Genomic DNA, 57,671 nt, shown 5'->3' with positions numbered 1-57,671 from the left:
GCTATCCGCATAGATCGTGGCGAAGGCTACGGCCAATTTTTCATCTGAAATCAGATGGTTACTTGGGTACCGACTTCCACGACCCGCCCGGTCGGGATCTGGAAGTAGTCGGTGGCGTCATTGGCCGACCGGCTCATAGCGATGAACAGATGGTCCTGCCATAGCGGCATGCCCGACTGCGCCGATGGCTTCAGCGACCGCCGCGACACGAAGAACGAGGTCGCCATGATGTCGAACTGCCAGCCGAGCTTGCGCGCGATCACCAGCGCCTTCGGCACGTTCGGCGATTCCATGAAGCCAAACCGCAGCCGGACGGTGGAGAACTTCTCGCTGATGGTTTCCATCTTGACGCGCTCTGAAACGTCGACGCGCGGCGTCTGGGCGGTTTCGATGGTCAGGATCACATTGTGCTCGTGCAGCACCTTGTTGTGCTTGAGATTGTGCATCAGCGCGGTGGGCACGAAGCTCGGATCGGAAGTCAGAAACACCGCCGTACCCTTGACGATGTGGGGCGGACGCTTTTCCAGGCTCTTGATCAGGTCCATCAAGGGCACCTCGATGCGCCGCGTCTTGACGACCAGGATCGCGGCGCCGCGGCGCCAAGTCCAGATCATCACCGCGACTGCGGCGCCGAACAATAGCGGCACCCAGGCGCCCTCGAGCAGCTTCAGCAGGTTTGCGGCAAAGAAGCTCATGTCGACGACGACGAACGGCAGGATCACGGCGGCCGCGGTCGCCGCGCGCCAGTTCCACAATTTCCAGATCACGACAAAGCCCATGATGCCGTCGACGACCATGGTCGTGGAGACCGCAATGCCATAGGCAGAGGCAAGACCGCTGGAGGTGCGGAACAGCAGCACCAGCAGAACCACCCCGATCAGCAGCATCCGGTTGACCCGCGGCAGGTAGATCTGGCCGGCATGGGCCTCGGAGGTGTAGCGAACCTCGAAGCGCGGCAACAGACCGAGTTGCACTGCCTGGCGGATCAGGGAAAAGGCGCCTGTTATCACCGCCTGGCTCGCGATCACGGTGGCGGCGGTCGCCAGCACCACGAGCGGGATCAACAACATCTCCGGGACCATCCGGTAGAATGAGTTTTCGATCGCCGCCGGATCGGACAACACCAGCGCGCCCTGTCCGAAATAATTGATCAGCAACGACGGCAACACGAAAAAGAGCCATGCGGCCCGGATTGGCTTGCGCCCGAAATGCCCGAGGTCCGCATAGAGCGCCTCGCCGCCGGTCACCGCCAGAAACACCAGGCCCATCGTCACCAGGCCGATGACGCCATGGGACAGCATGAACTGGATCCCATACCAGGGATTGATCGCGTAGAGCACCGTGGGATCGTCAGAGATATGGACGAGGCCCAGCACCGCCAGCGTCACGAACCAGACCACCGTGACCGGGCCGAAGGCCGAGGCGACGCGCGCGGTGCCGCTGCTCTGCACCGAGAACAGCACGACAAGAATGAAGATCGTCAGCGGCACCACATAGTGTTCGAGCGCGGGTGTGACCAGCTTGAGACCTTCGACCGCCGACAAAACCGAAATCGCCGGCGTGATCATGGAGTCGCCGATGAACATCGACGCGCCGACCACGCCGAGCGCCAATAGCGGCCAGCTCCGCCGGCCCAGCGCCCGCTGACCCAACGCCATCAGGGACAGCGTACCGCCCTCCCCATTGTTGTCGGCGCGCAACAGCAGCAGCACATATTTGGCTGTCACCACGATCAACAGCGACCACAGGATCAGCGAGAGCACGCCGAGTACAATGATACGCGATACCGGCTGGCCTTCGGCAGCGTGGGTGGCGGCCTCACGGAATGCATACAGCGGCGAGGTGCCGATATCGCCGAACACCACGCCGATACTGCCCAGCGTCAGGGCCCAAAAGCCGGAGGTGGCATGCCCATCATGGGCTGCTTCGGTAGATGTGACGCTGACAGTCATGATGGAGAAGGAACGTTCTCGTCGTTGAATTGATCCGCGCGGCTATCGGCGCTTCCGCGTTGCCTGTCAATCATCGGGCGACCATAGCACCACGCGCGATGCGCGACTGGCGCAAAGTAGCCACAGCATCAGACTGGTATTATGGTAGTCTATCCAAACTACGGCTTCAGGTTGGGCGGAAGCGGTGGATTTTCGCGCATCAACGTGATGGTAACGCGACGGTTTGCCGGCAGCGTCGGATCGTCGGGAAACAGCGGCTGGCTGTCGGCCTTGCCGCCGACGGCGTAGATGTGGGATGCGGGCAGCCCTTCGCGTTCGAGGATCTGGCGGACGGCGTTGGCGCGGTCCGCCGACAGATCGAAGGCGCCATATTCGCCGCGTGACGGCAGGAAGCCGGCGGAGGTGTGGCCGACAATGTTGAGCCGCAGCGGTGTCGCCTTCAGCGGCACCGCCAGTTTCTGGATCAGCCGGCGGGTACGGTCGTACGGGACCTTGGAGCCGTCGGCGAACATCGAGCGGCCATCCTGGTCGACGATTTCCAGATTGAGCCCTTCTTTGGTTTCCTCGAACATGATGTTCTTGGACATTTCGGTCAGTTCCGGCATGTCCTGCAGCGCCTGGCGCAACGAGGCCGCGGCGAGCGCGAACTCGCGATCGACTTTCAAGCGAGCGCCGTTTTCGCGCTGACGGTCCTTGTCGTCGGGCGTCGGAGTATTGGAGGCATCTTCGGGCGGAATATGCTCGACATTCTTCAGCTTCGGCCGCGTCGGCAGGCCGTCGGATTCGACGATTCCCGAATGCCGGGACTCGGTCTGCACGCCAAATGCCTCGCGCATCGAGCCGGCGACGATCTTGAGCTTTTGCTGGTCCTGGCTGGAGAACGCAACCAGCATCACGAAGAACGACAGCAACAACGCCATCAGATCGGCGAACGTCACGAACCAGCCGTGACCGCCATGCGCCTCTTCGCGTTTTTTCTTGGCCATGCTTTATGTCCGCGCCTTGATGCTATCAGCCGATCAGGCCGGAACCAGTTCGCCTTCCTCGTGGCGGTGCTTTTCGGGCAGATAGGCCAACAGCATTTCACGCACCAAGGCCGGGCTCTTGGAATCGCGGATCATCAGGATGCCGTCGATGATCAGCGTGCGGTTGGTTTCCTCGTCGATCAGCTTGCCATGCAGCTTGTCGGCGATCGGCAGGCAGATCAGGTTCGCCACCAGCGCACCGTAAAGCGTTGCCAGCAAGGCGACCGCCATGAAGGGACCGAGCTTCGAGGGATCCGACATGTTCGAGAACATCTGCACCATGCCGAGCAGCGTGCCGATCATGCCGAACGCCGGCGCGCAGTCGCCGATCGCCCGATAGATCTTCGAACCCTCGTTCAGATGCATCAGAAAGTTGTCGCGATCGCGCTCCATGTTGTCGCGGATGAACTCGAGGTCGTAGCCGTCGGCGACGTAGCGGATGCCCTTGGCGAGAAACGGCTCGTCGGTCTCGACCTTTTCCAGTCCGACCGGGCCCTGCTTGCGTGCGATTTCCGCGATGCGCGCCAGTTCGTCGACCAGGTCGCGCGCCGAGAGCCGGCTCATGGTGAAGGCGAATTTCGCGCCGAGCGGCATGCCGTGCAGGATCGCGCTGAGCGGAAAGCGGATCAGGGTTGCGGCGAACGAACCGCCGAAGATGATGATGACGGCGTGGATGTCGTAGAACATCCGGAAGTCACCGCCCATCAAGATCAGCGTCGACAGGACAATAATGCCGACGATCAGGCCAACGAGCGTGGTGATATCCATTCTGAACTCCAACGCGTACGCGAACTACCGGACATCCTGACCGGTCGCGCGCTCCATTCGGAGCTGGCGCAGAGGAACCCTACGACCGCGCAATTAAAGAGCCGTAAAGGTTAAACTCGAACAGGGATCGTAAAAATGCGGGGCGGCGGGCACACGGTCGCAAGGATTCGCTAACCATGCCGACTTGCGCTCACTGCGCCTGGGTGCCGATGCCGGCTGACTTGATGATCGGCCACCATTTTTCGATCTCGGCCTTCTGGAAGGCGGCCAATTCTTCCGGCGTCTGCTGCGCGCGCGGCGCGACGTCGAGGCCGAGTTCGGTAAAGCGCTTCTGGATCGCGGGGTCGGCCAGCGCCTCTGTTGTCGCTGCGTTCAGCTTGGCGATGATCTCTTTCGGCGTGCCCTTCGGCGCCCAGAAGCCGAACCAGCCGGACATATAGAGACCGGGCACGCCGCTCTCGTCCGCGGTTGGAATATCCGGCATCGAGGCCGAGCGCGTCGGCGAAAGGTTGGCGAGCGCCTTTATCTTGCCGGCGCGGATTTGCGGCAGCGCCACCGCGCCCTGCACCACCAAGAGATCGACCGTGCCCGAGACGAGATCGGTCATGGCAGGCCCGGCGCCGCGATAGGGAATGAACTGCACCTTCTGTTTGGTCAGGTTCTCGAACAAAACGCCGGTGACGTTCGCCGCCGCATTCTGGTTGACGAAATTGATCTTGCCGGGGTTCTCCTTCATCCACGCCACGAGTTCGGCGAGCGTATTTGCCGGCAGGTCTTTCTTGGCGACCATGAGCTGCGGATTGTTCGAGACAAGCGCGATCGGCTCAAAGTCCTTTTCGAGATCGTAGTCGAGCTTGTAGATGATGCTGCCGACATGGGTATCCCACTGGCCGATGTCGAAGGTATAGCCGTCAGGCGCAGCGCGGGCGACGCGACCGACGCCAATGCTACCGCCGGCGCCGCCGACATTTTCGATCACGACCGACTGCCCGAGCGTTGCCCGCATCCGCTCGCCCATGATCCGCGCGGCGGTGTCGGTCGATCCGCCCGGTGGGAACGGCACGATCAGCGTGATCGGCCGCGAGGGATAGGTTTGTGCCTGCACGGCTGCGACGCCGAGAAGGAACGATAATGACAGTGCCGCCCAGAACCGTCTCATAGCGCTCCCCCTCGCCCGTTTTGTTAGATCCGACTTTTCGTCAGTGAATCTCCGCCGAGCGCTTCAGCGCCTCTTTCAGTTTTTCCAGCGTGAAGTCCGGGCTGCGCGCGATCTCCAGGATCGGCGTTTCGCGCCGGCCGCAGAGTTCGGCGGCCTCCGGAATCTTTGCCGCGAGGTCGATGGGGATCACGATGGCGCCGTGCTGGTCGGCGTGGATCAGATCGTCCGAATGCACCGTCATGCCGGCGACGCGCACCTCGCCACCCCAATGTTCGGCATGGACCCAGGCATGCGACGGTCCGATCGAACCGGCCAGGGCCTGGAAGCCCGGCGCCCATTGCGGGATGTCGCGGATCGAGCCGTCGGTGATGACACCGAGGCAGCCGAGCGCCTTGTGCACATTGCTCTGCACCTCGCCCCAGAACGCGCCATAGCCGACATCGGCGCCGTCGATATCCTGAATTACGGTGATGCGCGGGCCGAAGCCGGTGCCGACATATTCGTAGTAGGCGATGCGGCGCTTCGCCTGCTCGTCGGCGGGAAGCGTGGATTTGAGCACCGAGCGGATCGTCACCGTGCGGGCGTAGCCGACCATCGGCGGCAGATCGGGAAACGGACAGACCAGCGGCTTGGTGGTGTAGCCGATCAGGCGGCGCTCCGGCGCCACGATCTCCATCGCATTGCAGATCGTCGGGGTGTCGTAGCGCGCCAGAGCCTCGAGGACGGAAGCAGGCAGCGGGGCGGTAACGGCTTTGTTCACGGCGTTCTCTCCTGATTTTTCGGCCCGGCTCTTTGAGGCCGTAGGTCGCTAAGCCCTATAGCCGAGATTGGGGGAGAACCCAACTCGGCGGCGGCTCATGGCAGCCATATCGGAGAGTGGCGACGAGGACGCTCAGTTCAGCCGCGCCGGCCGTTCGTCCTCGGTGTCGCTGGGGGTCGGCGAGAATGTCGCCGGAGATGACGGCGTGGTTTCAGCCGTCGGAGCCGGCTGTGCGGCAAGGGCGGCGTTGCGCTCGTGGTCGCGATAGGATTTCCAGCCCCAGGGCAGGCTCACGAGGTAGAGCACCGAGCCGATCGACAGGATGTGCCAGGGGTAGCCGATCAGAAGCGCGACGAAGAACACCACGGAGACGAAGACCGGCAGCACCATTTCCGGCGGCACGCGCATCTTCACCGTCTTGCCGGAAAATACCGGCAGCCGCGACACCATCAGGAACGCGATCAGCAGCGTATAGGCCGCGGTCAATGTTGCCGGCGGCTTGGGGACGCCGAGAAACGCCAGATAGAACGGCAGCATCGCAAGGATCGCGCCGGCCGGCGCCGGCACGCCGGTGAAATAGTTCGCCGCAAAGGCAGGCTTGTTCGGATCGTCGATGCTGGCGTTGAAGCGTGCAAGCCGCAGGCCGCCTGCGATCGCAAACACCATCGCCGCGATCCAGCCGCCATTGTTCAACTCCTGGAGCTGCCAGAAATACAGCATCAGGCCGGGCGCGACGCCGAAATTGACGAAATCCGCCAGGCTGTCGAGCTCGGCGCCGAATTTCGACTGGCCCTTGATCATGCGTGCGATGCGGCCGTCGACCCCGTCAAGCACCGCCGCGAATACGATCGCGGCGACGGCGAGCTCCATCCGCCCTTCGATCGACAGGCGGATCGCCGTCAGCCCGGCGCAGATCGCGAGCAAGGTGATGACGTTGGGCACCAGCATCCGCACCGGGATCGGGCGAAACCGGCGGCGGCGCAGTTCAGGGTATTTGGGGTCCGGGATCAGCATGCCAGCCATTATATAGCAAGCGCCGGCCCGGTTTGCCATTGGCAGCCGCCTGGCCATTTAGGCGCCGAAGGTGGTTAATCGGCGCGAAAAGTCCGGCCCTGCTCGGTCGAGCCGAAATCGGCCAAAATCGTCTCGCCGGCAATCGCCGTTTGGCCCTCCGAAACCAACGATCTCGTGCCTTCGGGCAGATAGACGTCCAGACGCGAGCCGAAACGGATCAGGCCGAACCGCTCGCCGGCGCCGATCGACTGGCCTTCGCGCACGAATGAGACAATCCGCCGCGCCACCAACCCGGCGATCTGGACCACGCCGATCCGGCCGTTCGTGGTCGAGATCACCAGCGAATTGCGCTCATTGTCTTCGCTGGCCTTGTCGAGCTCGGCATTGATGAAGGTGCCGGGCCGGTAGGTGATACGGTCAATCCGGCCGGTCACCGGGCTGCGGTTCACGTGGCAGTTGAACACGCTCATGAAGATCGAAACGCGCGGCAGGGGCCGGTCGCCGAGGCCGAGTTCGGCCGGCGGCAGCACCTGAGCAACCATCGAGACGCGGCCATCGGCCGGCGACACCACGATGCCGTCGCGCACCGGCGTCACGCGGACGGGATCACGGAAGAACAGCGCGCACCACACGGTCAGGATGGTGCCGATCCAACCCAGCGGCGTCCAGATCCAGAACAGGATCAGGCTGACCAGCGCAAAGCCGCCGATGAACGGATAGCCCTCCGGATGGATCGGTGGGATCTGCGCGCGGATGGAATTCGCAATCGACATTAGGGCTCGCTATTATCTGGCCGACTTCGCTGCCTTCGGAAGTAGCGCCGGTTTTGGATTATTCCACGGCAGTTGCCAAGGGATCTTTGGCCAAGGAATCTTTGGGCTGGTCTTTGGACGGCTCATTGAGCGGATCATCGACCGGCGGCGGGGCGCGGTTCGGCGCTTCGTTGCCGTCGTCGATCTGCGCGAGCTTCTCCCGCGCCGCCTCGGCTTCGCGCTGCCTGTTCCACATGCTGGCATAAAGCCCACCGGCAGCCAAAAGCCTGACGTGGGTGCCGCGCTCGGCGATGCGCCCTTGATCCAGCACGATAATTTCATCGGCGCCAACGATCGTCGAGAGCCGGTGCGCTATCACCAACGAGGTGCGGCCGCGTGAGACGCGCTCCAGCGCTTCCTGGATTTCATGCTCGGTGTGGCTGTCGAGCGCGGAAGTCGCCTCGTCGAGCACCAGGATCGGCGGCCCTTTCAGCACCGTGCGCGCGATCGCCACGCGCTGCTTCTCGCCGCCCGACAGTTTCAGGCCGCGTTCGCCGACCTGGGTTTCGTAGCCCTTGGGCGAGTTGCGAATGAAGCTGTCGATCTGCGCCAGTTGCGCCGCCTCTTCCACCTCGGCATCGCCGGCGCCCCAGCGGCCGTAACGGATGTTGTAGCGGATGGTATCGTTGAACAGCACGGTATCCTGCGGCACCATGCCGATGGAGGCCCGCAGGCTCGCCTGCGTCACGTTCCTGATATCCTGGCCGTCGATCAGGATTTTGCCGCTGGAGACGTCGTAGAGGCGGAACAGCAGCCGCGAAATCGTCGACTTGCCGGCGCCCGAGGGACCGACGATCGCGACCGTCCTGCCGGCGGGGACCTCGAAACTGAGGCCTTTGAGGATCGGCCGCTCCGGATCATAGGCAAAGCGCACGTCCTCGAAGCGCACGCTCCCGGCGCCGACCACGAGCGGCGCGGCGCCGGGGACGTCCTTGATCTCCGGATTGCGCGACAGCACGTTGAACATCTTCTCGATGTCGATGATCGCCTGCTTGATCTCGCGATAGACCATGCCCATGAAGTTCAGGGGCTGGTAGAGCTGGATCATCATGGCGTTGACCATGACGAAATCGCCGACCGTGTTGGTGCCGTTGCGCACGCCCAGCGCGCACATCAGCATGGTCGCGGTGAGGCCGATGGTGAAGATGACCGCCTGCCCGGTGTTGAGCACCGCGAGCGAGGTATAGGTCTTGACGCTGTTATGCTCGTAGCGCTCCATCGAACGGTCGTAGCGTTCGGCCTCGCGCTGCTCCGCGCTGAAATACTTCACCGTCTCGTAGTTGAGCAGCGAGTCGATCGCCTTGGTGTTCGCTTCGGTGTCGGAATCGTTCATCTTGCGGCGGATTTCGATCCGCCATTCGGTCGCGACATAAGTATAGTACATATAGATCACGACCGTGATCGCGGTGACCAGCACATAGCGCCAGTCGAACTGCCACAGCAGCACCGCCATCAGAAGCGACACCTCGACGATGGTCGGGATGAGCTGCAGGATCACCATCCGCACGATCACCTCGATGCCGGTGCGGCCACGCTCCAGGACGCGCGTCAGGCCGCCGGTTTTGCGCTCCAGATGAAAGCGCAGCGACAATTCGTGCATGTGAACGAAGGTGATGTAGGCGAGCTTGCGCACCGCATGCATGGCGACGCGGGCGAAGATGCCGTCGCGAAACTGCGTCAGCACCGCCATCAGCACCCGCACCGCGCCGTAGCTTGCGGTCATCAGCAGTGGCGAGGCGATCAGCCACAGCATCCAGTTCGAGGCCTCGACCGGTGCCGTGCCCATGCCGTTGAGCGCATCGATCGCCCATTTGAAGGTGAACGGCACCGTCAGCGTCGCGAGCTTCGCGGCGAGCAACAGCACCATCGACCAGACGACGCGCATTTTCAGGTCGGCGCGGTCGCCGGGCCAGATATAGGGCCACAGGTGAACCAGCGTCCCGATCAAGGTCGCCTTTTCGGGAGCGTTATCGGCCGGCAGTTCGGCGATATCGGTGTGCGAATCAGAATCAGCCATCGCTGTCGCGCCCAACGCAAGATGGCGCACCGGCCGCCGTCAGATGGTTTCTGATGATCTGCATATGCCCGTCATATAGAGCGTTTACCTCTCCCGTACAGCCTTGAAAGATAAATCTTTCCTCGTTTGGTTTGATTTCGGGCCTATTTGTGCTGCATTACCGAAGTCAACCGGACTTGAGCTTTACTGGGTGCAGTGCCACATGGTCAGCATGGATCAAATCAAAACTGTCTGTGTCTATTGCGGCTCCGGCCCTGGTTCCAATCCCCGTTTTGTCGAAGCTGCCCAAGCCCTGGGAAAAACCTTTGCCGAGAACAGTATCCGCCTCGTCTATGGCGGCGGATCAGTCGGGCTGATGGGCGAGATCGCCAAGTCCACCCTGGATCATGGCGGCCTCGTCACCGGCATCATCCCGGATTTTTTGAAATCGCGTGAACATGCGCTGTCGCGTGTCCAGGAAATGATCGTCACGCCGGACATGCACGAACGCAAGCGGCTGATGTTCGAACACTCCGACGCCTTCGTGGCGTTGCCCGGCGGCATCGGCACGCTGGAGGAGCTGGTCGAGCAGATGACCTGGCAGCAGCTTGGCCGTCACTCCAAGCCGGTTCTGCTCGCCAACATCGACGGCTTCTGGGAGCCGCTGCTCTCGCTGATCGCGCATATGCGCGCGACCGAATTTATCCGCCCGGCGTTCCCAATTGACGTGCTGATAGCCGACCGCGTGGAAGACATCCTGCCGCGCCTGAGTGCCCATGCCGCCCGTACGCCGGCGGCGACAAAGGAGCTTGCGCCGGAAGTGGCGCGGAGGCTTTAGGCTCCTCAGCTCATTCGCTGAGAAACGTCACAGCCTCGATGCGGTTGCCATCGGGATCGATGACGAATGCCGCGTAATATTTTACCCGATCGTGGGGGCGAATGCCCGGTGCGCCGTCGGAACGGCCGCCGGCATTGAGGGCCGCGGCGTGAAACGCATCGACATCGCCGGTCGTTTTGGCGCGGAGGCAGATATGGGTCCCGCTTTCGGGCGCGACCGGCGCCATGCCGGCACGCAGGTTGATCCAGAATTCGGAGTAGGTTTTGCCGAAGCCGATGGTTGCGGGACGGGTGACGAGGCGTGAGAGGCCAAGGGCCGCGAGGGTTGCTTCATAGAAGCGTGCTGAACGTTCGAGTTCGCTGACGCCGACGGAGATGTGATCGATCATCGATTGCCCCTACTCTCTCCCCGTCATTCCGGGATGGTCCGAAGGACCAGACCCGGAATCTCGAGATTCTCTGATGTGCAATTGCACATCAGAGTTCGATGCTTCGCATCGCCCCGGAATGACGACATCAATCACCTCACGCCGGAGCGCCTGATTTCACCAGCTTGTAGATCACCGAATCCATCAGCGCCTGGAACGAGGCGTCGATGATATTGGGCGAGACGCCGATCGTGGTCCAGCTCTCGCCGTTCTCGTCCTCGCTCTCGATCAGCACCCGCGTCACCGCTTCCGTGCCGCCATTGAGGATACGCACGCGGTAATCGATCAGCTTCAGGCCTTCGATGTATTTCTGGTACTTGCCGAGGTCCTTGCGCAGCGCGACGTCGAGCGCATTCACCGGGCCGTTGCCTTCGGCCGCCGAGATCAGCCGCTCGCCGGCGACATCGACCTTCACGACGGCGAGCGCCACCGTGATGCGCTGGCCGTTGGCGTTGTAGCGCTGCTCGACATTGACGTCGAACTGCTCGACCTTAAAGTATTCCGGCACCCGGCCGAGCGTGCGCCGCGCCAAGAGATCGAACGAGGCGTTGGCGGATTCATAGGCGAAGCCTGCCGCTTCCCGCTCCTTCAGCTCCTCGACTAGCCGCGCCAGTTTTGGATCGCTTTTCTCGTAAGGGATACCTGCGCGGTCGAGTTCGGCCATGACGTTGGAACGGCCGGCCTGATCGGACACCAGCACCTTGCGGTGATTGCCGACGGATTCCGGCGAGACGTGTTCGTAGGTCTGCGGATCCTTCAGGACGGCGGAGGCATGAATGCCGGTTTTGGTGACAAACGCGCTTTCGCCGACGTAAGGCGCATGGCGGTTCGGGGCACGGTTGAGCATGTCATCCAACGTGCGCGACACCTTCATCAGCGTCGCCATCTTCTCGTCCGTGACCCCGATTTCCAACGTGTCGGAGAATTCGTTCTTCAGCCGCAGCGTTGGGATCAGCGAGCAGAGGTTGGCGTTGCCGCAGCGTTCGCCGAGCCCGTTCAGCGTGCCTTGGATCTGCCGCGCACCCGCGCGCACCGCGGCCAACGAATTGGCGACCGCCTGCTCGGTGTCATTATGGGCGTGGATGCCGACATGGCTGCCCGGGATGTGCTTGGTGACAGCGCCGACGATGGTCTCGATCTCGTGCGGCATGGTGCCGCCATTGGTGTCGCACAGCACCACCCAGCGCGCCCCGGAATCATAGGCTGCCTTGGCGCAGGCGAGCGCGAAATCGACATTCTCCTTGTAGCCGTCGAAGAAGTGCTCACAGTCGACCATCACCTCACGCCCGGCAGCCTTCGCAGCAGCGACGCTGTCGCAGATCGAGGCGAGGTTTTCCTCGTTGGTGGTCTCGAGCGCCACCCGCACCTGATAAGCGCTGGACTTTGCGACGAAGCAGATCGCATCGGCCTTGGCCTCGATCAGCGCCGCAAGCCCCGGATCGTTCGAAGCCGACCGGCCGGGACGGCGCGTCATGCCGAACGCGGTGAACTTGGAATGTTGGAGTTTTGGCTTTTCGGCGAAGAATTCGGTGTCGGTCGGATTGGCGCCGGGATAGCCGCCTTCAACGTAGTCGATGCCGAGTTCATCCAGCATCTGCGCGATGATCTGCTTGTCATGCAGCGTGAAATCCACGCCGTTGGTCTGCGCACCGTCGCGCAGCGTGGTGTCGAACAGATAAAGACGTTCGCGGCTCATGTCGGCGCTCCCGGCGCGGCGCTTGTCGCCAGCGTCTTCTGCATCGTGGTGTTGGCGAGCCATTCGCCGTTGAGCGAAACCGTGTTGCGCTGCTTGGCGGCATAGCCGCGCTTTCTGAACAACGGCTCGGCCGTATCGCTGGCATCGACCGTCAGGGTTTTGGCGCCGCGCGCGCCCGCCAGTTTCTCCAGCGCATCGACCAGCATCGCGGCCACGCCCTGCCCGGCCACGCTCGGATGCACGTAGAGCATATCGATATGGTCAGCGCCCTTCAGCGAGGCGAAGCCGACCGGCGCGTTCTGGATAGTCGCGATCAGCGTCAACTGCCCGGCAAGCTTCTTGCCGAACGCGGCTTCGTCGTCGGCCGCCTGCGCCCAGGCTCCCTGCTGCGCCTCGCTATAGTCGTCGCCGGTCAGCCCCTCGATGGCGGCAACGAAGATCGCCGCCAGCATCGGAACATCCGCCGGCAAAAACGGCCGCAAGCCGGGTTTTGGCAATGCCTGTCCCATCGTCCCTACCATAATCCGTACAGCTTCGTCGCCAGCGCCACGGCGGCGACAATCAGCACGACCTTCAGCGCGATATAATAGAGCCAGTGTTTTGGGAAAGGCGTGTCGGGCTTTGTCATCACGCAATCTCCCAGGTGGTCACGGGCTTACCATCGGCATCCTTGCCGTCCTTGATGGCAACGCCCATCGCGGCGAGCTCGTCGCGGATACGGTCGGATTCCTTGAAATCCTTCCGCGCGCGCGCGGCCGCGCGATCCGCTATCAGGCGGTCGACCTGCTCAGCATCGATGCCGCTCGCCTGCTGCTTCCGCCCCTTCCACTCCGCAGCGCTCATCGAGAGGAAGCCGAGCAGGCGAAGCGACGCCGCAAACTCGCCGCGTTCCCGCGTGCCGCCGGACGCCGCCGCGTTGCGCAGGCTGTGCAGGACAGCCATCGCCAGCGCCGTGTTGAGGTCGTCATGGAGCGCCTCGATCATAGCCGGCGACGGCTCGCTGGCGACGGCGTCGGCTGCGATCGCATACCAATCGTCGAGCGTCTTCGCGCTCTCTTCCACACCCTTCAGGGTCCAGTCGAGCGGTGAACGATAATGCGTCTTGAGCATGCCCAAACGCAGCACCTCGCCCGGCCAGTCGGCCAGCAATTCCCGGATCGTGAAGAAGTTGCCGAGCGACTTCGACATCTTCTCGCTCTCGATCTGCAGGAAGCCATTATGCATCCAGACATTCGCCATGCGATCGGAATGGAACGCGCAGCAGGTCTGCGCGAGCTCGTTTTCATGGTGCGGAAACACCAAATCGATGCCGCCGCCATGAATGTCGAACTTCTCGCCGAGATGCTTCCAGGCCATCGCCGAGCATTCGATGTGCCAGCCGGGGCGGCCTTCCACCTTGATCCCGGCGGGTGACGGCCAGGAAGGTTCACCCGGCTTCGACGGCTTCCACAGTACGAAGTCGGTATTATCGCGCTTATAGGGAGCAACATCGACGCGGGCGCCGGCGATCATCTCGTCGAGCGAGCGTTTCGACAGCGCGCCGTAGCGCGGCATCACGGAATTGGCTTCGTTCATCGCCTGCGGCGAAAACAGCACGTGATCTTCGGCGACATAGGCAAAGCCGCCGGCGACCAGCTTCTCGATGATCGCCCGCATCTCCGGGATGTGTTCGGTCGCGCGCGGCTGCGCCGTCGGGGCCAAGCAGCCGAGCGCGGTGACGTCGTCCTGGTATTGCTGATAGGTCTCTTCAGTGACCTTGCGGATCGCCTCGTTCAGTGGCACGCCGGGATAGTCGCGCGCGGCCCGCACGTTGATCTTGTCGTCGACGTCGGTGATGTTGCGGACATAGGTCACGTGATCGGCGCCGTAGCGATGGCGCAGCACGCGAAACAGCACGTCGAACACGATCGCCGCGCGGCCATTGCCGATATGGGCGAAGTCATAGACCGTCGGTCCGCAGGCATACATGCGGACGTTATCGGCATCGAGCGGCACAAACGGCCGTTTCTCCTTGGTCAACGTATCGTAGAGACGCAATTCCATGGCGTACCCATCCCTTGCGGCCGGGCGTCCAGTGATCTCATTTTTGAGAAAAGACGGCCTCAGCCAGCGAATCGCTAGCTAATAATCTCGCGGCAAATGGCGCAGATGGCGAGGAGACCGTTCATGGTTCCACCATTGCGGTATCGCAAGCACGCCGTCAAGGCCTTGCTTGTGCCCGATTTAGGGGCGATCAGGCCGCCGAACCCCGCCATTCGCAGCCGCCCTCGGCCCTCATGGTTAATCATTATTAACACTTTGGGCCTATTTCTAAGGGCGGTCTCTTCCCGCCGCCGGTGCCATCCATGCGACTTTCCTCCGCACTCATTGCCTGTGCCTTCCTGCTCGCCGCCTCGGCCGCTGCCGCCGACAGCCGCGTCTTCATCGTGGCCAACCAGGCCGATGGTTACGGCGTGGACGAGTGCCTCGCCAGGGGCGACAAATGTGGCGCCCACGCCGCCCGCTCCTATTGTCAGTCACGGGAATTTGCGCAGGCGATCGCCTATCGTCGCGTGGCGCCCGACGAAATCACCAGCGCGGTTCCGATCAGCGGTGGCGACCGCTGCTCAGGCCCGGCGTGCGGCGAATACGTCGCCATTACCTGCCAGCGCTAAAGAGACCTAATCCCGGGATTTCAAGGGCCCGTTTGCCACACCCGCGCCCCGGAAACGACGTGACGCTGCCCCGAGAAGCAGCTATTGGATGCGGCCTTGGCCGCAGAACGCCGCCTTGGCCGCGTCATCAGGCTTTTTGAGCCGCGCGGATCAGCCCTCAATGGCCGGATATGCTGGAAATTCGCAACGCTTCCCTCTCCCTCCGAATTTTGACCTGCGCCATCCTGGTCGGCATCGCTGCCCCGGGCGCACCCGCTTTGGCGCAGACGAACGAAGACGCCATGGCGCAGATGAACCAGGACGCCCCGCCACAACAGGGCGCGCAGGCCAATCCGATCTGCATCCGGCTCGAAGGACAATTGGCGACCATCGACCGTGGCGCCGGCACCGGCGACCCCGCCAAGGATGAACAGATCCGCCGCTATCAGGACGCGGAGGCCAAGCAGCAGGCCGAGCTCGATCGGGTCACGCTGCAGGCCAAGCGGATGGGCTGCGAAAGCTCGGGCTTCTTCTCGCTGTTCAGCGGCCGCTCCGCCCAGTGCGGTCCGGTGAACAACCAGATTCAGCAGATGCGCGCCAATCTCGACCAGATCACCACCAGCCTGGAGCGGCTGCGCAGCGGCGGCATCGGCGGCGCTGACCGCGAAAACCAGCGCCGCTCGGTGCTGGTGGCGCTCGCGCAGAACAATTGCGGCCCGCAATATGCCGCTGCCGCGCGCGGTCCGGGCAACTTCATCGACAACCTGTTCGGCAACAACAACACGCTGCCGCCGCCGAGCGCCGATCTCGGCGCACCATCCGGCACCTACCGCACCGTCTGCGTCCGCACCTGCGACGGCGCCTATTTCCCGGTCTCGTTCGCCACCGTGCAGGCCCGCTTCCAGGACGATGAGAGGACCTGCAAGGCGCTGTGCCCGGCAGCCGGAGGCGAACCTGTTCGCCTATCGCAATCCCGGCGAAGACATCAACCAGGCGGTCTCGATCAACGGCCAGCCATATTCATCGCTGCCCAACGCGTTCAAATTCCGCACCGAGTTCAACGCGTCCTGCTCCTGCAAGCCTGCGGGCCAGACCTGGTCCGAAGCGCTGAAGTCCGTCGACGACAGGGCGGCGGTCGAACAGCAGGGCGACATCATCGTCACCGAGGAAAGTGCGAGGCGGATGCAGCAGCGCGGGCAGTCGAAAGCCGCGCCGCCGCCCAAGAAGGGCGCCGCGCCCGCAGGCACCACCGCCGCCGCGCCTGCACCGGCGACGGCTCCGGCTGATACGACGGCCGCGACCAACGACAAGGACAAGCCGATCCGCACCGTCGGCCCGACCTTCATCCCGCCGAAGCAGTAGGCGCCTCGGCACAATGGTTGAAGCAACGCGCTCGCGCTAATTCCGAGACGACGCCCTACCCTTCGAACGCATCCGCCGAGGCGCGACCGGCGCGGGCGACCAGTTTTTCGTCGGGTACGGGCAGCGCCTTGCCGTTGTCGCGGAAGCGGTTGGTGATGGGATAGCGGCGGTCGCGGCCAAAGTTCTTTTCCGTTACCTTGACGCCGGGCGCGGCCTGCCGCCGCTTGTATTCGGCGACGTTGAGCAGGCGATCGATCCGCGTCACCATTTCAGCCGGGAAACCGGCCGCGATGATCGTGGCCAGCGGCTCCTCGCGCTCGACCAGACGCTCCAGTATGCCGTCCAGCATCTCGTAGGGGGGCAGCGAATCCTGGTCGGTCTGGTTCTCGCGCAGCTCCGCCGTCGGCGGGCGCGTGATGATGTTGACGGGGATCACCTCGCCCGACGGCCCGAGCGCGCCGTCCGGCTTCCACTCGTTGCGCAGACTCGATAGCCGGAACACTTCGGTCTTGTAGATGTCCTTGATCGGATTGAAGCCGCCGTTCATGTCGCCATAGAGCGTGGCGTAACCGACCGACATTTCCGACTTGTTTCCTGTCGTCACCACCATCGCGCCGGTCTTGTTGGAAATCGCCATCAACAGCGTGCCGCGGGTGCGCGCCTGCAAATTCTCTTCGGTGATGTCGCGCGGCAGGCCGGCAAATGGTCCGGAGAGGATTTTCTCGAAGCCGTTCACCGCATCGGCAATCGGCAGCACCTCGTAGTGGATGCCGAGTGCTTTGGCGAGTTTCGCGGCATCGTCGAGCGACACCTGCGCGGTGAAGCGGAACGGCAGCATCACGCCGCGAACCTGGTCGGCGCCGAGTGCATCGACGGCGATCGCCGCGCACAGCGCGGAATCGATGCCGCCGGAGATGCCGAGCAAGACGCCCGGAAAGCCGTTCTTGCGGACGTAGTCGCGCAGGCCCAGCACGCAGGCGGCGTAATCGCCCTTGTCGCCCTCGAGCAACGGCACTACGGGGCCCGAGCAGCGCCAGCCGTCGGCGCCCTTGGTCCAACGCAGCGTGGTGATGCTTTCTTCGAACGCGGGCAGTTGCGCCGCCACCGAGAGGTCGGCGTTGAGCGCGAACGACGCGCCATCGAACACCAGTTCGTCCTGCCCACCGATCTGATTGAGATAAACCAGCGGCAGCCCGCTCTCAGTGACACGGGCAACTGCGATCGACAGCCGGAGGTCGTTCTTGTCGCGCGCGTAGGGCGAACCGTTAGGCACCACAAGGATTTCCGCGCCGGTCTCGGCGAGGCACTCGACGACGTTCTCGTATTCCTCGGACTCTTCGAGCCAGATGTCCTCGCAGATGGGGACGCCGACGCGGATGCCGCGGACCGTCACCGGCCCGGCGGCCGGACCCCGCGCGAACAGACGCTTTTCGTCGAACACGCCGTAGTTCGGCAGGTTCGCCTTGAAGCGCAACGCGGCGATGCGGCCCTGATCGAGCAGCGCGCAGGCGTTATAGAGCTTGCCGTCCTCGACCCAGGGTGTGCCGATCAGGACAGCCGGACCACCGCCCGCAGTCTCGCGCGCCAACTCTTCGACCGCTGCGCGGCAGGCGGCCTGGAAGGCTGGCTTCAGCACCAGGTCTTCCGGCGGATAGCCGCAGATGAACAATTCGGGCAGCAGCAGGAGGTCGGCGCCATCGGCCACGGCCTTGTCGCGCGCGGCGCGGGCCTTGGCGGCGTTACCCGGCACGTCGCCGACCGTCGGGTTCAACTGCGCCAGCGTGATCGTAAAGGTGTCGGTCATGGGAGCGATGGTGCCTTGCACAAGAGCAAACTGCAATTGCTCGCTTTAGATCGCGCCTATGCGTTCCGCGAGGGCGAACAGCCAGAACAGGCCGGCCATCAACAGCGCCACGCCGACCGCCGCCGACCCCATATCCTTGACCTGGCCGATCTTCAGATCGTGATCCGTGGTCAGGCGGTCGGCGAGCTTTTCGATCGCGGTGTTGAGCAGCTCGACCACCAGGACAAAAGCGACGGCCGCGACCAGTTCCACGCGCCGCATCGTGGTCGTGCCGATCAGCCAGGCCAGCGGTACCGACAGCGCCAACGCGAACAGTTCCTCGCGGACGGCCTGCTCCGAGCGGATCGCAAAAGCGAGGCCGTTACGCGTGTTGATCGTGGCCCGCCAGAGTCGCAGCAAATCAAAGTCCCGCTGCGGCCGGCATCGGCTGAGCTTTCCCGGCGCGTTCCTGCTTCAGCAGTTCGGCAATCAGGAAAGCCAGGTCGATCGATTGTTCGGCGTTGAGGCGGGGATCGCAGACCGTGTGGTAGCGGTCGTTGAGGTCCTCGTCGGTGATGGCGCGCGCGCCGCCGATGCATTCGGTGACGTCCTGTCCGGTCATCTCCAGATGCACGCCGCCGGCATGCGTGCCTTCGGCGGCGTGGATCGCGAAAAACGACTTCACCTCCGACAGCACCCGGTCAAACGGACGAGTCTTGTAGCCTGATGTCGAGGTGATGGTGTTGCCGTGCATCGGATCGCAAGACCAGACCACAACCCGCCCTTCCCGCTGCACGGCGCGGATCAGCGGCGCGAGATGATCGCCGACCTTGTCGGAGCCGAAGCGGTTGATCAGCGTCAGCCGTCCCGGCTCGTTGTCGGGATTGAGGATGTCGATCAGCTTGAGCAACTCATCCGGCTTCAGCGAGGGGCCGCATTTCAGGCCGATCGGGTTCTTGATGCCGCGGAAATATTCGACATGGCCGTGGTCGAGCTGGCGGGTGCGGTCGCCGATCCAGATCATGTGGCCTGAGGTCGCGTACCAGTCGCCGGTGGTGGAATCCACCCGGGTCATTGCCTGCTCGTAGCCGAGCAGCAGCGCCTCGTGGCTGGTGTAGAAATCGGTGGCGCGCAGTTCGGGATGGCTTTCGAGGTCCAGCCCACAGGCGCGCATGAAATTCAGCGCATCCGAAATACGATCCGCCAGCTCCTTGTACCGGCGGGACTGCGGGGAATCCTTGAGGAAGCCCAGCATCCACTGGTGCACGCTGCCGAGATTGGCAAAGCCGCCGGTCGCGAATGCGCGGAGCAGATTGAGGGTGGCCGCCGACTGCCGGTACGCCATCAACTGGCGCTGCGGATCGGGGATGCGCGCTTCCGGGGTGAAGGCGATGTCGTTGATGATGTCGCCGCGGTAGCTCGGCAGCTCGACGCCGCCAACCTTTTCCGTGTTCGACGAGCGCGGTTTTGCGAACTGCCCGGCGATGCGGCCGACCTTCACCACCGGCAGCGCGCCGGCATAGGTCAGGACCACGGCCATCTGCAGCAGCACGCGGAAGAAGTCGCGGATGTTGTTGGCGCCGTGCTCGGCAAAGCTCTCGGCGCAATCGCCGCCCTGCAGCAGGAAGGCCTCGCCGGCCGCGACGCGGGCGAGCGCCTTCTTCAGGTTACGGGCCTCGCCGGCGAAAACCAGCGGCGGAAACGTAGCAAGCTGCGCCTCGACGTCGGCCAATGCCTTGGCATCGGGATAATCGGGGACCTGCAGCACCGGCTTGGTGCGCCAGCTATCGGGCGTCCACCGCTCGGACATGACGTTAACTCCTGAGCAAAAACCGCAACTTATCAAAGGTTACGAAGGCCGGGTTATACACAGGCCGCGGGCCGACCGCCAGTTAGATTTCCAGTAGTCCTGACAAGCTCTTGCGGCGAAATCCGAATTCGCATTTGTTATGGCCGCCCGCAAAGCTGGCAGGAGAACACGGTGGCCGAGCCGGGGCTGGACGACGTATTTTGCGACGACATCACGGTGCCCGCGACGGATGGATATCCCCTTGCCGCGACGCTGTTTCTGCCCCGCGGGGCCAAGCGCCACGCGGTCCTGGTCAATTCGGCAACCGCCGTTCCCCGCAAGCTTTACCGCGGTTTTGCCGGCTATCTCGCCCACCGCGGATGCGCGGTTCTGACCTACGACTATCGCGGCACCGGCGACTCGAGGCCGCAGGCGCCGCCCGGCTCCATCAGGCCGAAATCGCTGGTCGGCTTCAAGGCCTCGATGTCGGACTGGGCAGCCCAGGACATCGCCGCAGCGGTCGCCTGGATGCGCGAGCGTTACAAGTCGCTGCCCTTCGCCTATGTCGGGCATTCGTTCGGCGGGCAGGCGCTCGGCCTGTTGCCGAACAATTCGGAGATTTCGCGCGCACTCCTGATCGCCGCACAAGCCGGTTACTGGAAACTGATGACGGCGCCGGAGCGCTACCGCGTCTATGCCCTGCTGAATTTCGTCGGCGCCCCGTTGACCCGCGCGCTCGGCTACATGCCCGGCAAGGCCGGCCTCGGCATGGATCTGCCGAAGGATGCATTCCTGCAATGGGTCCGCTGGGTGATGAGCCCGCGCTATCTGTTCGACGATGCCAGGCTCGAAGCCGCGCAGAATTTCCCGAAATACCAGGGCGCGTTGCGTGCACTCTGCATGTCCGACGATCCCTGGGCGACACGGCCGGCGGTCGAACTGTTGTGTTCGGGATTTACCTCGACTGCGCCTGAGATCATCACGGTGAGGCCTGCGGATACCGGCGTGAGAAAGATCGGGCATATGGGATTTTTCCGACCCGAGCATCGCGACACGCTGTGGCGCGGGGCCGCGGAATGGATCCAGGCGGAGGAGTAGCTCACCTCACCACGGCAGCCGCGTCACCTTCGTCGCCGGGCAAGACGTATTCGACCGCCAGCAGCCCGCCTTCAAGGATGAGAAACGCAACCGCACCGCCTAGCCAGCCGAAGTACGCAATTGCGAAGGCCAACAGGAGCAAGGCACATACGACGTCCGCCAGTATCTTGCCGCTCCGCTCGATCGCGTCCTGTCCTCTGGAAAAGTAAGCCATGGCCTCTCCGTCCACGCGCCATCAACCACGAATGCAACGTGGCACAAAGGCGGGAGTTCCGTTCACCCTCGGCTATCGCCGAACCTCGGTCGCGACTTTACGCGTGCCCGGCAATCCCCGCCGGCTGTTGAAACCAGTTCCCATTTTCCGAATTAGCCCTCTCAATGAGGCGAGAGGCCAGCCATGGAAGGAATTCGCGACGGCGCGCATCTGTGCATCGATATGCAGAACATCTTCGCCAGGGGCGGCGTGTGGGAAACGCCATGGATGGAAAAGGTATTGCCGGTGATCTCGCAGATCGCCGCACGATATCAGGAGCGGACGGTATTCACGCGCTTCATCACACCCGAGCGGCCGGAAGACCGTCGCGGCCAGTGGCGCGTCTACTTCACCAAATGGGAGCGCGCGACGCGCGGCGATCTCGCGCCTGGCGCGCTCGATATCGTGCCGGCGCTAGCACGATATTCACCGCCGGCTCTGGTCGTCGACAAGCCCGCCTATTCGGCGTTCTTCGGATCGCGGCTCGGTCATCTGCTGGTCGAGCGTCATGTCGGCACGGTGGTGGTGTCAGGCGCGGAGACCGATGTTTGCGTGCTTGCCACGGTGCTCGGCGCGGTCGATCTCGGCTTTCGCGTCGTCATCGTGCAAGATGCGCTCTGCAGTTCCTCGGACACCGGCCATGATGCGCTGATGACCATGTACCGGACGCGGTTCAACGAGCAGATCGAACTGGTCAGCGCCGCGGAACTGTTCGAGATCTGGCGTCCGGACTAGATGCTCTGGCTACGCCCCGGAACCGCCGCTCCGGCTCCAACGTTGAGACGGCAGCCATCATCCGCGAAAGGATCGATCCATGGCGGCGCCGGACATTCGCAAGGAAATGCCGCCCGTCAAATTGCCGCGCGAGGAATTCGAGAGACGCTATCGCGGCCGCTTCGTCGATCCGGTCTTCCAGCCGCTGCAGCGCGAGCTCGACGCCGTCGTCGCGGCGGCATGGGACGCCTATAGTCATTCCCGCAAAGCCCCGCTGACGCGCAAGGCGGGCGCGGGCTTCGCCGATCCCGAATACGAAATCGCGGTGGACTGGCTCGCCGCACGCGAGGCCATTCTCGAAGCGCAGCGGCGCCACGACGATGCCGCTGCGCAGCCGCGCATCCTCATCATCAACGGCTCGGCGCGAAGCGAGCATACCTGCCCCGGCGAGGCGTCCAAGACGTGGCGTCTGGTCAAGCTCGCCGAGCCGGTGCTGGTCGAAATGGGATATGCGGTCGACATCCTGGATCTCTCGCGGCTAACGTCGGAATATGGACGGCAGATTCATCCCTGCAAATCCTGCGTCGCCACCGCGATGCCGCTCTGCCACTGGCCCTGCAGTTGCTATCCGAACTATTCGCTCGGCCAGACCGACGACTGGATGAACGAAATCTATCCGCTCTGGGTGGCAGCGCACGGCATCCTGATCGTGGCGCCGGTGAATTGGTATCACGCGCCGACGCCGCTGAAGGCAATGATGGATCGCCTGGTCTGCGCCGATGGCGGCAATCCCGATCCGACCTCGACGCACGGCAAGCACGCCGACCAGGCCAAGGCGCTCGAACTAAAGGGATGGCCCTATCCGCGGCATCTGGCCGGCCGGCATTTCGGCCTTGTGATTCACGGCGACAGCGCGGGCACGGAGACGCTGCGCCGCTCGCTTTCGGACTGGCTAACCGACATGTCGCTGATCTCGGCCGGCCGCACCGCCGAAGCCGAGGGCTATATCGGCTACATGGAGCCCTACGCCACTTCGCACCAGGCGCTGGATGAGGACCACGAATTCCACGACGAGGTGCGCAATGCGGCACGCGCGCTGGGGAATGCAGTGAAGCTAGCGCGTGAAGGCAAATTCGAGAATCCGGCGAAGGGTCTTGCCGATCCGAATCCGAAATGACTTCGTCGAGTACGTAGGATGAGTGGAGCGAAGCGATACCCATCACCCCTCCGCGCAAGGAATGATGGGTTTCGCTTACGCTCTACCCATCCTACACCTCTCACTTCCCGTAACTATAAAACCCCTGCCCGGTCTTGCGGCCGAGATGACCGGCGGCGACCATTTCTTTCAAGAGCGGCGCGGGGCGGTATTTCGGGTCGTTGAAGCCCTGGTAGAACACCTCCATCACCGACAGCATGGTGTCGAGGCCGATCATGTCGGCGAGCGCCAGCGGGCCGATCGGATGGTTGCAGCCGAGCTTCATGCCGGCGTCGAGGTCTTCCGCCGTCGCCAAGCCCTCCTGCAGCGCGAAGATCGCCTCGTTGATCATCGGGCAGAGGATGCGGTTGACCGCAAAGCCCGGGCTGTTCTTCGCCGTGATCGACACCTTGCCGATCCGTTTTGCAAAGGCTTCCGCCTTGGCATGGGTATCGTCGGAGGTTTGCAAGCCCCGGATCAATTCCAAGAGCGCCATCAGCGGCACCGGATTGAAGAAGTGCATGCCGATGAAGCGGTCCGGCCGGTCGGTCGCCGCCGCGAGTTTCGTGATCGAGATCGAGGACGTGTTGGTGGCGAGCAGCGCCTGCGGCCGCAGTTTTGGACAGAGGTCCTTCAGGATTTTCACCTTCAGATCCTCGTTCTCGGTCGCCGCCTCGATCACGAGATCGCAGGTGGAAAACTTCGCCGTGTCCGTGGTCGTCGTGATGCGAGCCAGCGCCGCCTGCCGGTCGGTGTCGGTCATCTTCTGCTTGTTGACGAGGCGCTCAAGGCTGTTGGCGACCACAGACATGCCGCGCGTGAGGGCGGCATCGGAGATGTCGGTCATGACCACCGGTAGGCCCGCCGCCGCGCACACCTGCGCAATCCCGTTGCCCATCGTGCCTGCGCCTACGATGCCGATCTGCTCAATCATTGTTCGCCTACCTCTGTTCTTGAATACTGAATGATGTCGTTATCAGAATGTGGCGGATGTCGGTAGCCCGAGCCCGTAGGATGGGTGGAGCGACTTGTCCGCCGTCGTTCAACGAGCGTAGGCGGAAGCGATACCCATCATTCGCGTTGCGCAGCAGATGATGGGTTTCGCAAGGGCTCAACCCATCCTACGATTCTGCCCTACTCCGCCGCTTGCCTTACATACCGTGCCGTCGGCGTCCGCATGGTCACCAATTCCTCGGCCGCCGTCGGATGCAGCGCGATCGTCGCGTCGAAATCGGCCTTGGTGGCTTTCATCTTTACTGCGATCGCGACCGCCTGGACGATTTCGGCGGCGGTGTCGCCGACGATGTGACAGCCGAGCACGCGGTCCGTCGTGCCGTCGACTACAAGCTTCATCAGCACGCGGGTGTCGCGGCCGGACATCGTCGCCTTGATCGGGCGGAAATCGGCCTTGTAGATGTCGACATGGCTTACTTGCGCGCGGGCCTGCGCTTCGGTCATACCGACGGTGCCGACCTCGGGCTGCGAGAACACCGCCGTCGGAATGGTGGCGTGGTCGACCGCTACCTGCCGTTTGCCGAACACGGTATCGGCGAAGGCATGGCCCTCGCGGATCGCGACCGGCGTCAGATTGAGGCGATGGGTGACGTCGCCGATCGCATAAATGTTGTCGACCGAGGTCTTCGACCACTCATCGACGGCGATGCCGCCATTCGCAGGGTTGATGACAACACCGGCCTTCTCGAGCCCGAGATTGGCGACGTTCGGGTGGCGGCCGATCGCGAACATCACCTTCTCTGAGGCGATGCTCGAACCGCTGGATAGATGCGTGGTGTATTCGTTGCCGTGCTTATCCACTTTATCGATGGTGCAGCCGGTGATAATCGTAATGCCCTGCTTCTCCATCTCGGCGCGCACGTGCTTGCGGACGTCCTCATCAAAACCGCGCAGAATATTGTCGCCGCGATAGATCACGGTCACGTCGGAGCCGAAGCCGGCAAAGATGCCGGCAAACTCCAGCGCGATATAGCCGCCGCCCTGGATCACGATGCGCTTCGGCAGTTCGGTGAGGTGAAACGCCTCGTTGGAGGAAATCACGTGCTCGATGCCGGGGATCTCCCGCCCGTGGTTGGGCGCGCCGCCGGTCGCGATCAGGATGTATTTTGCGGTGACCGTTTCGCCGGTCAACAGGCGCAGCGTGTGGGCGTCTTCCAGCACCGCGCGCGTCTTGACAATGCGCGCGCCTGACTTCTCGACATTGGCGGCGTAGATGCCTTCGAGGCGAGCGATCTCCTTGTCCTTGTTGGCGACCAGCGTCGGCCAATCGAAGGAAAGTTCGGGGATGGTCCAGCCGAAACCTTTTGCGTCCTCGATCTCGTGGCGGACGTGCGAGCCGAGCACAAACAGCTTTTTCGGCACGCAGCCGCGGATCACGCAGGTGCCGCCCATCCGGTATTCTTCGGCAACCATGACCTTTGCGCCATGGCCGGCAGCGATGCGGGCGGCGCGAACGCCGCCCGAACCACCGCCGATGACGAACAGATCGACGTCGAACTCAGCCATCTCAACCCCGCCCGAAGCCGCTTCTGGTTTGGATCAGATATCCTTGCCGCGCTTCTTCATCTCGGCACGGAACTGGCCGTTGATGGTTTCGGCAAAGGCCTGCGCCCACTGGTTCATGTAGGACATGCTGAACTGAATGGCGCGAGGCTCGCTCGCGAGCAGCTTCTGGCCGAGCGGCGACTTGTAGAAGGTCACAAGGTCCTTCAACTCCTGCTCGGTGAACTCATTGGCGTAGACCTGCGCCATGCCTTCGCCGATCTCCTTTTCGCGGCCGGCGAGATTCTTGGCCACGATCACGGCGACCTCATTGAGATCCTTCTGATAGTTCAGATTGCTCTGCATCAGCACGTTCTTGGTCTGCTCGACGAGATTGGGAACGGCGTTGGCGTACATCGCCGCCGCGTTCTTCATCGCCAGGATTTCCTTGGCGGCGGCGATCGCCGCCGGTGAACCGGGCTTGAGTTGCGTGGTCCCAGGCGCCGCGGGCGCGTTCTTCTGCTGCGCGCCAGCCGGAGCGCCGGTCAGGGCCAGACCCACCGCAAGGCCGGCCGCCGACAAAATCCGTGAAAGCCTCTTCATTCCAATTCTCCTCGATTACCGGCGTTACCGCCGCTCAACTACGCGAATTCCCTGGGCACCTGCCAGGACGGCGGTGCTGGCCAAGCCAATGAACAACCCGTGTTCGACGACACCCGGGATCAGGCTCAACAGGCCCGCCAGACGCGGCGCATCGGCGATGCGCCCGAGATGGGCATCGACAATCCAGTGGCCGCCATCGGTGACAAAAACGTGGCCGTCCTTGCCCTTGCGGAGCCCCATTTGCCCGGAAACTCCGCTTTGGGCAAATGCGGCGGCCATGGCCCGCTGGGTGGCGGCCAGCCCGAACGGAATCACCTCTACAGGTAGGGGGAAGCGGCCGAGAACATCGACCCATTTGGTATCGTCGGCAATCACGATCATGCGATCGGACGCCGCCGCCACGATCTTCTCCCGGAGCAGCGCCCCACCGCCGCCCTTGATCAGGTTGAGGGCGGGATCGACCTCGTCGGCACCATCGACGGTGAGGTCGAGCCGGTCGACTTCATCGAGCGTGGTCAGCGGAATTTTGCAGGCTTCGGCCTGGGCGCGGGTCGCTTCCGAGGTCGGCACGCCGATCACCTTCATCCCGCCGGCAACCCTCTCGCCGAGCAGTTCGACAAAATGCCTGGCGGTCGAGCCGGTGCCGAGCCCGAGCTTCATGCCATCCTGCACATGCTCCAGCGCCCGTGCCGCCGCTTGCCGCTTCAATTGGTCCATGTTCACGTGCTGACTGCTCCCAGGAATCCGCCAATCCGCGGGCGCATGTCTAGCGTCGTTTTGGCCTTGGGAATAGCGCCGCGGCCCGTCTAAATTGCCAGAAATTGGTTGTTCGCTGTGTCGGGGCGGCACTTGCATGAAGGTCCGCCTGCCGCTAGCGAATTCCGGATGAGCCTTCCCCGCACTGTAGTCTTCGACCTCGACGGCACGCTGGTCGACACCGCGCCCGACTTGATAGCCGCCCTCAATTTCGTGCTCGATCGCGAAGGATTGCCGCCGGTGCCGCTGCGCGCCGCGCGCAACATGATCGGCGCGGGCGCCCGCAAGCTGATCGAACGTGGGCTGGAGCTCGAAGGCCGTGCGATAAACACCGACGACATCGACCGACTCACCAGGGATTTTGTCGATTATTACGGCGCCCATATCGCGGTGGAATCGCGCCCCTTCGAGGGGCTGGAGGCCGCGCTCGACGATCTCGAGGCGCAGGGCTGTCGTTTTGCGGTCTGCACCAACAAGCTGGAATGGCTGTCGAAGCGGCTGCTCGACGAACTGGGCCTGAGCGGACGGTTCGCCGCGATCTGCGGCGCCGACACGTTCGGCGTCGCCAAGCCCGACCCCGTGATCCTGCAGCAGACGGTGGCGCGCGCCGGCGGGGATATTGGCGCGACCATCATGGTGGGCGACGCGGGACCTGACGTCGGCGTCGCCAGGCGGGCCGGCGTTCCCGTGATCGGGGTCGAATTCGGCTACACCGACGTTCCGATCGCCCAGCTTAAGCCCGACCGGCTGATCGGGCATATGCGCGAATTACCGGCCGCCGTGGATGGGCTCAGCAGCCGCTTTACGGACTTAACTGTTTGATTTTATAGTCGTTATTGGACCGATAATCTGCACCGAGGACTTTGCCTCGCCGCCGGCGACCATCATCGAGCCCAGCCCGGTGTTTGCGGAACTCAAACCGACCGCGCCGCCGCCGAAGCTGCGCAAGCCGATGCGACCGAAAAAGCCCAAGACTGCCGCTGCGCCGGCGGCCGCCACCCCGGCACAGCCCGCCACGCGCTAGGTCCCCGCCCCGCGCCACGGCCCCCTCGAGAGGTTGCGATTGTAGGCGCCTTACAAGGTGCCTACATTGTGCTAGCGAACCAGCACGCGGCCCTTTTAGAGGCAGTTTGAATGAGCGGCTCCCCGTCACCCGATCAACTGATACGTCCGATGGTCGATCCCTTCGGCCGGACCATCCGGTATCTGCGCGTATCGGTAACCGATCGCTGCGACCTGCGCTGCTTCTACTGCATGTCCGAGGACATGACGTTCCTGCCGAAGAAGGATCTCCTGACGCTGGAGGAACTCGACCGGCTGTGCTCGGCCTTCATCGCCAAGGGCGTGCGCAAGATCCGCCTCACCGGCGGCGAGCCGCTGGTCCGGCGCAACGTGATGTCGCTGGTGCGCTCGCTGTCGCGGCATCTTGGAACCGGCGCGCTCGATGAGCTGACGCTGACCACCAACGGCTCGCAACTGGCGCGCTTTGCGGCTGAACTGCGCGACTGCGGCGTCCGCCGCGTCAACGTCTCGCTCGACACGCTCGATCCCGCAAAGTTCCGCGCCATCACGCGCTGGGGCGATCTCGACCAGGTTTTGGCCGGCATCGAGGCCGCGCGGGACGCAGGGCTTGCGGTCAAGATCAACGCGGTGGCGCTGAAGAACATGAACGAGGAAGAGATCCCCTCGCTGATGGAATGGGCGCACGGCAAGGGTATGGCGTTGACGCTGATCGAAGTCATGCCGATGGGCGACATCGGCGAAGGGCGGATCGACCAGTATGTGCCGCTGTCGCTGCTCCGTGCCCGCCTTGCGCAGCACTACACGCTGACCGACCTCGACGACGATACCGGCGGCCCCGCCCGCTACGTCCGCGTCACTGAGACCGGCGGCAAACTCGGCTTCATCACGCCGATGACGCATAATTTCTGCGAGTCCTGCAACCGGGTACGGATCACCTGCACCGGCACGTTGCACACCTGCCTCGGCCATGAGGATGCTTCCGATTTGCGCAAGCCGTTGCGGGCCTCCGCCGACGACGACCTGCTCTCAGCAGCGATTGATCGCGCCATCGGGCTGAAGCCGAAGGGCCACGACTTCATCATCGATCGCCGGCATAATCGCCCGAGCGTCTCGCGCCACATGAGCGTGACCGGCGGCTGAATAGCGCCGCGCCGGACCGCCGTCCCCCGGGTTTCGTCCGGTGCATTTTCCGATTGACGCTGTTGCGACGCGCTGAAATGGTGCGGCGGCTTCACGCCAGCATGGCCGGACAGGCCACCGCACCTTGACGGAGCGGCAAAGACGGCGGAAGCGCAAAAAGGGGGAGGACGATCGATGCAATCGATCGCTACATCGGCGATGGCGTCGTGGCCACCGCCCGGGCAGGCATGATGCGGCCGTTGTTAGCGCTCAGTGCCGGCATCGATCTGCTCAACGAAAAGATCGGCAATCTCTGCAATTTTCTGGTCCTCGCAGCGTGCACGGTCAGCGCCGGCAACGCGATGATCCGCTACGCGTTCGGCTATAGCTCCAACGGCTGGCTCGAACTGCAGTGGTACATGTTCGCCATCTTCGTGATGTTCGGCGCGTCCTACACCTTCAAGCGCAACGAGCATGTTCGCGTCGAAATCTTCTATTTGATGCTCTCCGAACGCGCCCAGCTCTGGCTCGACCTGATCGGAACGCTGTGCTTCCTGATCCCGGCCTGCCTGCTACTGACCTGGCTGTCCTGGCCGTTCTTTCTGCAGGCCTACGCCGTCGGCGAGGAATCCAGCAACGCCGGAGGCCTGTTGCGCTGGCCGATCAAGCTCGTCGTGCCCGCAGGCTTCGTGATGCTCGCACTGCAGGGCGTCTCGGAGGTCATCAAGCGCGTCGCCGCGCTGCAGAATCTCGTGACCATCGACGCCAGGTACGAAAGACCGGTGCAATGATCACGCTGGAAATGATGCCGCCGCTGATGTTCGGCGGACTTATTCTGGCGATGCTGATCGGCTTTCCCGTCGCATTCACGCTGGCGGCGGTCGGATTCTCGTTCGGCTTTCTCGCGATCCATCTCGGCTTTTTCGACTTCAGCTTCATGCAGGCGATTCCGGGCCGCATCTTCGGCAGCGTGCTGGCCAACGAATTGCTGCTGGCGATCCCTTTCTTCACGTTCATGGGCGCCGTCCTCGAGCGATGCGGCCTGGCCGAAGACATGCTGGATTCGATGGGCCAGTTGTTCGGCCCGGTGCGCGGCGGACTAGGCTACTCCGTCATCATCGTCGGCTTCATTCTCGGCGCGATTACCGGCACGGTGGCGGCTCAGGTCATCGCCATGGCCCTGATCTCGATGCCGGTGATGATCCGCTATGGCTACAACATGCGCTATATCACCGGCGTGCTGGCGGCCTCGGGCACCATCACCCAGCTCGTGCCGCCTTCGCTTGTGCTGATCGTGCTGGCCGATCAACTCGGCAAGTCGGTCGGCGACATGTATCTCGGCGCCTGGGGGCCGTCGCTATTCCAGATCGCGCTATTCGCCGGCTACACCTTTCTTCTCGGCATCATCAAGCCGGACCACGTGCCGCCGGTGCCGAGGTCGGCGTTGACGCTGACCGGTTGGCCGCTATGGCGAAAATGCCTGATGGGAATCATCCCCTCGGCGGTGCTGATCTTCGTCGTGCTCGGCACCATGATGCTGGGCCTGGCGACGCCGACCGAAGCCGGCGCGATGGGCGCCGTTGGCGCCGTCGTGCTTGCCGCAATACATCACAAGGAATTCAGCGCGGCCGGCAACAGGATTCTGCTGATCGGCATCGTCGCCGCAGGGGTCGGAACGATTCTCGGAATCCTCTACACGGGCAGTTTTCTCTTCAAGATCGCCTTCGCAATCACCTATCTCGGCGTGATCTGGATTTGTCTGGAAGCCGTACGGATTCCCGACCTCCGCGAGCTTATCCGGCAAGGCTATCAGACGACGATGCGGATCACCTCCATGGTGGTGTTCATCCTGATCGGTTCGACCTGCTTTTCAGTGGTGTTCCTCGGCGTCTCCGGCGGCGTCTGGCTGGAGCACATGCTGACCTCGGTACCCGGCGGGGTCTGGGGCTTCCTGATCTTCATCAACCTGTTCATCTTCTTCCTGGCGTTCTTCCTCGACTTCTTCGAGATCGCCTTCATCATCCTGCCGATGGTTGCGCCGATTGCGCAAAAGGTGCTGGCGCCGGTGGTCGGCGCGGATGCGGCGCTGATCTGGTTCGGCGTGATGCTGTGCGTCAACATGCAGACGTCGTTCCTGCATCCGCCGTTCGGGTTTGCGCTGTTTTACCTGCGTGGCGTGGCGCCCAAGGAGGTCAAGAGCTCCGACATCTATTGGGGGGCGATCCCCTGGATCGGCCTGCAGGTCATCATGGTCGTGCTGGTGATCGCCTTCCCCTGGACCGTTACCGCATTGCTGGACAAGCCGGTGAGCGCGGAGGATCTCAGCAAGATCAGGATTGAGGTTCCGCAGATCGAATTGCCGCCGCTGGATTTAGGTCCGCTCAAGCAACAGTAGAAACTGCTCCGGCAAACAATGACTCGTTGACGAAATCCTGCCCACAGCCTGCCGCCCGGGCCAAGGCGCAATGGTGTTCCGCAGACGAAATATTCCCCTTCAATATCAACAAACTTCCGATTGACGGCGGCAACGAGCGCTGGTTTGGTGCATCGGCTTCATGCTAGCTCGGCAGGATAAGCCGGCTGCGCCCAACGGCGCAGTCAAGACGGCAGAGGCGTCAGTCTGGGAGGGTCATCGTTGCAATCGCTCTTGAAATTGAGCCGGGGAATCGACGCGTTCACGCGGTGGACGGGCAAACGCCTGGCGTGGCTCATTCTGATAGCCGTGCTCATCTCGGCCACCAACGCGATCGTGCGCAAGACTTTCGACGTGTCGTCGAATTCCTGGCTGGAGCTGCAGTGGGTGCTGTTCGGCGTTGTCTTTCTGCTGTGCTCGCCGTGGACGATGCTCGACAACGAGCACATCCGGATCGATATCGTAAACAACCTGTTTTCCAAGCGCTGGCGGGATATCGTCGACATCATCGGCCACGTATTTTTCCTGCTGCCACTCTGCATCGTGATGATCATCACCGGCGGTCCATTCTTCATGCGCTCGGTTGAAATCAACGAACAGTCCGGCAATGCCGGTGGTCTGCCGCAATGGCCGGCCAAATCGCTGATCATCATCGGGTTCGTGTTCCTGTTCGCTCAGGGCATTTCCGAACTGATCAAGCGAATCGCCGTGATGCGCGGCCTGATTCCGGATCCACACGCATCGCAGATGCATGCTCTCGAAGCCGAGGTCGAACACCTCGTCGAGGCGATCGAAAAACGCTGATCGTCGGGCGCGATCTCAGGGGGACTAGATGACTGCTTTTCTCATCGCCAACATGGCGCCGATCATGTTCGCGTCACTGGTGATTATTCTGCTGCTGGGCTATCCGGCGGCATTTTCGCTCGGCGCGGTTGGACTGATCTTCGCCTTTGTCGGCATCGAGCTTGGCGAGTTCCGCCCTGACTTCCTGCAAGCGCTGCCTGAGCGCGTCTACGGCGTGATGAACAACGACACGCTGCTCGCCATTCCGTTCTTCACGTTCATGGGACTGGTGCTCGAACGGTCGGGCATGGCCGAGGATCTGCTCGATACGATCGGACAATTGTTCGGCACGATCCGCGGCGGCCTCGCCTATGCCGTCATTTTCGTCGGCGCGTTGCTCGCGGCGACCACCGGTGTCGTTGCCGCTTCCGTCATCTCGATGGGCCTTATCTCGCTGCCGATCATGCTGCGCTATGGCTACGACCGGAGGATGGCGTCCGGCGTCATCGCCGCTTCCGGTACGTTGGCGCAGATCATTCCTCCCTCTCTCGTCCTGATCGTGATGGCCGACCAGCTCGGCAAGTCGGTCGGCGACATGTACGAGGGCGCGTTCGTCCCGGGAATGGTGCTTGCTGGCCTGTATGCCGGCTACGCATTCCTGGTAAGCATGATCTTTCCCAAGGCTGCTCCGGGTCTGCCAGCGGAGGCGGTCGGTTTTCGCGAGCCTGACGGCAGCCGCGGACTTTGGTCGCTCGGCGTCCTCTTCATCGTCAGTTGCGTTTTCGGCTGGTTCATGATGCGCTCTTCGGAAGCGCGCGGCGCCGATTACGTCGTGCTCAGCATGTTCTATGGCATCCTGTTCGCCTTCTTCGTGGCTGTGGTGAACTGGTTGATCCACAAGGTCTCCGGCTTCCGCTTTCTCTCCGCGATGGCGCAGCAAACCACGTTCGTGATGGTACCGCCGCTGTTCCTGATCTTCCTGGTGCTCGGCACCATCTTCATCGGTGTCGCCACGCCGACCGAAGGCGGCGCGATGGGCGCGGCCGGCGCACTCATTCTCGGCGCCGCCAAGCGCCGGCTGAGCTGGGATCTGATCCGGCAAGCGACGGAATCGACGGCCAAGCTGTCGGCCTTCGTGATCTTCATCCTGATCGGCGCGCGCGTTTTCTCGCTGACGTTCTACGGCGTGAACGGCCACATCTGGGTCGAGCATCTCTTGACCTCCCTGCCCGGCGGCCAGATCGGCTTCCTCCTTTTCGTCAACGCCCTCGTCTTCGTCCTGGCCTTCTTCCTCGACTTCTTCGAACTGGCCTTCATCATCATTCCGCTGCTCGGACCTGCGGCGGAAAAGCTCGGCATCGACCTGATCTGGTTTGGCGTCATTCTCGGCGTCAACATGCAGACGTCGTTCATGCACCCGCCGTTCGGATTCGCGCTGTTCTATCTACGCTCGGTGGCGCCAAAGGAATCCTATATCGACCGCGTCACCGGCAAGCGCATGGACCCTGTGACGACCGGCCAGATCTATTGGGGCGCGGTGCCGTTCGTCGTCATCCAGGTCATCATGGTGGTGCTGGTCATCATGTTCCCGGCGATGGTGATGCACTACAAGGGCGCGGCGTCGACGATCGATCCGAACTCGATCAAGATCGAGGTGCCGCAGATCGAATTGCCGCCGCTCGATTTCGGGCAGCCCAAACAATAGCGCCCGGGCTCACATCATCCGTTTCCCCCAAATAAAGAACCCCGGAGCTTTCGCTCCGGGGTTTTTGCTTGCTTTTGGCAGGTTCGACGAAATCAGCCCTGCGAGTGCCGCGCCATGAAGCCGTCGTATCCGAGTTCGGCCACCTGGAACCACGAATAGCCGTTGTTCGAGAATGACGTCAGCGATTCATACACCTTCTTGAAATCGGCGTTACCGGCCGCAACTTCGCTGTGCAATTCCTTCGCCGCCTTGTAACAGGCTTCCATCACCGGCGCCGGGAACGGGCGCAGCTTGGCGCCGGCTGCGATCAGCTTGCGCAACGCAGGCGGATTGGCCTGATCGTACTTCGCCATCATCCAGTTGTTGGCGTAGTGGCCGGCCTGTTCGAGAACCGACTGGTAGTATTTCGGCAAGGCATTCCACTTGTCGAGATTGACGAAGGCCAGCAGCATCGGGCCGCCTTCCCACCAGCCGGGATAATAGTAGTTGGGGGCAACCTTCGCGAAGCCAAGCTTCTCGTCGTCGTAGGGGCCGACCCACTCCGCGGCATCGATGGTGCCCTTTTCGAGCGCTGGGTAAATGTCGCCACCGGCGATCTGCTGCGGGACGACGCCAAGCTTCTGCAGCGCACGACCGGCAAATCCGCCGATGCGCAACTTCAGCCCCTTCAGATCATCGGGTGTCTTGATCTCCTTGCGGTACCAACCGCCCATCTGCGCGCCGGTGTTGCCGGCGAGCAGCGAGGTCACGTTGTACTTCTTGTAGAATTCGTTGAGCAGATCCCTGCCGCCGCCAAGCATGTACCAGGCTTGGTTGAGACGCATGTTCGGCCCGAACGGCACCGCAGAGCCGAAGGTGAAGGTCGGATCCTTGCCGAAATAGTAATATGACGCGGTATGGCCGATCTCGACGGTGCCGTTCTGCACGGCATCGAGAACCTGCAGGCCGGGGACGATTTCACCGCCGGCAAATGTCTGGATCTGGAACTTGTTGTCGGTGGCTTCGCCGACCATCTTGGCCATCAATTCGGCACCGCCATAGAGCGTGTCCAAGGACTTCGGCCAGCTCGTCGGCATGCGCCACTTGATTTCGGGCAAGCCCTGCGCAATCGCGGGCGCTGCGATCGTTGCAGCACCTGCCGCACCCAAGCCGGTTACTTTGAGAAAATCTCTTCGCTTCATATTTCATCCCTTTTGGTTGTGCCGGTCAGCCTTCGTGTCGAGGCTTGGAACTAAGCATGAAGCATCCGGCCGCCAATTTCCATAAGTAATTGGATGGAAACGCGAAAAAGCCCGACCTTCCTAACGAAGGCCGGGCTTTGCCGTATCAATTTGGGATAGGTATCCGGCTCCGATCAGCCGCGCGTGCGCGAACGGATCATGAAGCTGTCATAGGTATACTCGGCGACCTGCCACCACAGATACTGATCGGAGCGATAGGCCTGCATCGCGTCGATGGCTTTCTTGAAGTCCGCGTTCTTGCCGGAGATTTCGGCCCACAATTCGTTGGTCGACTTCAGGCAAGCTTCCAGCACCTCGTTGGTGAAGGGACGAAGCTGCGTGCCGCTGGCGACGAGGCGCTTCAGTGCCGCGGGGTTCAGCATGTCGTAGCGCTGATTCATCCAGGCATTGGTGTTCGCCGCCGCGTTGGTGAGAATGCCCTGGTAGCTCTTCGGCAGTTCATTCCACTTCTCCAGATTGGCGAAGGCGTGGACCGTCGGGCCGCCCTCCCAGAAGCCGGGGTAGTAGTAGAACTTCGCAACCTTCTGGAAGCCGAGCTTCTCGTCGTCATACGGACCGACCCACTCGGCGGCGTCGATGGTGCCCTTTTCGAGCGCCGGATAGATATCGCCGCCGGCGATCTGCTGCGGCACTACGCCAACCTTCTGCAGCACTTGGCCGGCGATGCCGCCGATGCGCATCTTGAGGCCCGACAGATCAGCAACGGTCTTGATCTCCTTGCGGAACCAGCCGCCCATCTGCGTGCCGGTATTGCCGCAGGGAAAGCCGATCACACCGGACTTCTTGAAGAACTCGTTGGCGAGGTCGTTACCGCCGCCCTGCGCCAGCCAAGAGTTCTGCTGGCGCGCATTGAGACCGAACGGCACGGCCGAAAAGATCGCAAAGGTCGGATCCTTGCCGACGTAGTAGTACGAGACCGTATGACACATCTCGACGGTGTTCTTGGAGGTCGCGTCGAGTGCCTGCAGACCCGGAACCAGCTCGCCGGCCTGGAAGACCTGGATCTGGAATTTATTGTCGGTCATTTCGGCGACCTGCTTCGCCAGGTGCTCGGCACCGCCATAGATGGTGTCGAGCGACTTCGGGAAGCTCGATGTCAGGCGCCATTTGATCTCAGGCGACGATTGCGCGATCGCCGGCGAGGCAACGGCTGTCGCGGCAGCACCGGCCGCTGAAACCTTCAAAAAATCACGACGCTTCATTCAAGCTCTCCTTCGGGTCGTTCCCCAAATTTCCTCGAGCGTTCCTCCGGCGGGACGAATTCCACGGCATCCGGGGCGCTCTGGCGGGGGCGCTTTAACACGGAAGTTCGCGTTCGAAAACGCGACAAAGGCATGACTGCACTGATTAAACGAAAGTCGTATGGGCGAGGACAAGGCAGCTTCAGGCCGCGGCAATCGCGCTCTGAAGCTGGTCGCGAACCTTGGTCCCAATGGCCCGGTAGATCGCGGCATGCGGGCCATCAGGCTCGCTTGCGACCACCGGATTACCTTCGTCCGAGGTGGTCCGGATCGACATGTGCAGCGGGATTTCGCCCAGGAATGGGACACCCAGCCGCTCCGCCTCATGGCGCGCGCCGCCATGGCCGAAAATGTCCGAGCGCGTGCCGCACTTGGGGCACTGGAAGTAGCTCATGTTCTCGACAATGCCGAGCACCGGCACGTTGACCTTCTTGAACATCGCAAGGCCCCTGCGCGCGTCGATCAGCGAGAGATCCTGCGGGGTTGAGATGATCACCGCCCCCTTCAGCGGGACGTTCTGCGCCAGCGTCAGTTGCGCGTCCCCCGTACCGGGCGGCATGTCGACGACGAGAATATCGAGCGTGCCCCACGCCACGTCGCGCAGCATCTGGGTGATCGCCGACATCACCATCGGCCCGCGCCAGATCATCGCGGTGTCTTCCTCGACCAGGAAGCCGATCGACATGATCGAAAGCCCGAAACGCTTGATCGGAATCATCTTGCGGTCGTCGTTGAGCTGCGGCTTCTCGTTGATGCCGGTGAGCCGCGGCACCGAGGGGCCGTAAATGTCGGCATCGAGCAGCCCGACGCGCAGGCCGAGGTCGCGCAGGCCGAGCGCCAGATTGAGCGCGGTGGTCGACTTGCCCACACCGCCCTTGCCCGAGGCCACGGCGATGACGGCGGCAACGCCAGGAATCTCCGCCTGCTTCGACATCGGCGAGGCCGCGCCCTGCGGCGGGCGGTGGGCGGAAGCCGGTTGCACGCCATGCGCATGCCGGTGCGCCGTCGGCGCGGCCTGCGGCGCACCGGGCTTGCGCTCGGCCGTGAGCGCGATCATCGCCGTGCTGACACCGGCGATCGCGCGCACTGCAGCTTCGGCTTGCGCGCGCACGCTTTCCCAGGCTCTAGCCTCGGCGGCGTCGACATTGATGGAGAAGAACACCTTGCCGTCGGTGACCGAGATCGCCGACAGCACGTTAGCATTGGTCAGTGGCACGCCGCGCGGCGAGGCCACCCGGCCAAGGGCATCGAGAACCTGTTGCTGTGTTACGCTCACTCGCGCATCTCCTGAAGCCCTTGCGGTTCCGAGTGAGAACCGGGCTCTACTCGCTTGTTTTGACGCGCATTCTTGACGCGAACCCGACCCGCTGTGGACCAAGTCCGAAAGCGGAGCCTCGTTCCAATACGCTGTGCCAGTCTGATGCGACCCATAGAGCGGTTCAGCGCAAAAGGCTATCTCGCTCCTACGTCATCCTGCCGCTCCGCAGGGGCGGCAGCCGCCTGCTCCTTGGCCGCCTCGTAATTCAGTTCGATCATGACGCCATTGGGGTCATTGACGAAGATCTGCCAGAGGTCACCCCCCGGAACCTGCCGGGAGTCGTACGCCATGCCCTTCTGCTCCAGCCGCCGCTTCATGCCGTCAAAGCCGTAGCTGGCAAACGCAACATGGTGGACAACGCCGGAATCGGGTTTCTGCGGTTCGTCGGTCTTGGAAATATCGACGAGGTGCACCACCGCCTTGCCTTCGCTGTACATCCAGGCCCCGGGAAATGCGAAGTTCGGCCGGGCGCCCTTTTCCAGGCCCAGAATGTCCTCATAGAACCGGACCGTATCGGCAAGGTTGCGGGTCCGGATGTTGAAATGGTCGAGCACGCCCACGCTGACGCCCATACGATGTCACTCCCTTTTTTGTGAGGTTCTTGAGGAACCTATCCTAGCACGAATCCGGCCCCGCCCACCAATGAAGGCGTTGCCCTCCCCTGCGCAGCAGTTATGGTGCGGCTCCTCCAAAAACACCGTCCGGCCGGCCCAACGTCGCCGGGGAAAACTCCAAGGTAACACACATGGCTAAAGTCGCTTTTCTCGGTCTCGGCGTAATGGGCTTCCCCATGGCAGGACATCTGGCGAAAAAAGGCGGCCACGAGGTCACCGTGTACAACCGGACCGGGGCCAAGGCGAAGGAGTGGGCGGACAAATTCGGCGGGCGCACCGCGCCGACGCCGAAGGCCGCGGCGGAAGGTCAGGATTTCGTGATGTGCTGCGTCGGCAACGACAATGACCTGCGCGCGGTCACGGTCGGCACCGATGGCGCCTTCGCCGGCATGAAAAAGGGCGCGGTATTCGTCGACCACACTACCGCCTCTGCCGAAGTCGCCCGCGAGCTTGATGCTGCCGCCGTCAAGGCCGGCTTCAAGTTCATCGACGCGCCGGTGTCCGGCGGCCAGGCGGGTGCGGAAAACGGCGTACTGACGGTGATGTGCGGCGGCAAGGAAGACGCCTATGCCGCTGCCGAGCCAATCATTTCCGGCGCTTATGCGAGAATGTGCAAACTTCTCGGGCCCGCCGGCGCCGGACAGCTCACCAAGATGGTCAACCAGATCTGCATTGCAGGTCTTGTCCAGGGACTGTCCGAGGGCATTCATTTCGCCAAGAAGTCAGGGCTCGACGTCGCGGCCGTGATCGAGACCATCTCCAAGGGCGCGGCGCAGTCCTGGCAGATGGAGAACCGCTACAAGACCATGAATGACGGCAAGTTCGACTTCGGCTTCGCCGTCGAATGGATGCGCAAGGACCTCTCGATCTGCATCAGTGAGGCCCGCCGCAACGGCGCCAACCTGCCGGTGACCGCACTCGTCGATCAGTTCTACGCCGAGGTCGAGAAGATGGGCGGCAAGCGCTGGGATACGTCGAGCCTTTTGGCCCGACTGGAGCGGTGAGTTAAAGAAACAGGTTAAGACAAAGCGCAAGGCCCCCGCTTCTTATCCAGTCAGAAGCGGGGGTTCCGTCTGCCCGACAGGTTAATTTTAACTTCCTGTTTACGAGAATTTTTAGCTCTTTAAGTCATCGCTTAATGATTTAGCGGCACAGATAGACAATGCAAAAGCCCGCGCAGTTCGCGGGCAGGATTTTGTGTTGTTCAATGAGTAAGCCCGCAGAGAAGCCCGAGGTTGTCCAGCTTCCGGCAGAAGCGCCGGTCGCATCAGCGGTCAACACCCGGCGCGTGGCGGCGCAGCGGGTGCGCGAGGCGCGGGATCGGTTAACGTCGACCAGCGGAACCCGCCCCGCCTTCGATACCGAATTGCTCCGACAATACGCCCAGACCCGGGTATCGGCTTCCTTCGTGGTCATGCTGCTGGTGGTTGCGACCGGCGTGCTGTTCGGCCTGTGGAAGTACGCCGTGCCGGCCGCGGTCTGGACCGTCGGCATGCTCTGCATCCATGCCGCCATCATTCGCAACTGCAAGCGCTTCCTCAGCGAGCCGCCTACGCTCGCCGCCACGCGCAAATGGCAAACCCGCTTCGTGCTGCTCGACCTGCTCTACGGCCTGAGCTGGACGGCGATCCTGATCCACCCCGCCGGCCTCGACGTCGTCTCGAACACGATGATGATGTTCCTGATGCTGCTGGTGATCGCGGTGTCAAGCATGCTGGCCGCGACGCTGCCCATTGCGGCGGTGGCGGCAACCGCTCCGGTGACGGCTGCGATCGCGCTCAACTTCGTGATGGGCGGAACCTTCGACAATTACGCGCTCGCGCTGCTGGCGGTTGCCGCCGAATGCTATTTTGCGCTGCTTGCGCACCAGCTTCATTCGACGACGCTGGAGACGATCGAAGCGCGCGCCGAAAAGGACGCGCTGATCGGCGAGCTCGAACAGGCCAAGGCGATCTCGGACGAAGCGCGGCACCGCGCCGAATCCGCCAACGTCGCCAAGTCGCGCTTTCTGGCGCAGATGAGCCACGAGCTGCGCACGCCGCTGAACGCGATCCTCGGATTCTCCGAGGTGATGAAGAGCGAAATCTTCGGCGCGCATGCGGTACCGGTCTACAAGGAATATTCCGCCGACATTCACAATTCGGGCGTCCACCTGCTCAATCTCATCAACGAGATTCTCGATCTGTCGCGGATCGAGGCCGGCCGCTACGAACTCAACGAGGAAGCAGTTTCGCTCGTGCATGTCGTCGCCGACTGTCATCATCTTCTGAAGCTGCGCGCGACCAGCCGCGGCATCACCATTCACGAGGTGTTCGAGCACGGCATGCCGAGAATCTGGGGCGACGAGCGCGCCACGCGCCAGGTCGTGCTGAACCTCATATCCAACTCGATCAAGTTCACCCCGCCGGGCGGCGATATCTGGCTCAAGGTCGGCTGGACCGCGTCCGGTGGACAATATCTCAGCGTCAAGGATACCGGCTCCGGCATTGCCGAGGATGAAATCCCGATCGTGCTGGCTTCGTTCGGCCAGGGCTCCAACTCGATCAAATCGGCCGAACAGGGCGCGGGCCTGGGCTTGCCGATCGCCAAGAGCCTGATCGACATGCACGGCGGCACCTTCACGCTGAAATCGAAATTGCGCATCGGCACCGAAGTAATCGTCACCTTCCCGCCGGAGCGCGTGATGAGCGCGCTGGCGCCGATGGCCGAGGAGGCTCCGCCCCTACAGCCGGACCCCATTGTCACCGCAGCCGTCGAGGACAAGCGGCGGCCGCGTCACAAACCGATCATGAGTGCCGGCACGGGGTTGTAGCCGCAAGCGCTTGCGCAAAGGACACAAAGCACCTCACTATCAAGGAATGAGCAAAGAAACGCCGTGTATCGCAGTCTGTATGATGGATCCCAAAACCAAACTCTGCTTCGGCTGCGGACGAACGTTGCCGGAGATCGCGCGCTGGCACCGCATGGAAACGGCGGAACGATTGGCCGTGATGGAAGGGCTTGCGGCGCGCATGGTGGATGCGGGCCTGATTCCGATGCCGCCGCGCACCGAACGCGGCTGATCACCGGAGGAAACGGCGGAGGCGCCCAGTGATCCGCATCATGCTCGTTCTGGCGATGCTCGCCGCCACAGCCGGCGCCGTCGTCGCCTATGGCGATCCGAACCAGATCGCGCGTGCCGGCAACTCGGTATCGAAAATGCTGTGGCAACGCAGCCTGGAGCCGGCGCCCGCCGTGGAGATCGCGCGCGGCAAGGCCGGCGAATTCGCGCTGCACGCCAAGATCAACGGCGTCAAGGCGCCGATGGTGATCGACACCGGCGCGACGTCGGTGGTGCTGACCTGGGAGACGGCGAAGGCGATCGGCCTGCCGATCGAGATGCTCGAATACAATGTCGATGTCGAAACCGCCGGCGGCCACACCAAGGCAGCGCGGCTGACGCTCGATCGCCTCGCCGTCGGCGGGCTCGTCGAGAAATCTATCCCGGCGCTGGTGGTGCCGCGGGGGCAGTTGAAAACCAACCTGCTCGGCATGAGCTTCCTGGACCGGCTGGAAAGCTGGGGCGTGCAGGCCGACAAACTGAAGCTGCACGGCTATCCCGAAGTGGCGGGCCGGAGCAAGCGCCGCACGGCGGCGAACTAGCGCCCTCGCATCGCGTGACTGAAATGACTATCGTCAACGGAGACAGAGGTGACGAGTAGATCGCGCCTATTTCTGGAGGCCATGGAAGCCAATAACCGCGACGACAACGTATCCGCTCTTCGACTGATGGAGGCCGCCGCGGAGGAAGGTGATCCAGTTGCTTGCTCTGTTGCAGCGTTCTGGCACGCAGGGAGAGAAGTGGGGTTTCCAGTTGACCCAGCGCGGTGCAAATTCTGGCTTGCCAAGCTTGAAGATTTGGCAGAGGCGGACAACGCAGAGGCCCAGTGGGAGCCAGGGATGAATTTTCGCTTTGGCAATCTCGTAAGCCAGAATACGGAGCTCGCCAATTCTTGGCTGGAACGTGCGGCCGAGAATGGATATGGCGAAGCGCAGCACCATTTGGCGTGGTGTTTGGAAACCGGGCAATACGGCTATCCGATCGATCTCGACGCCTCGGAGTCGTGCAGCCGGGCCTTTGAGCAAGATCACCCTGAGACGCTATACCTGTTTGCCATAAGACAGTTCGTCGATGGCCGCCCGGCCGAAGAGGCGGTGCGGCTGCTGAGGAAAGCGGCTGACAAGGGCTTCAAGCAGGCTGGCTACGTCTTGCATGATTACCTTCATTGAGCCTGCAAGAATTAGCGTACGGCAGCCGGTTGATGCAACGCTATCCCGACGTTGCAGGCCGCCACAAGCGCGTCCGCGAACTAGTCAAAGCGTATCGCGCAGGACATGACGCCGCCTCGCCGGGCAAGCGTCACGCTTTCGCCTTTGCCGCCTTGCGCGCCTTGTTGGCTTCCTCGATTTCGGGCTCGATCGAATTCAGGCTCTCGTAGATTTCTGCGAGCACTGTCTTCAGATCCAAAACGTTCTTTGACGGAAAATTGCGGACGGCCACTTCCTCGAAATGGATGGCGATCGGGATCAGCTCCTCGACCAGCGTCCGCCCCTTCGGCGTGAGATTGATCGCAACCGTGCGCGCGTTGTCCTTCAGCCGCGTCCGCGTAACGAGACCTCGCCGCTTCATTTCCCCGATCAGGCGCGACAGCGTCGATATCTCGATCGTCGTCATGTCGGCGAGATCGCCGAGGCGCTGATCGCCTTTCTCCCAGAGCGCGGCCATCACGCGGTACATCGGTAGCGTCACGCCATAGCCCGCGATGCGCCGGGAAAACAGGTCGCCCATCCGCACGCCGACGCGGTTGAGCATGTAGGGCAAGGAATTCGTCAGCCGGTACAAGATCTTGCATCCCGCTTTGGTGCAACTTTTGCGCTCATCCAATAGCCCGACAGTGATCACTTTTCAAGGCAATTGTTGCATTTGAAAATTTCCGATTGACTTGTCATTTGCAAATGCAATTATTGTCCACGAAAATTAAGCCGCCGATCAAGAGCGGATTGTTCAGTGGAGGAAACCATGTCGCTGGATTCGGCATCCGACGAATTGCGTGAAACGTTCAAGCGCGCGTTGCGGCGATTTCCCGCGGCGGTGTCGGTGATCACGTCTGCGGACCAGAACCGCCGCCACGGGATGACGGCGACCGCGGTGACGTCGCTATCGCTCGACCCGCCCTCGCTGATCGTCTGTGTCAACCAACAAACGCTGCTGCACGACATCATGCTGCTGGCGCGCCGGTTTTGCGTCAACGTGCTGCGCCGCGACCAGATCTCCCTTTCATCGGCGTTCAGTGGCGCGGTCCCCGCCGAGGAACGGTTCGGGCTCGGCCAATGGATGACCTCGCCCGAGGGCGTCACCTATCTCGCCGACGCACAGATCAACATCTTCTGCAAGAAGGCGGCCGCGGTGCCGTACGGCACGCACACGATCTTCATCGGCGAAGCCGAGACCGTGAACGTCCGCGATCCGATCGAGCCCCTGATCTACCAGGACGCCACTTATTGCTTTTCGGTGCCCCACGACAGCCAGGCTGCGTGATCTGCCAAGGCGCGCCGCCTTCCAGCCCATCGAAGATACGGAGCTAACCAATGGTATCAGTCGCCCAGTTGAAGGATGTACCTGCGCCGCCGGCCCCTCGTCCCGACCTTGCCGAGTTGCGGAGCCGCGTGGCGCAGATCGCGCCGCAGATCAAGGCGCGCGCCCACACCACGGAAAAGGCCGGGCGCGTGCCGGAAGAGAACATCACGGCGCTGCGCAACATCGGCTATTTCGATATCGTCAAGCCGGCAATGTTCGGCGGCTACGAGCACGAGTTCGACGTGCTGGTCGAACTGAACATTGAGCTCGCGAAAAGCTGCGCCTCGACGGCGTGGGTCGGCGGCCTGCTCGCAGCCCATCAATGGCTGATCGCGGGATTTCCGGAAATCGCGCAGCGCGACGTCTGGGATGATAATGCCGATGCACTCGCGTGTGGCTCCTACGCGCCGGCCGCCAAGGCGATCGAGGTCGAGGGCGGCTATCGCCTCACCGGGCGCTGGTCGTTTGCGAGCGGCTGCGACAACGCGCAATGGTCGTTGTGCGCAGCGCTGTTGCCGTCGAAGACGGAAGCCGGCCAGTTTGCGCCGGCCTTCCTGCTGGTTCCGGCCTCCGACTATGTCATTGACGACACCTGGAATGTCGTCGGCCTCAGTGGCACCGGCAGCAAGACGCTGGTCCTGAATGACGTATTCGTGCCGGCGCACCGCCTGCTGTTGTTCGCCGACACCACATCCGGCAAGACGCCGGGCGCCGCGCTGTATGCCGCCAACCCCACCTTCTCGATTCCCATGCTCTCGAACATTCCTTCCTGCCTGGCGTCCACCGCAGTCGGCGCCGCCGCCGGCGCGCTGGAGGACTATCTTGCCGTTACCTCGAGGCGAATTACGCGCGGCGCGGTGGCCGGCCACAACAACCGCATGGCGGATTTCCCGACCATCCAGTTACGTGTTGCGGAAGCGACCGCTTCCGTCGATGCGGCGCGCGAAGTGCTGTTGCGCGATCTCAGGGACCGTGCGGCGACGATCCGCGACGGCAGGCCCGTCTCGATCGAGGACCGCATCGTCAGCCGCCGCGGCCAGGCCTTCTCGGTTGCGCTCGCCATCCGCGCCAGCGAAGCGCTGAACGCATCGACCGGCGGGCTCGGCCTCGATCTTTCCAACCCGGTGCAGCGCGCGTGGCGCGATGCCAATGCCGTCGGCCGCCACATCAGCATGAACTGGGACGCCGTCGGCACCATGTACGGCCAGCTCGCGCTTGGGCTGACGCCCCAAGGTCAATACTAAGGGACAGTACTAACCAACACCAGATATCAGCGAGGACGACATGCAGGGCAAGATCGCATTAGAGGAACATTTCGCCATCCCGGACACGCTGATGGACTCAGCGGGCTTCGTTCCGGACTCCTATTGGCCGGAGTTGAAGGACCGCCTGCTTGATATCCAGGACAAGCGGCTCGCGCAGATGGACCGCCACGGCGTCGAGATGATGATCCTGTCGCTGAACGCGCCGGCGGTTCAGGCAATTCCCGACGTCGCCCGTGCCAACGAGATTGCGATCCGCGCCAACGATTTCCTCGCCGAACAGGTGGCAAAACGGCCGTCGCGATTCCAGGCCTTTGCCGCACTGCCGATGCAGGACCCCGATCTCGCGATCGCCGAACTCGAGCGCTGCATCAAGACGCTCGGCTTCCGTGGCGCGCTGGTCAACGGCTTCTCGCAAATCGGCGACGGCAAGCGGCCGGTCTATTACGACCTGCCGCAATACTGGCCGTTCTGGGCGGCGGTGGAACAGACCGGCCTGCCCTTCTATCTGCATCCGCGCAATCCGCTGCCTGAAGACTGCGCGATCTATGAAGGGCATCCCTGGCTGATGGGCCCGACCTGGGCATTCGGACAGGAGACCGCGGTTCATGCGTTGCGGCTGATGGGATCGGGATTGTTCGATGCCTATCCAAAACTGAAGATCATCCTCGGCCATATGGGCGAAGGCCTGCCCTACAGCATGTGGCGCGTCGATCATCGCAACGGCTGGGTCAAGGCGCCGCCGAAACACAAGGCAAAGAGGAAGATCTGCGACTACTTCAATGCCAACTTTTTCCTGACCACGTCGGGTAATTTCCGCACCCAAACGCTGATCGATTCCATTCTCGAGATCGGAGCCGATCGCATCCTGTTCTCGGTCGACTGGCCGTTCGAGAATGTGGACCACGCCTCCGACTGGTTCAACAGCGCCAGCATCAGCGAGAACGATCGCCTAAAGATCGGACGGCGCAACGCCATCGACCTGTTCAAGCTCGATCTCGGCGAGCATGCCGTCGCCGAGCACGGCATTCATCAAGCTGCGGAATAAGCGGCCTCAAACGACATAATCATCATCTGGGAGGGACACGGCCATGGCCGCGCAGGCAATCGATCTTCACGAAGAACTCGCCGAAGCAAAGGTAGGAAAATTTCACTGGCGCCTCGGCGCCATCATGGGACTGCTAACGCTGTTTGACGGATATGACACGTTCAACCCGGCTTACGTCATTCACTACGTCGCCAAGCCCTGGGGCCTGCAGGCCGGCCAGGCGGGATTATTGATTTCCAGCGGCCTGGTTGGATTCCTCCTCGGGGCCGCCATCCACGGCATCATTGCCGATCGGCTCGGCCGCCGCGGCACCCTGCTCGGCGGCCTGTGGATCACCAGTATCTTTACGCTGCTCACCGCGACCTCGGCGGACTCGTTCCTCTCCTTCTGCATCCTGCGGCTCCTGACCGGCATCGGCCTCGGCGTGCTGCTGCCGCTCGCGACCACCTACATCAACGAGCTGGCGCCGCGGCGCGTGGCGAACACGTTTGCGCTGTGGGGCGTCGCGCTTGGCTGGGCGCTCGGCGGCACCCTCGCCGGTGTCGCCGGCGTGTTTGCAACCCCGGTATTCGGCTGGACGTCGCTGTATTGGATCGGCTCGCTGTCGTTCCTGCTGCTTCCCTTCATGCACATGATGCTGCCGGAATCGCCAAAGTTTCTTGCACTTCAGGGCCGCATCGATGAAATCCGCGACATGCTGACAAAGCTCCGGCCGGAGCGCGCCGGCGTTTACGCGTCGGCCGAAATTGCCGTCGGGCAGACCGAGAAGCCGGTCAATTCGGTGGCGGCTCTGCTGCAGTCCAAATATCGCCGGACTACGTTCGCGATCTGGGCATCGGCCTTCCTCAGCCTGTTCTGCATCTTCGGCCTGTCAGGGTGGATTCCGACCGTGATGATGCAGCGTGGAGAAACCTTTGCTGCAAGCTTCGGCTTCGGCGCGCTGATGCAGATCATGTCGTTTGTCGGCGCTCTCGTGCTTGGGCATCTCGTCGACAAGTCCGGCAGCAGCCGTGGGCTGATCGCGACCTGGTGGGCGATTGGCGGCCTCGCCGTGCTCTCGCTCGTGGTGATGAACGACCACATCGTCAACATCACATCGGTCGCCGCCGCCGGCTTCTTCATCATCGGCGCACAGTTCGTGCTGAACAATTTCACCGCAGCTTCCTATGAGACCGGCGTGCGCGCCACCGCGGTCGGAATGGAGCTCGGGGTCGCCCGCGTCGGCGCCATTCTCGGACCGTTCGTCGCCGGCGCGCTGCAGCAATATTACCAGAGCCCGACGCCGATGTTCCTGTCGATCGGCGTCTCCGCGATTGCCGCCGGGATGATTATCTTGCTGGCCCGCCGGCCCGTGAGCGCACCATCTGGTAGCCTTGAAGAGGCTGCCGGCTTGCGCAAGGTTGCACAGCCGGCCTCTTGAGCCGGAAGTCCGGCTCTGGGGCGATCCGATCCTGGAGCCGGCCATTTCGTCCGCAAGGAGCAACCATGCAAGACTTCACCTACCAGAGCGCACCGATGCGGGTGGTGTTCGGCACCGGCACGTTGCGTCAATTGCCCGATGAATTGTCCCGCCTCGGCGTGACCCGCGCCCTCGTGCTGGCGACCCCGCGGCAGAAAGATCTGGTCGCCGGCATCCGGGAGATGATCGGCGAACGCTTCGCCGGCGTCTTCACCGGAGCGGTCATGCATACGCCCGTCGAGGTGACGGAACGGGCGATGGAAGTGGTGCGCGAGATTCAGGCCGATGGCGTCGTCGCGATCGGCGGCGGTTCGACCACCGGCCTCGGCAAGGCGATCGCTTTGCGCACCGATCTGCCGCAGATCGTGCTGCCGACCAGTTACGCCGGCTCGGAGATGACGCCGGTGGTCGGTCAGACCAGCGGCGGGATCAAGACCACACAATCGAGCCCGAAAATTCTCCCCGAGATCGTGATCTATGACGTCGACCTCACCATGACGATGCCGGCAAAACTATCGGCGACATCGGGCGTCAACGCCATCGCGCACGCGGTCGAGGCGCTCTACGCGCGGGACCGCAACCCCATCATATCGCTGATGGCGCAGGAAGGGATCGGCACGCTGGCGCGGGCGCTGCCGAAAATCTGCGCTGAGCCAAGCAACAAGACGGCGCGCACCGACGCGCTCTATGGCGCCTGGCTCTGCGGCGTCTGTCTCGGCGCGGTCGGCATGGCGCTGCACCACAAGCTCTGCCATACGCTGGGCGGGCTGTTCAATCTGCCGCATGCCGAGACCCACACCGTCATTCTCCCGCACGCCCTCGCCTACAATGCGCCTGCCGCACCTGAGGTGATGACACGCATCGCCTCAGCGCTTGGCGTGAGCGATCCGGCGCTCGGCCTCCACGATCTGGCGCGAAAGCTTGCCGCGCCGCTGTCGCTGCGCGAGATCGGCATGCCCGAGAGCGTCGATCAGGCCGCCGACCTCGCCGCGCAGAATCCGTACTGGAATCCGCGCCCGATCGAGCGAGAGGCGATCCGCGAATTGATCTCGCGCGCGTGGCACGGAGACGCTCCGCAAACCGCCCAATGATCCATCTGAACTACGATTTCGGCCTGAAGGCGGATTCCGAAACGCGCCGCGCCGCCGAGCGCGCCGCCTAAGCTTTACGCCGCGACCGGCTCCGCCGCGCGCTCCTCGACCAGTGCGATCGCATCGCGCAGCACGTCGACGCCGGCGCCCGGCCTGACGCCTTTCTCCGCGAGATGGCGGCGAAAGGCGCGCGCCCCGGGGACGCCGTGAAACGCGCCGACAAAGTGCCGCGCCATCGCATGCAGCTTTGCGCCTTGCGCCAACTGGCCTTCGATGTAAGGCAACATCGCTTCGAAGACGTCCTTCATCGTCGCGTGAGGTGCCACCTCGCCGAACAATTCCGGATCAACATCGAGTAGGCGCCACGGCTCCTGATAGGCCGCCCGCCCCAGCATCACGCCGTCGACATGGTCGAGGTGTTGCTTCGCCTCGGCAATGCTGCCGATGCCGCCATTGATGATAATGGGCACATCCGGCAGCACGGTCTTCAGCCGGTAAACCCTGTCGTAATCGAGCGGCGGGATGTCGCGGTTTTCCTTCGGCGACAATCCGTTGAGCCAAGCCTTCCGGGCATGCACGATCAGCGCGTCGGCACCGGCCGCGACCACGCTGCGCGCCAGCACGTCGAGCGCCAGTTCGGGGTCCTGGTCGTCGATGCCGATCCGGCATTTGACTGTAACCGGAATCTTGACCGCGCGCTTCATGGCAGCGACGCCCTCGGCGACCAGCGCCGGCTCCGCCATCAGGCAGGCGCCGAAGCGGCCATCCTTCACGCGGTCGGATGGACAGCCGACATTGAGATTGATTTCGTCGTAGCCAAAATCCTCGCCGATGCTCGCAGCGGTCGCGAGATCATCCGGAACGGAACCGCCGAGCTGCAGCGCCACCGGATGCTCGCTTGGATCGAAGCCGAGCAGCCGCCTACGGTCGCCATGAATAATGGCGCCGGTCGTCAGCATCTCCGTATAAAGCCGCGCGCGCCGGCTCATCAGACGATGGAACACGCGGCAGTGCCGGTCGGTCCAATCCATCATGGGTGCCACAGAAAAGCGCCTGTCTAACATATTGTTTTCAATTCGCTTTGTAGTTTGAGTCGGTCCAATCGATTTCGGTCTGACGAATGATCAGAGTGATAGAGCTAACGCGTTTTCCTTTCTTTTCAACGAGTTAAATCTCAATTCCGACTTCTCGATGTAACTTGCCTTCGCTGATTTTGCTCGACCAGTACTGCATTGCCGTACCGGCGGAGCGCGTGCAGTACCGCGTTGCTACGCACCACCGTTTGGATACTCCCACTATGACTTCGATCGCTTAGATCCTGCTAACGTCGAATAAGCCAATAGAAAAGCCGGTCCAAGTCAGATGCAAAGTAGCGGTGCACTTTACCCTTGCCCAGACCCGCAACGGTCCGGTCGTAGTTTCGGCGATAGCAGAGTAAGAGAACTTGCGTACGGCAAGACATGCCGCGATAAATCTTCCGTTGTGAGATTTAAGCCAGCAAGGGCTCTAGAGTCTCTATTCATCTTCGCAATTCGCGGTCGAGGCGACCTCCTATTCAGCACCGGGATTTCCTGCACATCCTGACCAATTTTCAGTTGCGTCGGTAAAAGCGGGGTCCCGCTTGGCTAATCGAGCGGCGACCGCTTCCTGGTGATTGATATCCTGTACCAAAATGTTGCGCCCCCTTAGTTCCGAAAGCAAACGTTCGGTCATGTCCGCGTGTCACAGGATCATTGAGGAGGCGCCTTAATGCTCGAATTGCATCTGAGCTCTCTGGAGCGATGACGCGCGCTAACGTGAAGCTCAATTCGTCCGGCTGATGATTTCTTTCATGATCTCGTTGGTGCCGCCGTAAATCCGCTGTGCGCGGGCATCGACGAAAGCGCGGCCGATCGCATAATCGCGCATGTAGCCATAACCGCCGTGAAGCTGAAGGCACTCGTCGACGACCTTGCATTGCAGATCGGTCGTCCAGTATTTGGCCATCGCCGCCGTCTCAACGTCCAAGTTCGCCTCCAACGACAGACCAATACAGCGATCGACAAAAACGCGGGCGATCTGCGTTTCCGTTCTGAGCTCGGCGAGCTTGAATTGCGTATTCTGGAACGATGCGATCGATTCTCCGAAGACCTGACGCTCCTTGCAATAGTCCGTCGTCCAGCGCAGCGCGGCCTCGCAGGCGGCGACCGCCACGATCGCAAGCTGAAGCCGCTCCCAGGGCAATTCCTGCATCAGACAACGAAACCCCTGCCCCTCCTCGCCAATCAGATTGTCAGCGGGAATCCAGACGTCTCCGAAGAACAGTTCCGACGTGTCAGCCGAATGCAGGCCGATCTTTTCGAGGTTGCGGCCCTTACTGTAACCGGCGCGCTCGCCTTCGACCAGAAACAGCGAGATGCCCTTTGCGCCCTCGGCCGGGTCGGTCTTGGCGGCGACGATGGTCAGATTGGTATGCTGGCCATTGCTGATGAAGGTCTTCTGGCCGCTCAAACGGAAGCCGTCGCCTTCGCGACGAGCTACCGTCCGCATCCGCTGCAAATCGGACCCCGCCGCCGGTTCGGTCATGGCAAGTGCCCCGATCCGCTCGCCGCGGATCAACGCGGGAAGCCAACGCGCCTTCTGCTCGGTGGAACCGTATTTCAGGATATACGGCGTGACGATCTCGGAATGCATGGCGAAGTTCAGTGCCATGCCCATCAGTCCGAGGTCGCTGAGTTCCTCGAGCATCACCACGGCGCTTAGCTTGTCGGCGCCAAGCCCACCGTCCTGCTCCGGAACGGACGTGCAAAGCAAGCCGGCATCGCCCATCAGCTTCCACACACCATGCGGGACGATGCCGTCGCGTTCCCATTGCGCGTGAAAGGGTGCTAACTCCTTCTCGAACAACGTCCGGCACTGCTCCCGGAAGATGCGGTGTTCCTCGGCAAAGATCGTGCGTGGAATCACAGCCCCACTCCGCGCGTCTCACGCACCATCACGAATCTCGCGTCGCAATTCAAGGCGGGAGAGCTTGCCGACGACGGTCTTCGGCAACTGACTGCGGATTTCGAGCTGGCGCGGCATTTCTATCGGCGAAAGTCGGTCCTTAAGATGGGCCTGGAGGTCTTCCAGCGTCAGCGTCGCATCGCCGCGCAGCACGACAAATGCCTTGACCGTCTCTCCACGGTAAGAATCCGGTACGCCGATCACGATGGCTTCGGCGACCGACGGATGCGAGTAGATCGCGGCTTCCACATTTGCGGGATAGATATTGTAGCCGCCGGCGATGATCATGTCCTTGAGGCGATCGACGATGAACAGATATCCCTTCGCATCGAGATAGCCGATATCGCCGGTGCGAAAGAACCCGTCGACCATTGAACGATCGGTCTCCCCTTTGCGGTTCCAGTAGCCTTTCATAACCTGCGGGCCAGCCACCACGATCTCGCCGGAATCGCCATCCGGCAAGCGTTTGCCGGGTTCTTCTGTATCCCGAATTTCGATCGTTGTACCTGGAAGCGGCAATCCCACAGAGCCGCGCGGCTCATCGGAATTGGCAGGCATGATAGTCGCGGCCGGCGACAGCTCGGTGGAACCGTAGATCTGCCGCACTCTTTCGCCGCTCACGCTCTCGAATTTGCCGAGCACGTCCGGCGGCAGCGGCGCGCCGCCGCACAGGATCGCTTTCACGGATTTCCAGTCATCCGGCGTCATCGTATTGGTCATCAGCAACGCGATGAAGATGGTTGGGACGCCGCCGAAGAAAGTCGGCCGGCGCTGGCGCAGCAGCGCAAGCGCCTCGTCGGGCGCAAACCGCGGCACCACCATCAGTTCGGCGGCCAGCAGCACAGCGAATGTCATGCAGACCGTGATGCCCGTGATGTGCGAGTACGGCAATGGGATCAGCAGCCGCTCCGATCCATCCTCAAGAAATGGAAACCACATCCGTGTCTGGCGCGCGTTGGTCGTGAGGTTGGCATGCGTCAGCATGGCGCCCTTGGGCGCGCCGGTGGTGCCACCGGTGTATTGCAGTACCGCGAGCGTCTCGGTCGGATTCAAGGAAGGTTTGTCGTAGCGGCCATCATTGTTCAGCAGCGCCTCAAACGGCAGAACGCGCGCGCTGGGATCAAGGGCGGGACCAGTGGCTGGCGCGAGTTCGCCGGCTCCCACCGAGGCCGTCACGATCCGGTCTAGCAATCCCTTTTCGAGAAACGGCGTCGCCTTGGCGATGGTATCGGGGCTGTCCAGCGTCAACAGGATCCGAGCCCCGCTGTCCGACAGCATGTTCTCGATCTGAACTGCCGCAAACAAGGAATTGATGCTGACCAGTGCAGCCCCGATCGACAGCGCGCCGAAAAACCAGATCGGAACCGCGGGATGGTTGGGCATCATGACCGCCACACGATCGCCCTGGCCGACACCCGCTTGCTGCAGACCACGAGCGGCACGCGCGACCAGTGACTGCATCTCGGCGTAGGTCCAGCGCTGCTCGCCCAAGGACAGTGCGGCGCTGCTGCCAAAGTTTTGCGCGGCCTGTCGCAGCAGGTCGGGCATGGAAAGCGGCACGCTCGAATCAAGCTCCACCGGAACGTCGCGCGGATACTGCGCGGTCCACGGCAACCTCGCATCAGTTTTGGACCTATCCAGCATGCCAACCTCCCTTTCAGCGACTGCATTTCCTGCAAGGCGCCTTCGCCTGGCGCTCTGTTATCGATTGGAGATCGAGACTCAGGCCGCCCGCAACAACCCGCCGCGGGCGGCACAATCCCGCAGATTGGGCGGCGGCAGAAACCGACTGCCGTAAAGCTGTGCCATCCGATCGCATTCGGCGACAAAGCGCGCGATCCCGACGGTATCGACCTGGCTAACGACGCCGCCTAGCGCCGCCGGAAATCCCCAGCCAAGGATCGATCCGACATCCGCGTCGCGCGCGCCGACGATATTTTCGGCGAGCGCGCGCGAGGCCTCGATCGACTGAATGTACATCAGGCGCCGCCCGACTTCCTCGACCGATGGCTGGATCTTGGCACGCGGAAAATGTGTCGCGAGTTCGGGCCACAAGCGTTTGCTGCCGTCGACCGCGTAATCATAGAACCCGCCGCCGCTCTTGCGGCCGAGACGCTTCAGTTCCTCGACCATCTTGATTAGCACCGGATCCTGCGGCTGGGCCTTATAGGCCGCGCCGAGATCGGCTTCAGTCTGCCGCATCACCTTGTGCATCAGTTCGAGCGAAACCTCATCCATCAGCGCAAGCGGTCCGACCGGCATCCCAGCATCGGTGCCAGCGCGCTCGATCATTGCAGGATGGACGCCATCGTTCAGCAGCGCCATTCCCTCGTAAACATAGGTGCCGAATACCCGACTGGTGTAGAAGGCGCGACCGTCGCTGACGACGATGGGCGTTTTGCGGATGCGCTTCACATAATCCATCGCCCGCGCGATTGTTGCCTCCGACGTTTCGCGGCCCCGAATAACCTCGACGAGCGGCATGCGATCAACCGGCGAGAAGAAATGCAGGCCGACGAAATTAGCAGGCCGTATCGACGCTTCGGCCAGACCGGTAATCGGCAGCGTCGAGGTATTGCTGGCGAAAATCGCCGACGCAGGCAGCGCATGCTCTGCCGCTCGCGTGACCGCGGCCTTCACGCCACGATCCTCAAAGACGGCTTCGATCACGATATCGGCGTCCTTGAGCCGGTCGTAGCCGGTGGTCGGGGTGATCCTCGCCAAAATGCCGTCGCGCTGTTCGGCGGTCAGCCGTCCCTGCTGAACCCGCTTGTCCAATAGCATCGCCGAATAGGTCTTGCCCCTCTCAGCCGCCTCTTGCGACTGATCGATCAGGATGACGTCGAGCCCGGCTTCGGCCGAAACATGCGCAATGCCCGCTCCCATCATGCCCGCACCGAGAACACCGATCTTGCTGTAAGCCTGCACGGGGACGGAGGCGGGTCGACCGGTCAGCTTGTTGGCCTCGCCGATCGCATAGAACAGCGTCCGGATCATGTTCTGCGCCTGCGGCGAAATGGCGAGCTTTGCGAACTGGCGATTTTCGATCTTCAATCCGGTATCGATATCGACATGGCACCCGTCATAGACGCTTTCCATGATAGCCGCGGGCGCCGGATAAAGGCCCGCAGTCTTGCCGCGCATCGCAGCGGCAGCGCCCATGAACAATTGCCATGATGGCGGGCTTTGTACGTTGCCACCAGGAAGGCGAAAGCCCTTCTTATCCCACGGCTTGACCATGTTGGCGGCCCCGTCGGACAGTAGCCATTGCCTCGCGCGCGCCATCAGGCTTTCGGCTGGCACGACTTCCTCGACCAGTCCCATTTCCTTAGCCTTGGCGACGCCGATCTTGCGGCCTTCCATCAGCATCGGCAGTGCGTTCTTCAACCCGATCATCCGCGGCAGGCGCTGGGTCCCGCCAGCGCCGGGAAGCAGCCCGAGTGTTACCTCAGGCAATCCGATCTGGGTTTTCGGGTTGTCGGCGGCGAGCCGGTAATGACAGGCGAGACAGATTTCGTAACCGCCGCCAAGCGCCGAGCCATTGATGGCCGCGACGAAGGGTTTGCCCGCGGTTTCAATTTCGCGAAACAGCAGCGACAACCGCCCGGCGATCTTCATGGCGGCCGCCGGGTCGCTGATGCCGCGCAGCGTATCGAGATCCGCACCGACGACGAATTCAGGCCGCGATGACGAGATGATGGCACCCTTGATGGTCTGATCGGCAATGATCTTTCGCATCGCCGTTTCAAACGCCGCAATCGATACGTCATTCAACACATTCATGGGACGATCGGCAACATTCCAGATGATGATCGCAATGCCGTCGTCGATGCCAAGCTCAATCACTGCATGCTCCCAGACAAGGAATAGGAACGATCAAACGCGTTCGACGATCATGGCGGTGCCCATCCCGGCACCGACGCACAGCGTCACGACGCCCGTAGCCAGGTCGCGCCGCTCCAGCTCATCAATCAGCGTCCCCAGCAACATCGCGCCGGATGCGCCGAGCGGATGCCCCATGGCGATTGCGCCGCCATTGACGTTGAGCTTGTCGTGACCAACGCCGAGTGCTTCCATGAAGCGCAGCACCACCGCAGCGAATGCTTCATTGCATTCGAAAAGATCGATATCGGCCGCGGTCATGCCGGCGCGCTTAAGCGCCTTCTCCACCGCAAATGATGGGCCCGTCAGCATGATGGTGGGTTCGGATCCGATCGAGGCAAAGCCCTTGATGCGCGCACGCGGCTTGCAATCCAGTTTCGCCATCGCCTCTGAACCGCCGATCAGAACGGCCGCGGCGCCATCCACAATGCCGGATGAATTGCCGGCGTGGTGAACATGATCGATGCGCTCGACCTGCGTATAACGCTGCAGCGCGACGTTATCGAAACCAAACTTCTCGCCCTGCAGGGCAAAAGACGGCTCCAGCGCGCCGAGCGTTTGCATCGTGGTTTCCGGCCGAAGGTGCTCATCACGATCGAGAATAACGATGTCGTTGTCGTCGCGAACCGGCACGACCGAACGCGCGAAGCGCCCCTCCGACCAAGCGGCGGCGGCACGTCTCTGACTCTCGACCGCGTAGCTGTCGACGTCGGTGCGCGAATAACCGTAAACGGTCGCGATCAGGTCGGCGGAGATCCCCTGCGGTACGAAATAATGGGGCAGCGTGAAATGCGGATCGGAAACCAGCGCGCCGCCGGACGAGAACATCTCGATCCGCGACATGCTCTCGACCCCGCCCCCAATGACGATATCCGACTGGCCGGACATCACCTGCGCTGCTGCCATGTTGCAGGCTTCAAGACCCGAAGCGCAGAACCGGTTGATCTGCACGCCTGGCGTGCCCTGATCGTAACCCGCCACCAGAACGGCGGTCCGGGCTATGTCCGCGCCCTGCTCGTTCACCGGGTCGGCGACGCCAAGGATGACGTCATCGACCAAGCTGGTGTCGAGATCGTTGCGATCGCGAATGCACTTCAGCACACCGGCGGCGAGCCGCAACGGCGAGACCTCGTGAAGCGAGCCCGACGCGCGGCCACGGCCGCGAGGCGTACGGACGGCGTCAAAGACATAAGCGTCGCTCATCAGGACCAGCCTCTTGCGGATTGCTAACATGGCTATACTATAATCCGGACGGCCGGTCAAATTATTCCAGAACTCTTGCTGGTTCGCGGCGACTTACATAAGCGGATAAGTGGTGCGCGATCGCTTCCGCGCACTGGAGCACCGTGACTTTCTGAACGATCAGCACAGCGCCGGCGAGCGGTCGCTCTTCATCGGCGGCTGCCATTCATGTCCAACCAACGGGGCATATTGTCGCGAGATGTTTCCACAATTTGCGACCGGGCCTGCTGTCGACAATTGAGCAGCAACGTGTACTCGGTCGTGCTAGGCCTTCTCGCGCTTGTTAGCCACGGCAGACCTCGCAGCACTATCGGGCGCGAAACCGTTCAGGAATAATTCGACCGCGATGTCGGCGAATTCCTTCGGGCCGATCCCGCCTTTCGGGTCATACCAGGTGTAGGTGTAGTTGATGATCCCGAACAGGATCATCGTGTAGATCTTCTTGGTGCGCCTGACGATCCGCCCCTCGGCGTCGAGCCTGACCAGCAGATCGGTGACG

The 57,671-nt window shown here is 62.6% G+C and carries 53 protein-coding genes and 2 pseudogenes (1 of these 55 cut by a window edge); 22 read left to right on the top strand and 33 right to left on the bottom strand.

Annotated features, from left to right (window positions below; all coding sequences use genetic code 11):
• Nucleotides 1–50: 50 nt before the first annotated feature.
• The 8 genes from V1277_RS26680 to V1277_RS26645 form a co-directional block, all read right to left on the bottom strand.
• Nucleotides 51–1,952 (bottom strand): potassium transporter Kup, encoded by a 1,902-nt coding sequence (locus V1277_RS26680; RefSeq protein ID WP_334418866.1) that lies wholly within the window; start codon nt 1,950–1,952, stop codon nt 51–53.
• A gap of 158 nt (nt 1,953–2,110) precedes the next feature.
• Entirely contained in the window at nt 2,111–2,938 is an 828-nt protein-coding gene (locus V1277_RS26675) for an OmpA/MotB family protein (protein ID WP_028349766.1), read from the bottom strand.
• A 33-nt stretch (nt 2,939–2,971) separates the two neighbouring features.
• Entirely contained in the window at nt 2,972–3,745 is a 774-nt protein-coding gene (locus V1277_RS26670) for a motility protein A (RefSeq protein ID WP_065745280.1), read from the bottom strand.
• Nucleotides 3,746–3,935: 190 nt separating this feature from the next.
• Entirely contained in the window at nt 3,936–4,904 is a 969-nt protein-coding gene (locus V1277_RS26665; RefSeq protein ID WP_334418865.1) for a Bug family tripartite tricarboxylate transporter substrate binding protein, read from the bottom strand.
• 40 nt (nt 4,905–4,944) lie between these two features.
• Nucleotides 4,945–5,664 carry an RraA family protein gene (locus tag V1277_RS26660; RefSeq protein ID WP_334418864.1) on the bottom strand — a complete coding sequence of 240 codons (720 nt, stop codon included), beginning with the start codon at nt 5,662–5,664 and terminating at the stop codon, nt 4,945–4,947.
• A 132-nt stretch (nt 5,665–5,796) separates the two neighbouring features.
• The gene (locus V1277_RS26655; protein ID WP_334377204.1) at nt 5,797–6,678 is read right to left on the bottom strand and encodes a CDP-alcohol phosphatidyltransferase family protein; all 882 of its coding nucleotides are present in this window, start codon (nt 6,676–6,678) and stop codon (nt 5,797–5,799) included.
• A 74-nt stretch (nt 6,679–6,752) separates the two neighbouring features.
• Nucleotides 6,753–7,451, bottom strand: a complete 699-nt coding sequence (locus V1277_RS26650) for a phosphatidylserine decarboxylase (protein ID WP_334418863.1) — start codon at nt 7,449–7,451, stop codon at nt 6,753–6,755.
• A 58-nt stretch (nt 7,452–7,509) separates the two neighbouring features.
• Complete coding sequence (locus V1277_RS26645; RefSeq protein ID WP_334418862.1) at nt 7,510–9,507, bottom strand: ABCB family ABC transporter ATP-binding protein/permease; 1,998 nt, start codon at nt 9,505–9,507, stop codon at nt 7,510–7,512.
• Between the two features lie 211 nt (nt 9,508–9,718).
• On the opposite strand from V1277_RS26645, the gene V1277_RS26640 reads away from it, so the two are divergent.
• Entirely contained in the window at nt 9,719–10,324 is a 606-nt protein-coding gene (locus V1277_RS26640) for a TIGR00730 family Rossman fold protein (protein WP_334418861.1), read from the top strand.
• A gap of 10 nt (nt 10,325–10,334) precedes the next feature.
• Here V1277_RS26640 and V1277_RS26635 read toward each other — a convergent pair whose 3' ends face one another.
• The 4 genes from V1277_RS26635 to cysS form a co-directional block, all read right to left on the bottom strand.
• Nucleotides 10,335–10,712 (bottom strand): VOC family protein, encoded by a 378-nt coding sequence (locus V1277_RS26635; RefSeq protein WP_334418860.1) that lies wholly within the window; start codon nt 10,710–10,712, stop codon nt 10,335–10,337.
• Between the two features lie 136 nt (nt 10,713–10,848).
• Nucleotides 10,849–12,447, bottom strand: coding sequence for a citramalate synthase (gene cimA / locus V1277_RS26630; protein ID WP_334418859.1), 1,599 nt, complete (start codon nt 12,445–12,447; stop codon nt 10,849–10,851).
• Nucleotides 12,444–12,956 carry a GNAT family N-acetyltransferase gene (locus V1277_RS26625; protein WP_334418858.1) on the bottom strand — a complete coding sequence of 171 codons (513 nt, stop codon included), beginning with the start codon at nt 12,954–12,956 and terminating at the stop codon, nt 12,444–12,446. Before V1277_RS26625 ends, cimA begins: the two co-directional genes overlap by 4 nt.
• 118 nt (nt 12,957–13,074) lie before the next feature.
• Nucleotides 13,075–14,490, bottom strand: a complete 1,416-nt coding sequence (cysS, locus tag V1277_RS26620; RefSeq protein WP_334418857.1) for a cysteine--tRNA ligase — start codon at nt 14,488–14,490, stop codon at nt 13,075–13,077.
• 302 nt (nt 14,491–14,792) lie between these two features.
• Between cysS and V1277_RS26615 the strand changes: the two genes are divergently transcribed.
• On the top strand, nt 14,793–15,101 hold the full coding sequence (locus V1277_RS26615; RefSeq protein ID WP_334418856.1) for a hypothetical protein: 309 nt from the start codon (nt 14,793–14,795) through the stop codon (nt 15,099–15,101).
• A 170-nt stretch (nt 15,102–15,271) separates the two neighbouring features.
• Nucleotides 15,272–16,442 (top strand): annotated as a pseudogene (locus V1277_RS26610) (DUF2865 domain-containing protein).
• Nucleotides 16,443–16,497: 55 nt separating this feature from the next.
• On the opposite strand, the gene V1277_RS26605 reads toward V1277_RS26610, so the two are convergent.
• The 3 genes from V1277_RS26605 to V1277_RS26595 are packed head-to-tail and all read right to left on the bottom strand — an operon-like array spanning nt 16,498 to nt 20,035.
• A complete protein-coding gene (locus tag V1277_RS26605; protein WP_334418855.1) occupies nt 16,498–18,246 on the bottom strand; it encodes an NAD+ synthase in 1,749 nt (582 codons plus the stop codon).
• Nucleotides 18,247–18,291: 45 nt separating this feature from the next.
• A complete protein-coding gene (locus tag V1277_RS26600; protein WP_334418854.1) occupies nt 18,292–18,645 on the bottom strand; it encodes a diacylglycerol kinase in 354 nt (117 codons plus the stop codon).
• A 1-nt stretch (nt 18,646) separates the two neighbouring features.
• Nucleotides 18,647–20,035, bottom strand: coding sequence for a class II 3-deoxy-7-phosphoheptulonate synthase (locus V1277_RS26595; RefSeq protein ID WP_334418853.1), 1,389 nt, complete (start codon nt 20,033–20,035; stop codon nt 18,647–18,649).
• A gap of 171 nt (nt 20,036–20,206) precedes the next feature.
• Here V1277_RS26595 and V1277_RS26590 point away from each other — a divergent pair, with 171 nt between their 5' ends.
• Entirely contained in the window at nt 20,207–21,112 is a 906-nt protein-coding gene (locus V1277_RS26590) for an alpha/beta hydrolase family protein (protein WP_334418852.1), read from the top strand.
• A 1-nt stretch (nt 21,113) separates the two neighbouring features.
• On the opposite strand, the gene V1277_RS26585 is transcribed toward V1277_RS26590, so the two are convergent.
• Nucleotides 21,114–21,326, bottom strand: coding sequence for a hypothetical protein (locus V1277_RS26585; RefSeq protein ID WP_334418851.1), 213 nt, complete (start codon nt 21,324–21,326; stop codon nt 21,114–21,116).
• Between the two features lie 183 nt (nt 21,327–21,509).
• Between V1277_RS26585 and V1277_RS26580 the strand changes: the two genes are divergently transcribed.
• Nucleotides 21,510–22,100, top strand: a complete 591-nt coding sequence (locus tag V1277_RS26580) for a cysteine hydrolase family protein (protein WP_334418850.1) — start codon at nt 21,510–21,512, stop codon at nt 22,098–22,100.
• Nucleotides 22,101–22,179: 79 nt separating this feature from the next.
• Nucleotides 22,180–23,256: a flavodoxin family protein gene (locus V1277_RS26575; protein WP_334418849.1), complete on the top strand. Its 1,077-nt coding sequence runs from the start codon at nt 22,180–22,182 to the stop codon at nt 23,254–23,256.
• 100 nt (nt 23,257–23,356) lie between these two features.
• Here the strand turns inward: V1277_RS26575 and V1277_RS26570 are convergent, their stop codons facing one another.
• From V1277_RS26570 to rpiA, 4 genes are all read right to left on the bottom strand, one after another.
• On the bottom strand, nt 23,357–24,208 hold the full coding sequence (locus V1277_RS26570) for a 3-hydroxybutyryl-CoA dehydrogenase (RefSeq protein ID WP_057842416.1): 852 nt from the start codon (nt 24,206–24,208) through the stop codon (nt 23,357–23,359).
• Nucleotides 24,209–24,408: 200 nt separating this feature from the next.
• Nucleotides 24,409–25,794, bottom strand: coding sequence for a glutathione-disulfide reductase (gene gor / locus V1277_RS26565; RefSeq protein ID WP_334418848.1), 1,386 nt, complete (start codon nt 25,792–25,794; stop codon nt 24,409–24,411).
• A 33-nt stretch (nt 25,795–25,827) separates the two neighbouring features.
• Entirely contained in the window at nt 25,828–26,373 is a 546-nt protein-coding gene (locus V1277_RS26560) for a DUF2059 domain-containing protein (RefSeq protein ID WP_334376117.1), read from the bottom strand.
• Nucleotides 26,374–26,397: 24 nt separating this feature from the next.
• The gene (gene rpiA, locus V1277_RS26555; protein ID WP_334418847.1) at nt 26,398–27,096 is read right to left on the bottom strand and encodes a ribose-5-phosphate isomerase RpiA; all 699 of its coding nucleotides are present in this window, start codon (nt 27,094–27,096) and stop codon (nt 26,398–26,400) included.
• A 162-nt stretch (nt 27,097–27,258) separates the two neighbouring features.
• On the opposite strand from rpiA, the gene V1277_RS26550 reads away from it, so the two are divergent.
• Nucleotides 27,259–27,951, top strand: coding sequence for an HAD family hydrolase (locus tag V1277_RS26550; RefSeq protein WP_334418846.1), 693 nt, complete (start codon nt 27,259–27,261; stop codon nt 27,949–27,951).
• Here the strand turns inward: V1277_RS26550 and V1277_RS26545 are convergent.
• A complete protein-coding gene (locus V1277_RS26545) occupies nt 27,940–28,146 on the bottom strand; it encodes a hypothetical protein (protein ID WP_334418845.1) in 207 nt (68 codons plus the stop codon). The genes V1277_RS26550 and V1277_RS26545 overlap by 12 nt on opposite strands.
• Nucleotides 28,147–28,263: 117 nt before the next feature.
• Between V1277_RS26545 and moaA the strand changes: the two genes are divergently transcribed.
• From moaA to V1277_RS26520, 5 genes are all read left to right on the top strand, one after another.
• On the top strand, nt 28,264–29,292 hold the full coding sequence (moaA, locus tag V1277_RS26540) for a GTP 3',8-cyclase MoaA (RefSeq protein ID WP_334418844.1): 1,029 nt from the start codon (nt 28,264–28,266) through the stop codon (nt 29,290–29,292).
• 230 nt (nt 29,293–29,522) lie between these two features.
• Complete coding sequence (locus V1277_RS26535) at nt 29,523–30,062, top strand: TRAP transporter small permease subunit (protein WP_334420459.1); 540 nt, start codon at nt 29,523–29,525, stop codon at nt 30,060–30,062.
• Nucleotides 30,059–31,666: a TRAP transporter large permease gene (locus tag V1277_RS26530; RefSeq protein WP_334376122.1), complete on the top strand. Its 1,608-nt coding sequence runs from the start codon at nt 30,059–30,061 to the stop codon at nt 31,664–31,666. Before V1277_RS26535 ends, V1277_RS26530 begins: the two co-directional genes overlap by 4 nt.
• 240 nt (nt 31,667–31,906) lie before the next feature.
• Nucleotides 31,907–32,488, top strand: a complete 582-nt coding sequence (locus tag V1277_RS26525) for a TRAP transporter small permease subunit (protein WP_334418843.1) — start codon at nt 31,907–31,909, stop codon at nt 32,486–32,488.
• Nucleotides 32,489–32,516: 28 nt separating this feature from the next.
• Nucleotides 32,517–34,172, top strand: coding sequence for a TRAP transporter large permease (locus tag V1277_RS26520; RefSeq protein WP_334418842.1), 1,656 nt, complete (start codon nt 32,517–32,519; stop codon nt 34,170–34,172).
• A gap of 92 nt (nt 34,173–34,264) precedes the next feature.
• On the opposite strand, the gene V1277_RS26515 is transcribed toward V1277_RS26520, so the two are convergent.
• From V1277_RS26515 to V1277_RS26500, 4 genes are all read right to left on the bottom strand, one after another.
• Nucleotides 34,265–35,353 carry a TRAP transporter substrate-binding protein gene (locus tag V1277_RS26515; RefSeq protein WP_028349798.1) on the bottom strand — a complete coding sequence of 363 codons (1,089 nt, stop codon included), beginning with the start codon at nt 35,351–35,353 and terminating at the stop codon, nt 34,265–34,267.
• Between the two features lie 173 nt (nt 35,354–35,526).
• A complete protein-coding gene (locus tag V1277_RS26510) occupies nt 35,527–36,615 on the bottom strand; it encodes a TRAP transporter substrate-binding protein (RefSeq protein ID WP_028349799.1) in 1,089 nt (362 codons plus the stop codon).
• Between the two features lie 181 nt (nt 36,616–36,796).
• Nucleotides 36,797–37,930, bottom strand: coding sequence for an Mrp/NBP35 family ATP-binding protein (locus V1277_RS26505; protein ID WP_334418841.1), 1,134 nt, complete (start codon nt 37,928–37,930; stop codon nt 36,797–36,799).
• 176 nt (nt 37,931–38,106) lie between these two features.
• Entirely contained in the window at nt 38,107–38,544 is a 438-nt protein-coding gene (locus V1277_RS26500) for a VOC family protein (protein ID WP_213290221.1), read from the bottom strand.
• A 167-nt stretch (nt 38,545–38,711) separates the two neighbouring features.
• Between V1277_RS26500 and V1277_RS26495 the strand changes: the two are divergent.
• From V1277_RS26495 to V1277_RS26475, 5 genes and pseudogenes are all read left to right on the top strand, one after another.
• Nucleotides 38,712–39,590: pseudogene (locus V1277_RS26495) on the top strand (NAD(P)-dependent oxidoreductase); the annotation flags it as partial.
• A gap of 203 nt (nt 39,591–39,793) precedes the next feature.
• Nucleotides 39,794–41,398, top strand: coding sequence for a sensor histidine kinase (locus V1277_RS26490; RefSeq protein ID WP_334418840.1), 1,605 nt, complete (start codon nt 39,794–39,796; stop codon nt 41,396–41,398).
• Nucleotides 41,399–41,444: 46 nt separating this feature from the next.
• The gene (locus tag V1277_RS26485; protein WP_334418839.1) at nt 41,445–41,648 is read left to right on the top strand and encodes a DUF1289 domain-containing protein; all 204 of its coding nucleotides are present in this window, start codon (nt 41,445–41,447) and stop codon (nt 41,646–41,648) included.
• A 28-nt stretch (nt 41,649–41,676) separates the two neighbouring features.
• The gene (locus V1277_RS26480) at nt 41,677–42,228 is read left to right on the top strand and encodes a TIGR02281 family clan AA aspartic protease (RefSeq protein ID WP_334418838.1); all 552 of its coding nucleotides are present in this window, start codon (nt 41,677–41,679) and stop codon (nt 42,226–42,228) included.
• Between the two features lie 81 nt (nt 42,229–42,309).
• A complete protein-coding gene (locus V1277_RS26475; RefSeq protein WP_334418837.1) occupies nt 42,310–42,855 on the top strand; it encodes a tetratricopeptide repeat protein in 546 nt (181 codons plus the stop codon).
• A gap of 130 nt (nt 42,856–42,985) precedes the next feature.
• Here the strand turns inward: V1277_RS26475 and V1277_RS26470 are convergent, their stop codons facing one another.
• Nucleotides 42,986–43,468, bottom strand: a complete 483-nt coding sequence (locus V1277_RS26470; RefSeq protein ID WP_334418836.1) for a MarR family winged helix-turn-helix transcriptional regulator — start codon at nt 43,466–43,468, stop codon at nt 42,986–42,988.
• 177 nt (nt 43,469–43,645) lie between these two features.
• Here V1277_RS26470 and V1277_RS26465 point away from each other — a divergent pair, with 177 nt between their 5' ends.
• From V1277_RS26465 to V1277_RS26445, 5 genes are all read left to right on the top strand, one after another.
• Entirely contained in the window at nt 43,646–44,164 is a 519-nt protein-coding gene (locus V1277_RS26465; protein WP_334368169.1) for a flavin reductase family protein, read from the top strand.
• 50 nt (nt 44,165–44,214) lie between these two features.
• Nucleotides 44,215–45,447 (top strand): acyl-CoA dehydrogenase family protein, encoded by a 1,233-nt coding sequence (locus tag V1277_RS26460; RefSeq protein WP_334418835.1) that lies wholly within the window; start codon nt 44,215–44,217, stop codon nt 45,445–45,447.
• A gap of 40 nt (nt 45,448–45,487) precedes the next feature.
• Nucleotides 45,488–46,513 carry an amidohydrolase family protein gene (locus V1277_RS26455; RefSeq protein WP_334418834.1) on the top strand — a complete coding sequence of 342 codons (1,026 nt, stop codon included), beginning with the start codon at nt 45,488–45,490 and terminating at the stop codon, nt 46,511–46,513.
• 43 nt (nt 46,514–46,556) lie between these two features.
• Nucleotides 46,557–47,933 (top strand): MFS transporter, encoded by a 1,377-nt coding sequence (locus tag V1277_RS26450; RefSeq protein ID WP_334418833.1) that lies wholly within the window; start codon nt 46,557–46,559, stop codon nt 47,931–47,933.
• A gap of 65 nt (nt 47,934–47,998) precedes the next feature.
• Entirely contained in the window at nt 47,999–49,063 is a 1,065-nt protein-coding gene (locus V1277_RS26445) for a maleylacetate reductase (protein ID WP_334418832.1), read from the top strand.
• A 74-nt stretch (nt 49,064–49,137) separates the two neighbouring features.
• On the opposite strand, the gene dusA is transcribed toward V1277_RS26445, so the two are convergent.
• The 7 genes from dusA to V1277_RS26410 all read right to left on the bottom strand — a co-directional run.
• Nucleotides 49,138–50,139 carry a tRNA dihydrouridine(20/20a) synthase DusA gene (dusA, locus tag V1277_RS26440; protein ID WP_334420458.1) on the bottom strand — a complete coding sequence of 334 codons (1,002 nt, stop codon included), beginning with the start codon at nt 50,137–50,139 and terminating at the stop codon, nt 49,138–49,140.
• Between the two features lie 475 nt (nt 50,140–50,614).
• Nucleotides 50,615–50,776 (bottom strand): hypothetical protein, encoded by a 162-nt coding sequence (locus tag V1277_RS26435; protein ID WP_334418831.1) that lies wholly within the window; start codon nt 50,774–50,776, stop codon nt 50,615–50,617.
• Between the two features lie 90 nt (nt 50,777–50,866).
• Nucleotides 50,867–52,009 carry an acyl-CoA dehydrogenase family protein gene (locus V1277_RS26430; RefSeq protein ID WP_334418830.1) on the bottom strand — a complete coding sequence of 381 codons (1,143 nt, stop codon included), beginning with the start codon at nt 52,007–52,009 and terminating at the stop codon, nt 50,867–50,869.
• An 18-nt stretch (nt 52,010–52,027) separates the two neighbouring features.
• Complete coding sequence (locus tag V1277_RS26425; protein ID WP_334418829.1) at nt 52,028–53,692, bottom strand: long-chain-fatty-acid--CoA ligase; 1,665 nt, start codon at nt 53,690–53,692, stop codon at nt 52,028–52,030.
• A 78-nt stretch (nt 53,693–53,770) separates the two neighbouring features.
• Nucleotides 53,771–55,894 (bottom strand): 3-hydroxyacyl-CoA dehydrogenase NAD-binding domain-containing protein, encoded by a 2,124-nt coding sequence (locus tag V1277_RS26420; protein ID WP_334418828.1) that lies wholly within the window; start codon nt 55,892–55,894, stop codon nt 53,771–53,773.
• A 30-nt stretch (nt 55,895–55,924) separates the two neighbouring features.
• Nucleotides 55,925–57,133, bottom strand: coding sequence for an acetyl-CoA C-acetyltransferase (locus V1277_RS26415; RefSeq protein WP_334418827.1), 1,209 nt, complete (start codon nt 57,131–57,133; stop codon nt 55,925–55,927).
• Nucleotides 57,134–57,436: 303 nt separating this feature from the next.
• Nucleotides 57,437–57,671 carry the end of a TetR/AcrR family transcriptional regulator gene (locus tag V1277_RS26410; RefSeq protein ID WP_334418826.1) on the bottom strand. The gene runs 401 nt beyond the window's last position, so only the last 235 of its 636 coding nucleotides appear in the window; the start codon falls outside the window, past its right edge — the gene reads right to left on this strand; it ends in the stop codon at nt 57,437–57,439.

It is taken from the genome of Bradyrhizobium sp. AZCC 1588 (assembly GCF_036924735.1).
In the GTDB taxonomy this organism is placed as follows: domain Bacteria; phylum Pseudomonadota; class Alphaproteobacteria; order Rhizobiales; family Xanthobacteraceae; genus Bradyrhizobium.
Note: the sequence above shows the minus strand (reverse complement) of the source record. Positions and strands in the feature narration are given on the sequence as shown.

Bases quoted from the DNA above. Each gene is read 5' to 3' on its own strand.
- V1277_RS26475 (WP_334418837.1), top strand. From the start codon at position 42,310: ATGGAAGCCAATAACCGCGACGACAACGTATCCGCTCTTCGACTGATG.
- V1277_RS26450 (WP_334418833.1), top strand. From the start codon at position 46,557: ATGGCCGCGCAGGCAATCGATCTTCACGAAGAACTCGCCGAAGCAAAG.
- moaA (WP_334418844.1), top strand. From the start codon at position 28,264: ATGAGCGGCTCCCCGTCACCCGATCAACTGATACGTCCGATGGTCGAT.
- V1277_RS26415 (WP_334418827.1), bottom strand. From the start codon at position 57,133: ATGAGCGACGCTTATGTCTTTGACGCCGTCCGTACGCCTCGCGGCCGT.
- V1277_RS26520 (WP_334418842.1), top strand. From the start codon at position 32,517: ATGACTGCTTTTCTCATCGCCAACATGGCGCCGATCATGTTCGCGTCA.
- V1277_RS26425 (WP_334418829.1), bottom strand. From the start codon at position 53,692: ATGCTGGATAGGTCCAAAACTGATGCGAGGTTGCCGTGGACCGCGCAG.
- V1277_RS26560 (WP_334376117.1), bottom strand. From the start codon at position 26,373: ATGAAGAGGCTTTCACGGATTTTGTCGGCGGCCGGCCTTGCGGTGGGT.
- V1277_RS26455 (WP_334418834.1), top strand. From the start codon at position 45,488: ATGCAGGGCAAGATCGCATTAGAGGAACATTTCGCCATCCCGGACACG.
- V1277_RS26675 (WP_028349766.1), bottom strand. From the start codon at position 2,938: ATGGCCAAGAAAAAACGCGAAGAGGCGCATGGCGGTCACGGCTGGTTC.
- V1277_RS26570 (WP_057842416.1), bottom strand. From the start codon at position 24,208: ATGATTGAGCAGATCGGCATCGTAGGCGCAGGCACGATGGGCAACGGG.
- V1277_RS26680 (WP_334418866.1), bottom strand. From the start codon at position 1,952: ATGACTGTCAGCGTCACATCTACCGAAGCAGCCCATGATGGGCATGCC.
- V1277_RS26490 (WP_334418840.1), top strand. From the start codon at position 39,794: ATGAGTAAGCCCGCAGAGAAGCCCGAGGTTGTCCAGCTTCCGGCAGAA.
- V1277_RS26515 (WP_028349798.1), bottom strand. From the start codon at position 35,353: ATGAAGCGAAGAGATTTTCTCAAAGTAACCGGCTTGGGTGCGGCAGGT.
- V1277_RS26670 (WP_065745280.1), bottom strand. From the start codon at position 3,745: ATGGATATCACCACGCTCGTTGGCCTGATCGTCGGCATTATTGTCCTG.
- V1277_RS26615 (WP_334418856.1), top strand. From the start codon at position 14,793: ATGCGACTTTCCTCCGCACTCATTGCCTGTGCCTTCCTGCTCGCCGCC.
- V1277_RS26465 (WP_334368169.1), top strand. From the start codon at position 43,646: ATGTCGCTGGATTCGGCATCCGACGAATTGCGTGAAACGTTCAAGCGC.
- V1277_RS26635 (WP_334418860.1), bottom strand. From the start codon at position 10,712: ATGATCGATCACATCTCCGTCGGCGTCAGCGAACTCGAACGTTCAGCA.
- V1277_RS26575 (WP_334418849.1), top strand. From the start codon at position 22,180: ATGGCGGCGCCGGACATTCGCAAGGAAATGCCGCCCGTCAAATTGCCG.
- V1277_RS26500 (WP_213290221.1), bottom strand. From the start codon at position 38,544: ATGGGCGTCAGCGTGGGCGTGCTCGACCATTTCAACATCCGGACCCGC.
- V1277_RS26460 (WP_334418835.1), top strand. From the start codon at position 44,215: ATGGTATCAGTCGCCCAGTTGAAGGATGTACCTGCGCCGCCGGCCCCT.
- V1277_RS26595 (WP_334418853.1), bottom strand. From the start codon at position 20,035: ATGTCCGAGCGGTGGACGCCCGATAGCTGGCGCACCAAGCCGGTGCTG.
- V1277_RS26665 (WP_334418865.1), bottom strand. From the start codon at position 4,904: ATGAGACGGTTCTGGGCGGCACTGTCATTATCGTTCCTTCTCGGCGTC.
- V1277_RS26535 (WP_334420459.1), top strand. From the start codon at position 29,523: ATGCGGCCGTTGTTAGCGCTCAGTGCCGGCATCGATCTGCTCAACGAA.
- V1277_RS26580 (WP_334418850.1), top strand. From the start codon at position 21,510: ATGGAAGGAATTCGCGACGGCGCGCATCTGTGCATCGATATGCAGAAC.
- V1277_RS26585 (WP_334418851.1), bottom strand. From the start codon at position 21,326: ATGGCTTACTTTTCCAGAGGACAGGACGCGATCGAGCGGAGCGGCAAG.
- V1277_RS26550 (WP_334418846.1), top strand. From the start codon at position 27,259: ATGAGCCTTCCCCGCACTGTAGTCTTCGACCTCGACGGCACGCTGGTC.
- V1277_RS26485 (WP_334418839.1), top strand. From the start codon at position 41,445: ATGAGCAAAGAAACGCCGTGTATCGCAGTCTGTATGATGGATCCCAAA.
- gor (WP_334418848.1), bottom strand. From the start codon at position 25,794: ATGGCTGAGTTCGACGTCGATCTGTTCGTCATCGGCGGTGGTTCGGGC.
- V1277_RS26655 (WP_334377204.1), bottom strand. From the start codon at position 6,678: ATGCTGATCCCGGACCCCAAATACCCTGAACTGCGCCGCCGCCGGTTT.
- V1277_RS26530 (WP_334376122.1), top strand. From the start codon at position 30,059: ATGATCACGCTGGAAATGATGCCGCCGCTGATGTTCGGCGGACTTATT.
- V1277_RS26435 (WP_334418831.1), bottom strand. From the start codon at position 50,776: ATGACCGAACGTTTGCTTTCGGAACTAAGGGGGCGCAACATTTTGGTA.
- cysS (WP_334418857.1), bottom strand. From the start codon at position 14,490: ATGGAATTGCGTCTCTACGATACGTTGACCAAGGAGAAACGGCCGTTT.
- V1277_RS26640 (WP_334418861.1), top strand. From the start codon at position 9,719: ATGGATCAAATCAAAACTGTCTGTGTCTATTGCGGCTCCGGCCCTGGT.
- V1277_RS26645 (WP_334418862.1), bottom strand. From the start codon at position 9,507: ATGGCTGATTCTGATTCGCACACCGATATCGCCGAACTGCCGGCCGAT.
- V1277_RS26445 (WP_334418832.1), top strand. From the start codon at position 47,999: ATGCAAGACTTCACCTACCAGAGCGCACCGATGCGGGTGGTGTTCGGC.
- cimA (WP_334418859.1), bottom strand. From the start codon at position 12,447: ATGAGCCGCGAACGTCTTTATCTGTTCGACACCACGCTGCGCGACGGT.
- V1277_RS26510 (WP_028349799.1), bottom strand. From the start codon at position 36,615: ATGAAGCGTCGTGATTTTTTGAAGGTTTCAGCGGCCGGTGCTGCCGCG.
- V1277_RS26605 (WP_334418855.1), bottom strand. From the start codon at position 18,246: ATGACCGACACCTTTACGATCACGCTGGCGCAGTTGAACCCGACGGTC.
- V1277_RS26650 (WP_334418863.1), bottom strand. From the start codon at position 7,451: ATGTCGATTGCGAATTCCATCCGCGCGCAGATCCCACCGATCCATCCG.
- V1277_RS26625 (WP_334418858.1), bottom strand. From the start codon at position 12,956: ATGGGACAGGCATTGCCAAAACCCGGCTTGCGGCCGTTTTTGCCGGCG.